The following is a 57,671-nucleotide window of genomic DNA, read 5'->3' as shown; positions in this document are numbered from 1 at the left end:
CCATGACCACCAAGCTGGCCGAGGTGGAGGCCGAGTACGCCAAGAACATCGGGGGCGGCGGCCCGGACAAGCTGGCGCGACACCGCAAGCGCGGCAAGCTGACCGCGCGCGAGCGCATCGAACTGCTCATCGACGAGGATTCGCCGTTCCTCGAGCTGGCGCCGCTGGCGGCCTGGGGCAGCGAGTTTCATGTCGGCGCCAGCGTGATCGCGGGGATCGGCATCGTCGAGGGTGTCGAGTGCATGATCGTGGCGCCGGATCCGACCGTGCGCGGTGGCACCTCGAATCCCTGGACGCTGCGCAAGAACCTGCGTATGAACGACATCGCGTTGGAGAACCGGCTGCCGGTGATCGGGCTGGTGGAGTCCGGCGGCGCGGATCTGCCTACGCAGAAGGAGGTCTTCGTCCCCGGCGGCCGCATGTTCCGGGACCTGACCCGGCTCTCGGCGGCCGGAATCCCCACCGTCGCACTGGTATTCGGTAACTCCACCGCAGGTGGCGCGTACGTCCCCGGCATGTCCGACTACACGGTCATGATCAAGGAGCGCTCCAAGGTCTTCCTGGGCGGTCCGCCGCTGGTGAAGATGGCCACCGGCGAGGAGTCCGACGACGAATCCCTCGGCGGCGCCGAAATGCATGCCCGCATCTCGGGTCTGGCCGACTATCTGGCCGTCGACGAGCCGGACGCGATTCGCCTGGGACGCTCGATCATCAAGCGCCTCAACTGGACCAAGCAGGGCCCGCCCGCCCTCGTACCCGGTTCCGAGGTGCTCGAGCCTCGGTACGACCAGGAGGATCTGCTCGGCATCGTGCCGACGGACCTCAAGATCCCGTTCGATCCGCGCGAGGTCATCGCCCGCGTGGTGGACGGATCCGATTTCGACGAATTCAAGCCGCTGTACGGCTCGAGCCTGGTCACGGGATGGGCGCAGCTGCATGGTTATCCGGTCGGCATCCTCGCCAACGCCCGCGGCGTGCTGTTCTCCGAAGAGGCACAGAAGGCCACACAGTTCATTCAGCTGGCCAACCAGTCGAACACGCCACTGCTGTTCCTGCACAACACCACCGGCTACATGGTCGGCAAGGAGTACGAGCAGAAGGGCATCATCAAGCACGGCGCGATGATGATCAATGCGGTCTCCAATTCGAAGGTTCCGCATATTTCGCTGCTCATGGGTGCGTCCTATGGCGCGGGCCACTACGGCATGTGCGGGCGGGCCTACGACCCGCGCTTCGTCTTCGCCTGGCCCAGTGCGAAATCCGCCGTCATGGGCGGGGCGCAGCTGGCGGGCGTCATTTCCATCGTCGGCCGGGCCGCGGCCGAATCCCGGGGGATGCCCTTCGACGAGGAGGCCGATGCGGGCATGCGCGCGATGATCGAGGCACAGATCGAGGCCGAATCGCTGCCGATGTTCATGTCGGGCCGCCTGTACGACGACGGAGTCATCGACCCCCGCGATACCCGCACGGTGCTGGGAATGGCGTTGTCCGCCATTCACAATGCCCCGATCAAGGGCGCCGAGGGCTTCGGCGTCTTCCGGATGTGAGGGGAGCAGCCATGGAAATCACGAACGTTCTGGTGGCCAACCGCGGCGAGATCGCGCGCCGCGTCTTCGCGACCTGCCGCCGCATGGGCATCGCGACGACCGCGGTGTACTCGGACGCCGACGCGAACGCCCCGCACGTGGCCGAGGCCGACGCGGCAATTCGCCTGCCCGGCAACACGCCCGGCGAGACCTACCTGCGTGCTGAGCTGATCGTCGAGGCCGCCCTCGCCGCGGGCGCCGATGCGATCCACCCCGGCTACGGATTCCTGTCCGAGAACGCCGAATTCGCCCGGGCCGTACAGGATGCCGGGCTGATCTGGATCGGCCCGCCCGTGGCCGCCATCGAGCAGATGGGCTCCAAGGTGGAGTCCAAGAAGATGATGGACGCCGCCGGTGTCCCGGTGCTGAAGCAGCTGGATCCCGCGGAGGTCACCGCGGACATGCTGCCGGTGCTGATCAAGGCGTCGGCCGGCGGCGGCGGCCGCGGCATGCGCGTGGTGCGCGAGCTGGCGGAGCTGAACGATCAGATCGCGGCCGCGCAGCGCGAGGCGGCCTCGGCGTTCGGCGATCCGACCGTCTTCTGCGAGCGCTACCTGGAGACCGGCCGTCATATCGAGGTGCAGGTCATGGCCGACACCCACGGCGCGGTGTGGGCAGTGGGCGAGCGCGAGTGCTCGATTCAGCGCCGCCACCAGAAGGTCGTGGAGGAAGCGCCCTCGCCGCTGGTCGAGAAGATCGACGCCCTGCGCGCCGCCGCGGGTGAGCCCGAGGGGCGGGGCATGCGGGCGCGGTTGTTCGAGGCCGCGCGGCTGGCCGCCGACGCAATCGGCTACGAGGGCGCGGGCACCGTCGAATTCCTGGCCGACGAAAAGGGTGAGTTCTTCTTCCTGGAGATGAATACCCGCCTGCAGGTGGAACATCCGGTCACCGAACAGGTCACCGGTCTGGACCTGGTGCGCCTGCAACTGCAGGTAGCCGCCGGCCGCCCGCTGCCCGCGCAACCGCCCGCGATGCGTGGCCACTCCATCGAGGTCCGCCTGTACGCCGAGGATCCGGCGCAGGACTGGCAGCCGCAGAGCGGGACGGTGCACCGGATCGATATTCCCGGTGTCACAGGCGAATTCACCGTGCTGTCCGAGCCGGGCGTGCGCCTGGACAGCGGTGTGGTGGACGGCTCGGTCGTCGGCGTGCACTACGACCCCATGCTCTCGAAGGTTATCTCCTACGCCGAGACCCGCGAGGAAGCGGCGCATCTGCTGGCATCCGCCCTGCGGCGGGCCAGGATTCACGGCCTGGTCACCAACCGCGATCTGCTGGTACGGGTTTTGCGGCACCCAGCATTCCTGGCCGGTGACACCGATACCGCGTTCTTCGCCACGCACGGGCTCGACACGCTTTCCGCGCCCCTGGTTTCCGAGAGGGACGAGCGCCTGTCGATCGTGGCAGCGGCGCTGTCCGATGCGGCCGCCAATCGCGCGAAGGCCCGCGTCGGTGCGGGTCTGCCCGGCGGCTGGCGCAATCTACCGTCGCAGCCGCAATCCAAGTCCTACGAGAGCCGCAACATCGGTGTCTGCGAGGTGCGCTACCGGATCGGTCGCGCCGGTCTCGCGATCGAGGGCTTCGATGGTCTCGAATTGGTCGAGGCCACACCGGATTCAGTGACCCTGCTGGTCCCGGTGGATGCCGATGCGGCCGTACGCACCGCATCGCCGGACGCGACGGCGCCGGAGCGCCGCAAAGTGCGCCGCCGCTTCACGGTGGCCCGTTACGGCGATCGGGTGGCGGTGGATTCCCCGCTCGGCCCGGTCTCGGTGAAACGCCTGCCGCGCTTCGAGGATCCGGCCGACCACGTCGCCGAGGGCTCGCTGCTGGCCCCGATGCCGGGCGCGGTGATCCGGCTCGGCGCGCGGGCGGGCGACCGGGTCGAGAAGGGGCAGCCGATCCTGTGGCTGGAGGCGATGAAGATGGAGCACACTATCGCCGCGCCCGCCGCCGGTCTGCTGGCCGAACTGAATGTGACCGCGGGACAACAGGTCGAGGTCGGCGCCGTGCTGGCCGTGGTGAGTACCGAAGACGAATCGAACGCCAGCGAGGTGGAAGCATGAGTTTCATCGAATCCGACGAACAGAAGCAGCTGCGTGCGGCGGTGGCGAAGCTCGCCGCCAAGTACGGTTTCCGCGACTACGCCGGCCCGAAATCCCGCCGCAACGAGCCGCTGGACGAATTATGGGGCGAGGCAGGAAAACTCGGCTTCCTGGGCGTGAACCTGCCTGAGGAGTACGGCGGTGGCGGCGCGGGCATCTACGAGCTGGCGCTGGTGCAGGAGGAGCTGTCCGCGCAGGGCTGCGGGCTGCTGCTGATGGTGGTCTCACCGGCCATCTGCGGCACCATCCTCACCAAGTACGGCACCGACGAGCAGAAGAACTACTGGCTCACCCGCCTGGCCGACGGCTCGTCGAAGATGGTGTTCGGCATCACCGAGCCCGACGCGGGCTCCAACTCGCACAAGATCACCACCACCGCCCGCCGCGACGGCGAGGACTGGATCCTCAACGGCCGCAAGATCTTCATCTCCGGAGTGGACCAGGCCGAGGCGGTGCTCATCGTGGCCCGCACCGAGAACGCCAAGACCGGCAACCTGCAGCCGGCGCTGTTCATCGTGCCCACCGACGCGCCCGGCTTCGTGAAGACGAAGCAGGAGATGGACATCATCGAGCCGGACAATCAGTTCACGCTGTTCCTGGACGATGTGCGCCTGCCCGCGACCGCGCTGGTGGGCCAGGAGGACGCGGCCATCGCGCAGCTGTTCGCGGGCCTGAATCCCGAGCGCATCATGGGCGCGGCCATGGCCGTGGGCATGGGCCGCTACGCCATCGACCGCGCGGTGGAGTACGCCAAGGAGCGCGCGGTGTGGAAGGGCGTGCCGATCGGTGCGCACCAGGGCATTTCGCATCCGCTCGCGCAGGTGAAGATCGAGGTCGAGCTGGCCAAGCTGATGATGCAGAAGGCGGCGGTGCTGTACGACTCCGGCGACGATTTCGGCGCCGCGGAGGCGGCGAACATGGCGAAATACGCTGCGGCCGAGGCCAGTATCAAGGCGCTGGATCAGGCCATTCAGACCCACGGCGGTTCCGGGCTGACCCGCGACGTCGGCCTGGCGGGCATGCTGGCCGCCGCGCGCATCGGCCGTGTCGCGCCCGTGAGCCGGGAGATGGTGCTGAACTTCGTCTCCCAGCATTCGCTGGGCCTGCCCAAGTCGTACTGATCGCCCCGAGGAGTCCCACATGACCGAGTCCGCGCAAGCGCCCTTCGTGCGCTACGAGGTCGGCGACGGATTCGCCGTGCTGACCCTGGATTCCCCGCACAACCGCAACGCGCTGTCCTCGCGGCTGGTGCGGGAACTGCTGGTGGGTCTGGAGCGCGCCGCCGCGGACGACACCGCCCGCGGGGTGATCCTGACCCACACCGGCAATACCTTCTGTGCCGGAGCGGATCTGAAGGAGGCCCTGGACGCCGATCCGGCCGCGGCGGCCGATCAGCGCACCCGCTGGATGATCGACGTGCTGCGCGACATCCTGACCCTGCCGAAACCCGTTGTGGCCCAGGTGAACGGGAATGTGCGTGCGGGCGGTATGGGAATCCTGGCCGCCTGCGATCTCGCGATCGCCGGGCCGGACAGCAGCTTCGCGCTCACCGAGGCGCGAATCGGCCTGGCGCCGTTCATGATCTCGCTGACGCTGCTGCCGCGCATGACCGCCCGCGCGGCCGCGCGTTACTACCAGACCGGCGAGACCTTCGACGCCGCCGAGGCCGAGCGGATCGGGCTGATCACGGTGGCGGCGCAGGACGCGGCCTCGGAGGTGTCGAGGCTGCGCGGCGAGCTGCGCAAGGGCTCGCCGCAGGGGCTGGCTGAGAGCAAGCGCCTGGTGAACGCGGCCCTGCTTGCCGAGTTCGATCGCTCGGCGGAGGAACTGGCGAAGCGCTCGGCCGGATTCTTCGGCACCCCCGAGGTGATCGAGGGCATGACGGCCTTCTTTCAGCGCCGGCCACCGAGCTGGGCAGAATAGCTGCCCATGGCTACCCCGCACGAACCCAAGCAGGACCGCAGCCGGGCAACCCGGCAGCGGTTGCTCGAGGCGACCATCGAGGCCCTGGCCGAGATGGGCTGGGCGGCGGCCACCGTCGCCGTGGTCGCCGAGCGGGCCGGGGTGTCGCGCGGTGCGGCCCAGCATCACTTTCCCACCCGGGAGGACCTGATCACCGCCGCGCTCGAGTACATGTTCGACACCCGCATGACGCAGGCGACGGCCGAGGCGACGACGTTGCGCGGGATCGCCGAGGGTGTCGCGCGCACCGAGGCGGTGGTGGCCGGGCTGGTCGAGTCGTACACGACCCCGCTGTTCAAGGCGGCTCTACAGGTGTGGACACACGCGGCCGCCGATCCCGCGCTGCGCGAGCGCATCGTCCCGCTGGAGGCGCATTTCGGCCGGGTCTCGCACCGCACGGCCGTTGCGGCCCTGGGGGTCGACGATTCCGATCCGGTCGCCCATCACCTGGTCCAGGCGACCCTCGACCTGGCCCGCGGCCTTGGACTGGCCGACGTGCTCACCGACGATTCGACGCGTCGCAAACAGATCGTGATGCAGTGGTCCGCCACCCTGCACTCCGCCCTCGAGGCCCGGCCGCGAGGTTGAGGGCGCCCTAGCGCAACGGCTGTGACCGGGGTAACCCGATTTGGTCCTAGGCCCGCGGGCGGCTACTCTGAACAACGCTTGTTCTGGTCCCGTCGTCTAGCGGCCTAGGACGCCGCCCTCTCAAGGCGGTAGCGCGGGTTCAAATCCCGTCGGGACTACAAAATGTGGCTCATGCTCGTACAGAGCATGAGCCACAGTTCTTTCACCAGCCGAAAGTCCCTGCCGGCCCGACGGATTCGTCGTCCCGTTCCAGATCTATTGCGGCCCAAGCGAGATCGGCACCGCGGCGTCAGATCGTCTCGACCACTCGCTGCCCACCGACCGCATTACGGAACACCCACCGCAGTCCCAGGAATCGGATCAGCGTCGCGATCAGGTTGGCGACCACCAGCACCAGCAGTTCCAGGTGCACCACCGCCTTCGGCGCCCAGTGATGCAGCGCGAACAGCGAACCACTGGTCAGGCCCCACGTGAAGGCGAAGATGAGCAGGCCCTGGACCTGATGCGAGAACGCCTTGGTCGAACCGCGCACCCCGAACGTGAACGCCCGGTTGGCCGCGGTGTTGCCGATCGCGGTGATCAGCAGCGCCAGGAAGTTCGCCACCTGGCCGCCGGTGAGCGGCTGCAGCAACAGGAACAGGACCATGTAGGTCAGCGTGGAGACCGCGCCGACGATGCCGAAGCGCACGGCCTGCCCGACCATACCGAGCGGCACCCCCTCCACGAGCGGTTCGCGGCCGATCGCCGCGCGCAGCTCGTTGATGGGCAGCGCGCCGGTGGCCAGCGCCCGGCCCAGCCGCCACACCCCCTGCAGGTCCTTGCGCGCGGTGTCGATGATGTCCACGCGGGAGTCCGGGTCGTCGATCCAGTCCACCGGCACCTCGTGGATGCGCAGTCCGGCGCGCTCGGCGATCACCAGCAGTTCGGTGTCGAAGAACCACTCGCCATCCTGCACCAGCGGCAGCACGAGCTGGCCGACGTCGGTGCGCATGGCCTTGAAGCCGCACTGGGCGTCGGAGAAGCGTGCCTGCAGGGAGGCCTTGAGGATCAGGTTGTAGCAGCGGGAGATGAATTCGCGCTTGGGTCCGCGCACGACCCGTGAGGACTTCGCCAGCCGGGTGCCGATCGCCAGGTCCGAGTGGCCGGACACCAGGGGGGCGACCAGCGGCAGCAGCGCATTGAGATCGGTGGACAGATCCACGTCCATGTACGCGACGACCTCGGCGTCCGAGGCCTCCCAGACCGCCCGCAGCGCGCGGCCGCGGCCCTTGCGGTCCAGGTGCACCACCCGCACGTTCTCGAACTCGTCCGCCAGATCCCGCGCGACGTCGAGGGTGGTGTCGGTCGAGGCGTTGTCGGCGATGGTGATGCGTGCGGTGAACGGGAAACCGTTCTCCAGGAATGCATGGAGCCGGCGCACACAGCCGTCGAGATCGCGCTCCTCGTTGTAGACCGGGATCACCACATCCAGCACCGGAGTCAGTACGGCATCGGCCGGTTCGCACTCGAAGGCGGCCGTAGCGGTGTCGGTCATGGTCACCACCCTTGAGTACCAGTCTTGGGCGAGGCTGCGGTCAAGCTGTGAGATATCTGTGAGGGACGCTCCTGAGCTTGCGAAATGCCGTTCCGCCGCGACAATCTGGCATGCTACTTCGTTTGATGTAAACGCCACAGCGGCGAGACCGGCCCGTGCCCCGCCCCGAGATCGTACGAGGCCTCCAGACAGCGCCGCGTCCACTCCTTCGCGAAGGCCACCGCCTCGGGGACCGGGTATCCGTGTGCGAGCGCGCAGGCGGTGGCCGCGGCCAGGGTGTCGCCGCCGCCGTGGTCGTTGCCGGTGGCGATGCGCGGGGCGGTCAGCTCGCGGAAGGTGTCGCCGTCGTACAGCAGGTCGGTGCTGAGTTCCGAGGAGCGCAGGTGCCCGCCCTTCACGATCGCCCACCGCGGGCCAAGGGCGAGCAGCGCCTCGGCGGCCTTGCGGGCGGTGCGATCGTCGACGACGTCGACGCCGGTGAGCAGGCGCACCTCGTCCAGATTCGGGGTGACGACGGTGGCGAGCGGAATCAGCGTGTGCCGCACCGCATCCAGGGCCTCCGCGTGCAGCAGCGGGTCGCCGTGCATGGAGGCCGCCACCGGATCGACCACCAGCGGGATCGTGCCGTCACGCCCGATGCCCACCTCCCGGCACACCTGCGCGACGGCCTCGATGATCGCGGTCGAGGCGAGCATGCCGGTCTTGGCGGCGCCGATACCGATATCGCTCACCACCACACGCACCTGATCCGCGACGACCTGCGGCGGAATCTCGTGAAATCCGCTGACCCCCACCGAGTTCTGCACCGTTACCGCCGCCACCGCGACGCAGGCGTGCACGCCCAGCATGGCCATGGTTCGGGTGTCGGCCTGGATGCCCGCGCCGCCGCCGGAATCGGTTCCGGCGATGGTCAGCGCGCGGACCGGGGTGCGGCCATCGGGTGTCAGAGGTAACAGTTCCACGAGCCAAACACTACGACGCGCCGATCCGAGACCCGCCGCGACCGAGCTTAATGAAAACGATTATCATTACTTTGTGACCGAATCGACCCAGGCCCCGCTGCCCGTCACCGTCCTGTCCGGATTCCTCGGCGCGGGCAAGACGACCCTGCTCAACCACATCCTCGCCAACCGCGACGGCCGCCGCGTGGCGGTGATCGTGAATGACATGAGCGAGGTGAACATCGACGCCGCGCTCGTCGCGGGCCAGGGCCACCTGGACCGCACCCAGGAGAAACTGGTCGAGCTGACCAACGGCTGCATCTGCTGCACGCTGCGTGAGGATCTGATCGAATCGGTCGGGAAGCTGGCGCGCGAGGGTCGATTCGATCAGCTGGTCATCGAATCGACCGGAATCTCCGAGCCGATGCCGGTCGCGGCCACCTTCGAATGGGAATTCGAGGATGGCTTCCGGCTCGGCGATCTCGCCCGGCTGGACACCATGGTGACCGTGGTCGACGCCTCCACCTTCCTCGCCGAGGTGGTGCAGGGACAGGCCCTGGCGGAGCGGAACATGCAGGCCGGAGAGGGGGACGAGCGCACCATCGCCGACCTGCTCGTCGATCAGGTCGAGTTCGCGAATGTGCTGATACTCAACAAGACCGACCTGGTGAGCGCGAATGCCGTTGGCACCGTGGAGGCCACGATCCGTCGCATGAACCCCGCGGCGCGCATCCTGCGATCCACCCACGGCGTGGTCGAACTGGACGAGGTGCTGGGCACCGGCCGCTACAGCCCCGAGACCGCGGCCCAATTCGACGGCTGGGAAGAGGAATTGTCGGGCGGGCACACCCCCGAGACCGAGGAGTACGGCATCAGCAGCCTGACCTTCACCGCCGACCGGCCCTTCCATCCGCAACGCCTGGAATCCGCTCTCGCCCAGCTGAATCGGCTGCTGCGCAGCAAGGGCTTCTGCTGGCTGGCCTCGCGCCCGGAGCTGGCCGCCATCTGGTCGCAGGCGGGGCCGAACCTGACGTTCGAGGCGGGCGGTTACTGGAGTTCGCTGGAGATGCCGCCGGGGCAGGAGATCGTCTTCATCGGCGTGCGCCTGGACCGCCCGCACGTGCGGGACCTGCTCACCTCGGCGCTGCTCACCGATGCCGAGCTCGCCGCCGGGCCGCGGGCCTGGGCGGCGTACCCGGACCCGTTCCCGTCCTGGGGCGTGCTGCACGAACACGCCTAGGGCCTGGAACGGGTGGTGGCGAGCTCGGAGCATCTGCTCGGGGCCGGGTGTCGCGGCGACGGCTGATGCCCCTGCTCGCGGCGATCACAGCCCGGCGAAGAACTGCCGGATATCGGCGAGCAGCACCTCGGGCGCCTCGTGCGCGGCGTAGTGCCCGGCGGCGTCGTTGGCGCTGGTGCTCCCCGAGCTGACGTCGTAACTGTTCCAACTGACGATCTTCTTGTGGTCGCGCTCGGCGAATCGCCGGATCGACTGGAAATCGCCCTTGAACATGGCCAGCGCGATGGGCACGGTGGTGGGCTCCGGGGCGGACCGGGGGGCGTGCGCGTCCTCGTAGTAGAAGCGGATCGCGGAGGCCGCGGTGCCGGTGAGCCAATAGATCGCCACGTTGCCGATCACGAAGTCCGCGTCCAGGGACTCGCCGAACAGCTGGGCGTTCCAGCCGAGCAGCCCCAGCGGGGAATCGGCGAGCGCATAGGCCAGGGTCTGCGGCTGCTGGCTGTGCAGGATGTTGAACGCCATCTTGTTGTCCATGAACCACTGCAGGTGCGCCAGCGCGGCCGCATCCTCCTGTGACAGCCCCTCCATCTCGGCGGGGTCGCCGGAGGGGAACGAAAACAGTTGTGTCACATGGACTCCGATCAGGCGGTCGGGCGCGATGCGGGCCATCTCGGGCGAGACCATCGAACCGCCGTCGTTGCCGATCGCGGCGAAGCGCGCGTAGCCCAGCCGGTCCATCAACTCCAGCCAGGCGCGCGCGGTGCGGTGACAACCCCATCCGGTGGTGTGGGTCGGTCCGGAGAATCCGTAGCCCGGCAGGGAGGGAATCACCACGTGGAAGGCGGGCGCGTCGGCCGATTCGGGCTCGGTCAGCGGTGCGATGAGGTCGAGGAATTCCAGGATCGAACCCGGCCAGCCGTGGGTGAGGATCACCGGGGTCGCGTCGTCGCGGGTCGAGCGGACGTACAGGAAATGAATGTCCTCGCCATCGATCTCGGTGACGAACTGCGGGTAGGTGTTCAGCCGGGTTTCCAATGCGCGCCAGTCGAATTCGTCGAGCCAGTACTGAGCCAGCGCGCGCACCCGATCGCCGGGTACGCCATAGGCGTCGCCGACGGCCGGCAGCTCGCTCGGCCACAGGGCCCGGCGCAGTCGGTCGGCCAGATCGTCCAGCTGGACCTGGGGGACGTCGATGCGGAAGGGGTGGATGGTGGCGGTCATGATGTCTCCCTTATTGGAACGGAATACTTTGTTCTGATTGAACTCTATCAGAACGGATCATTCCGTTTCAACTGTTAGTCTGAACCCATGCCGAATACCGCCGAAACCCCAGCTCTCAAGGGTCTGTCGGGCCGCAGGGCTCAGGCCGCCCGTAACGACGGAATCATCCTGGATGCCGCCCGCGAGGTGTTCCTCGCCGATGCGGGCGCCCCCATCGCCGCGGTGGCCGAGCGGGCCGGTGTCGGGATCAGTGCGCTGTATCGCCGCTACCCGTCCAAGGAGGCGCTGCTGCGCACCCTCTGCTACAACGGCCTGCGTCGCTTCAACGCCGAAGCTGAAGCAGCGCTACAGAATCCGGACGACTGGCAGGTGCTGGTGGAGTTCCTGCATCGAGTGGTCGACGCCGACGTCCATTCGCTGGCCGTGCGTCTCGCCGGCACCTTCACCCCCGACGACGAGATCGTGCCGGAGGTCGTCCGCTCGGGTGAGCTGAGCGAGGACATCCTCCGCCGGGCCGGCCGATCCGGTCGTCTGCGCGCCGGGATCGCCACCACCGACATCGGCCTGATCCTCGAATCCTGCTCCGCCATAACCCATCCCGACCCGGTTCGTGCCGCGCAGTTCCGCCGCCGCATGCTGTCCGTGATCATCGACGGCCTGACGGTCGACTCGGAGCTGCCCGGCCCGCCACCCGAGCCCGGCGAATTCGCCTACCGCTGGCAGCCGGCGGGATGAGCCCGGACCGCCCGGCAACTGTCTCGCCGGTGCACGAACACGCCTGAGCCTTACCCTGAGTGCCGGGCCGCCAGCGTGGCTCCGCCATCGATGACGACGAGCAGCCCGATGCCGATGAAGACCAGCGGCACCAGCCAGTGCGCGACGCGGCCCGCGGTGGCCGCGGCGGCACGGTTGGTGCCCAGCGCCGCTCCGATCGCGCACCAGAGTCCGATCAACGCCAGGAACAGGACCGCGGTCAGCACGGAACCGGAGATGCGGAGGCTGCGGAACAGGGGCGTGAAGATGGCGATATTGTCCGCGCCGTTGGCAAATGCGAGCGTGGCAATGCCGGACATACTGCACGCCAGCGGCTTTCGGTCGATCGCGGCGGTGCCGCGTAGCTGCCACAGGCTCCAGATACCGAAGGCGATCGGAACCAGCCCGAGCAGCCAGATCCAGCGGTTGGGCACGATACGCAGGCCCGACGCCGCCGCCAGCGCCAGGACCAGGATCGCGGCATATCCGACGTACTGACCACCGACGATCGCCCAGGCGCGGGGACGTCCGGATACGCTGCGCGTCAGGAAGAGTGCGGCCAGCACGACCAGGTCGTCGACGGCGGTGCCGACGAAGGCGACGACCGCCATCACCAATTGTTCGGCGGTCACCGCGACTGCTCCGGGATCGGCGACGGGGGATTCATTCGGCCGACGGTCGATGCTCGGGCGGTATGGCATCGGCCGGCGCCGCGGCCGTGCGGGGCGCCGGGGCGCCATCGGGGCTTGCTGGGCTCGCGGTTGTCTCGATGTCGGCGGCGGTACTGTGCTCGGTGGCGTCGTCGGGCTTCGTGGAAGTCCCTGGCTGCGTGGTGATCTCGGGCTGCGTGGTGATCTCGGGCTGCGTGGTGGTTCCGGCCTTCGATGCCCTACCGGGTTTCGGGGTGGAGGTCGACTGGGGGACGGTCAAGCCCGCCGCCTCGTACACCGCCGCAATCGCGGTGATCTCGTTGCCGAATCGGCGCTGCGCGCCGAGGCCGAAGAAGCCGCCCTCCAGGTTGGCATCGCCGACCTCCTCGGCGATCTCGCCCAGCAAAACCTGGAAGGGAAGCAGCTCGTCCGGGGCGACCCGGCCGACAATGCTTGCGGCGGAGGCGATCACGTCGATGGCTATCGGGGTGTATTCGGCATATGTACTGTCCGGCCGCAGCCCGGTGTCGTAGCTGGACGATCCGGCCAGCTCGCGGATGAATCGCCTCGGATGGGTGATGGCGACCTCGCGCAGCTTCTTGACCAGGGTGAACATCTCCTCGGCGTCGACGCTCCCCTCCGCGATGGCGACCAGCACACCGGCTGCCATCAGCGCCTGCTGCAGGACGGCCCACTCCTGCGGCGTGAAGTCGGCCTCGCCCGCTCCGCCGTCGGTCGTGCGCACGTCGCGCAACACCTGAAATCCCGCACGGGCCAGCGCCATCGGGACGCGTCGCGCGGCGGCGACGCCGATGGCCCGCGCCTGCTCGGGCAGGCTGTCCCAGGAGACCGGCTCCTTGCTCGTGTCGATGCCATACCCGGCCGGGGCGGCGACGGTCGCCCATCCGGCGGTCCAGCGCTCGTAGTCGAGCCGGGCCAGGGCCTGCACCTCCTCGTCGCTGAGCACGACGTTGAGCGCGGGATCGTAGGTGGGCACGATGAGGCAGCCGATCTCGGTCAGATCCTCGCCGAGGCGCCGCGCGCGCTCCCGATACGAGTGTTTGGAATCCTCGGCCAGATCTTCCCAATTCTGGTGCCGGGCAGGGTTGTTCGATCCCGCGCTGCCGCTGACGATGCGGGCGTGCGCCTCGTGCCGGCGCAGCGCGGGGTCGGCGTGGACGGCCTGGGCGAGCTGTTCGACGGCGTGTGTTGAGGTGTAGCCGGCGAGGCTGTCGATGATGCGGTCCTGGGCGGACAGGCGCGCCTTCATACGACGGCACTCGTAGAGGATGGCCTCCGCGTCCAGGTACGTCTGCTCGGATCGGCGATCGCCCGCGCGGCCGAGCACGTCCTGGCCGACCATGATGATGATCATGAACAGCAGCTGGGCCAGGGTGGATAGAAAGCTCATGAACGCGAACGGATATCGATCGAAGTGCTGCAGACCCAGCACGGCCGAGAGCACCCAGACCACCTGCGTGCCCGCGGCGAGATAGAAGGCCCAGACATTGCCCAGGCGTTTGGTCAGCCAGGCTGCGATGCGCTGATTGGTGTTGACCATCTCGTCGCGGGCCTGCGGCGGATTCTGCACCCGATGCCGCTCGATCCACGGATGCGGGCGCGATTCCAGCAGGCTCACCCCGCGGCTCAGCGCCTGGTCGTGCCTGTCCAAGTGCGCCTGCAGGTCCGCGACCTGCCGGAAGATCTCCTCCGCGTTCTCGTAGGTCTGCACCGCCCGCCGGTCGGCGGCCTTGCCGAGTACGCGCTGCCCGACCATGATCACCAGGCACAGCACGAGTTGCGCGACGTTGTCCAGGAACAGCAGGAACGGAAACGGGTAGGGGTCCAGCCGGTGCAGCGGCGCCCACCACGTCGCGGCGGTCATCCACGCCCCGAAGATGACCAGCACGACATACAGCGCGGGCATGGACCCGACCCACCGCGTCAGCGCCGCCGCGATGGCATCGTTCACGCCGATCCGCTCGTCGGCCAGCACAACCGGCTGCCGCGCCGCGTCACCGTCCGGGCCGGGGACGAGCGCCGCACCGTCGAGCGGCGACGTCGCGGTGCCCTCGGATATCAAAGCCGTCATCGTTGACATACAACCCCAGCCGAACGTCATCCGGTACTCGTCCTGCCGAGGGTACTGACCTGTGGCGGGCCCTGCAGAGAAGTTGCCCGGTCGCACAAGTACATCCGTGAAAGTGAGCGTGCCTGGCCACCATGGGAACCGCCGCCGCGGATCCGGTCACCCCCTTCCGCCCGCCTACACCGCTGGCGGCGGGGCCTCCGTCGCTATAACACCGAAGCCGCAGCGGCCCTGGAAGATTCGGACGACTGGGCGGTGCTGATCGGATTTCTGCAGCGAGTGGTGGACGCCGACGTGCACTCGCTGCCGGGCCCGCCACCGGGCCTGGACGAGTTCGCTTTTCGCTGGCAGCGCCGCGACTGAGGTTCGTTACAGACAAGGGCGGTCGCGGCTGCGGATGAGCTTGTCTGTTTTCCGCCAGCATAACGTCCGGTGCCGCTTGTACTTTCGATCCATGACTACCGATAACCGAGGCATCGTGCAGGCGGCATGGCGGGCGTTTGCCGGTCATGACGCCGAGCAGATCGAAGCGTTCTTCACCGAGGACGCGGAGTGGCTTGCTCCGGCGGGCAACGCCACCGCGGTCGCGCTCGACGCTCCCAGCCACATGATCGGCAGGCAGGCAATCACACACTTCCTCGCACACGAGTTCTCGCGGTTGTTCACCAGCGACGTCGCGGTGGACTTCCGCGGCTTCTACTCGGACGGAGACCGGGTGATCGTGGAGGAAACGATGAGCGCGACACTGGCGAACGGAAACACCTACCGCAACGACTACTGCTTCGTCTTCGAGCTGCAGGACGGCCGCATCCACCGCGTCCGCGAGTACATGGATACCGCGCGGGGGCACCGCGACGTCTTCGGCACTGCTGCCGTCGTAAGCACCCGCTGACGCGAACCCGGTTCCGTCGTCCCGGAGGAGGCCGGGGTCAGGCGGGACCCCGGCCTCCGCGGGGAGGCCGGAACCGGGATCGCCGTGCGGGAGCAGGGATTACGAGACGACGGGCAGGTACACCTTGCCGCCGGATTCGACGAATTCGGCCGACTTGGCGTCCATTCCGGCCTCGATCGCCTCGACATCGGTCAGGCCCTGTTTCTCCGCGTACTCCCGCACGTCGGCGGAGATGCGCATGGAGCAGAACTTCGGGCCGCACATCGAGCAGAAGTGCGCCGTCTTGGCAGGTTCGGCGGGCAGGGTCTCGTCGTGGAATTCGCGGGCGGTGTCCGGATCGAGCGACAGGGCGAACTGGTCGTGCCAGCGGAATTCGAAGCGCGCGGTGGACAGTGCGTCATCGCGCGCCTGGGCACCGGGGTGCCCCTTGGCCAGGTCGGCGGCGTGCGCGGCGATCTTGTAGGTGATGACGCCGGTCTTCACGTCGTCGCGGTTGGGCAGGCCCAGGTGCTCCTTGGGGGTGACGTAGCACAGCATGGCCGTGCCCGCCTGGGCGATGATCGCCGCGCCGATCGCGGAGGTGATGTGGTCGTAGGCCGGGGCGATATCGGTGGCCAGGGGGCCCAGGGTGTAGAAGGGCGCCTCCTCGCACAGCTCCTCCTCGAGCCGCACGTTCTCCACGATCTTGTGCATCGGCACGTGGCCGGGGCCCTCGATCATCACCTGCACGCCATGGGATTTCGCGATCTTGGTCAGCTCGCCGAGGGTGCGCAGCTCGGCGAACTGCGCCTCGTCGTTGGCGTCGGCGATCGAGCCGGGACGCAGGCCGTCGCCGAGGGAGAACGTGATGTCGTACTTCGCCAGGATCTCGCACAGCTCGGCAAAGTTGGTGTACAGGAACGATTCCTGATGATGCGCCAGGCACCACGCGGCCATGATCGACCCGCCGCGCGAGACGATGCCGGTGACGCGCTTGGCGGTCAGTGGCACGTAGCGCAGCAGCACGCCGGCGTGCACCGTCATGTAGTCCACGCCCTGCTCGGCCTGCTCGATCACGGTGTCGCGGTAGATCTCCCAGGTGAGCTGGGTGGGATCGCCGTTCACCTTCTCGAGGGCCTGGTAGATCGGCACGGTGCCGACCGGAACCGGGGAGTTGCGCAGGATCCACTCGCGGGTCTCGTGAATGTTCTTGCCGGTGGACAGGTCCATGATGGTGTCCGCGCCCCAGCGGGTGGCCCACACCATCTTCTCGACCTCCTCGGCGATGGAGGAGGTGACGGCCGAATTGCCGATGTTCGCATTGATTTTCACCGCGAACTTCTTGCCGATGATCATCGGCTCGGATTCGGGATGATTGTGGTTGGCCGGGATCACCGCGCGGCCCCCGGCCACCTCGTCGCGCACCAGCTCGGGCGAAACCCCTTCGCGCGCAGCGATATACCGCATCTCGCTGGTGATGATGCCCTGGCGGGCCCAGGCCAGCTGGGTGCGCGGGCCGTCGAGGTCGGGCTTGGCCCAGCCGTCGCGCAGCTTGGGCAGGCCGGCCTCCACGTCGATGGTGGCGCTGGAATCGGTGTACGGCCCCGAGGTGTCGTAGACGTCGAAGTGCTCACCATTGGTCAGGTTGATGCGCCGCACGGGAATGCGCAGGTCCTCGACCTGCTGGTAGTGCTTGACGCTGCCCTGAATGGGGCCGGTCGTCACGGTGTCGACCGTGGTCTGGACATGTTTCGATGACATGTGAATCCTCCCTACGCCGGCATTACCCGGTCAGGTTCGAACGGTCGACGGCCCTGATCCGCCCGAATGGGCTAGCCGTCCTCTCAGCCCGCTGGTGCGAGCCCCCGCATGTTCGGTTGTGGTACTTGGAGCGAGAGTACATGGCTTTCCGGGGCGCGCGTCACCCCACCGCCGAGTTGGCCGAAATCCGCCGCACTCACCAGCGGCTATAGGTTGACCTGGGTATTCGATAGCCTCGGTGCATCGGGCCGCGGCACCGGCAAACCCGATCAGGCGCTGCGAAGGGCGCGATACACCGCCGCGCCGACGAAGGCGCCGAGTTCGTGCGGAGTCCATTCCCCCTGTCCGGACAGCAGCGTCCGGACCGCGCCCTCACCCGCGGACACCCACAGCTCGACCAGGACGGGCAGCTTTCGCTCGGGCTCGTCGGTGCCCCAGGCGTGCAGGGTGGGCAGCAGGCGGCGCGTGCAGCGTTCCAGCGCCAGGCGACGGCCCCGGCCGAACGAGCCCGCGACGGCGGGATCCGGGTTGCCGGACAACAGTTTCCACGTATCGGGCCGCGCGGCGATCGTCTCCAGCAGCACCCGGAAGCCCCCGACGAAAACCTCCTCGTCGGCCTCGACGCGGCGGCGTGGCAGCACGTCGAGGATGCCCGCCATGAGGTACTCCTCCTCGCGCCGGATCAGCGCGTCGATGAGCTCGACCCGGTCGGCGTAGCAGGCGTAGACGACCGGGCGGGTGACGCTCATCCGCTCGGACACGGCGGCGATGGTGACCGCGGCGATACCGTGCTCGACCGCGATCCGCAGCGCGGTATCGAGTACCTGCGGGCGGCGGCGTTCGGGCCCCAGGTGCGCGGCGCGCCGGCGCGGCTGCACCGCCGGGGCCCGCGCCGGGCCTGGACTGAGTGGAGCGGAGGAGCGAAGCGGGGGAGCGGAGGGAGGGAAGGGCCGGTGCTCAGGGGGCCCCGGCTCGCCGGAGCGAAGCGGAGGCCGTATCTCCGGGTCCGGCGTCATGCGGACAAAGATATCAGCGGGTCGGGACGGTGTTCTCGGGCCGACATCGAGCGGACCGCAGACAATATTCAGCAAATACTGTGATGTGAATTTCGGTACACCGAGGAAGCTATGGCAATCGCCTGTTCGGTGGTGGGGCGGGTTAACGGGCGAAAACATTACGACCCTACGGTTGCGTAGCCTGATGGTCGTACGGCAACCTCCAGATACCACCGTCAACCAGCGTGCGAGGCGGGGTCGGCGATGCCGCTCGGGTCGTGCGCTGCAATCCAGCCGAGGAGGCCGGTCCGTGTCGCACTACAAGGCGAACCTGCGTGATATCGAGTTCAACTTGTTCGAGATGCTGGGAATCGGGGCGCTGCTGGACGGCGGCGCCTACGGCGATCTGGATAGCGAGACCGCGCGCGGGATGCTCACCGAGGTGCTGCGGCTGGCCGAAGGGCCGGTCGCGGATTCCTTCGTCGACGCCGACCGCAATCCGGTCACCTTCGACCCCGCCACCCACTCCATCACCGTCCCCGACTCGCTGCGCAAGACCGTGGCGGCGGTCAACGAGGCGGGCTGGTCCGGGCTGGGCATGCCCGAGGAGATGGGCGGCGTCTCCGCGCCCTCGGCGCTGATCTGGGCGACCCAGGAAATGCTTGTGGCCGCGCACAATTCGGCGAGCTTCTTCAATATGGGCCCGCTCATGCACGAGGTGCTGTTCCGCGAGGGCACCGAGGAACAGCAGCGCTGGGCCACGCACGCATGGGAAAGCCGCTGGGGCGGAACGATGGTGCTCACCGAGCCCGACGCGGGCTCGGATGTCGGCATGGGCCGCACCAAGGCGATCCAGCAGGCCGACGGCACCTGGCATATCGAGGGCGTCAAGCGGTTCATCTCCGGCGGCGAGGTGGGCGACACCGCCGACAACATCTTCCACCTCACCCTGGCCCGGCCCGAGGGCGCGGGGCCCGGCACCAAGGGACTGTCGCTGTTCATGGTGCCCAAGTTCCTGTTCGATTCGCAGACGATGACTCTGGGCGAGCGCAACGGCGTGTACGTCACCAACCTCGAGCACAAGATGGGCATCAAGTCCTCGCCCACCTGCGAATTGACCTTCGGCGCGGACCATCCGGCCGTCGGCTACCTGGTCGGCGACGTGCACAACGGCATCGCGCAGATGTTCAAGGTGATCGAGAACGCGCGCATGATGGTGGGCGTGCTGTCCGCGGGCACGCTCTCGACCGGTTATCTGAATGCCCTGGAGTACGCCAAGACTCGCGTGCAGGGCGCGGATCTGACGCAGAACAGCAACAAGGCGGCGCCGCGCGTCACCATCACCCATCACCCGGATATCCGCCGCAGCCTGGCGGTGCAGAAGGCGTATTCGGAGGGACTGCGCGCGCTGTACCTGTACTGCTCGGCCTACCAGAACGCCGACGTCGCCGCGGCCGCCTTCGGCGCGGACGCCGACGTCGCCGCGCGGGTGAACGATCTGCTGCTGCCGATCGTCAAGGGCGTCGGGTCGGAGCGGGCATACGAGACGCTCACCGAATCGCTGCAGACCTTCGGTGGTTCCGGATATCTGCAGGACTATCCGATCGAGCAGTACATCCGCGATGTGAAGATCGACTCGCTGTACGAGGGCACCACCGCGATTCAGGCGCAGGACTTCTTCTTCCGCAAGATCGTTCGCGACAAGGGGGTGGCGCTGGGGCATGTGGCCGGGCTCATCCAGAAGTTCGTCGATTCCGATGCCGCGGAACTGAAGTCCGAGCAGGCCCTGCTCGGCGCGGCGCTGGCGGACGTGCAGGCGATGGCCGCGACGCTGACCGGCTATCTGATGGCCTCGCAACAGGATCCGGACGAGATCTACAAGGTCGGCCTGGGTTCGGTGCGATTCCTGCATGCCACCGGTGATCTGGTCATCGCCTGGCGACTGCTGGAGGCGGCCAAGGTCGCCCAGGCCGCCCTGAGCGGTAGCCCCTCGGAGAAAGACCGCCTCTTCTACACCGGAAAGGTCGGCGTCGCTTCGTGGTTCGCGAAGAACAAGCTGCCGCTGCTGAGCGCGGTGCGCAGCGTGATCGAGAACCTCGACAACGACATCATGCACCTCGACGAGGCCGCGTTCTGAGCTGATCGCGTTCTGCCCGACGGCGTCCCGTTCCACGCGGGACGCCCTCGGGGCTGACGTACCCGAGTCCTCGGGGCGCCGGCCACTCCTGAAACGAAGCGTGCGATGTCCGCTCGGGACCACAGTCGGTAGGCGCTGGGGCGTCCGATTGTGGCCCTCGATGTGTGTCGTCCCTTGGCGCGCCGGAGAATCGGGACTTTCTTCGCATTCCGAGCGGTGCTCGCGCGGCGCAGCGGGTACAACTACCGCATGGTGTTCCCCGTGGCTTTCGGCTGGATCCAGGTATTGCTGGGCCTGCTGTTCGCGGTCGCGCTCGTGCTGGTTGTCACGGCGCTGTTCAAGGCACGCAAGGCGGGCTGGCGGGTACTCGCGGGACGCGGCGCGGGAGCGCTGGCGATTGCCCTTGTGGCGGTGGTGATCCTGTGGGTGACCACGCTGCTGCAGACCTACCTGGGCCTGACCGGCGAGGTGAAGGCCGCGCACATCGTCGCGAAATCCGTTGCCAACAGCCCTCATACGCTCGAGGTCGACCTGACCCTCTACGGCGACAAGGACCACGGCGACAAGCAGGCCACCTATCAGGTCGAGGGCGACATGTGGGCGCTGCAGGCGAACATCGTCGAGCTGGACCCCTGGGTGAACGCCCTGGGCTTCCACTCCGGATACAAGCTCACCCGCCTGTTCGGTGAACGCCTGGACGGCACCGCGGTGAAACAGAACCAGATCTTCCTCAACGGCAGCGACCAGGATTTCTTCCGCGACATGCAAACCCACCGCTGGTACACCAACCCCTTCGTCCGCTCCGCCTACGGCAACGCCGTCATCGCGATGCCGGGCAGCTACGACGTGTACATCTCGCAGGACGCGATCAAGACTCGACCTGCCTGAGGCGGCGTCCCGCTGGCCGAAGCTTCGACTTCGAGCCTGGCAGTGGCCACGGATTCGGATGGATTGATCTCGCGAGCTTGTATCATCGGCCGAGGTGCGATCGCCGAGGGCGGTCGCACCTGTCACTACTGCGATACGTCACGTCTGGTCGGTGGTCGGCAAGCAGGGGGCGATGGTGCGGCGGTTGCTGAAACGGTTCGGGCCCAAGGTCTCGGTGGGCGTCGGGGTGCTCGGGGCGGTAATTCCCCTTGCTGCGGGAAAAGTCGACTCGTTCGCGAAGGTGTTTCCCGGTCACAGTCAATCCCTGGTCTTCGTGTGCCTCGTGGCGGTGGGCGTCGGGTGGCAACTCTGGGTCGATCGGAGCGATCGGAACTCCGAGGATTCGACGAAACCGGATTGGTCCGTGGAGCATCGGGAGCGCGCTCGCGCGGCGCTGCTGGCCGGGGTGCGGCGGCAGTGGATCGACGGTGTGCTCGATCGGTCGTTGGAAAGCGTTGCGCGGCTGGAGTTGCAGCTGCGGCCGCGATCCGAGGCGGTGGATCATCCCTGGGGTACGTTGCGGGCCGCGGCGGACGATGCGCCCGTCCAGCTGTCGGAGGGCACCTCGCTTGTCGATGTCTTCGATCGCTACGAGGGACGTGTGCTGGTGCTGGGGCAGCCGGGCTCCGGGAAGACGACCACTCTGCTGGAGCTCACTCGCGACCTGCTCGAGCGCGCGGAATCCGATGCCGCGCAACCGATGCCGGTGGTGTTCCACCTGTCTTCGTGGTCCGGCGAGCAGCCCGCGTTGCGGTCGTGGCTGGTCGATGAACTTGTCATCCGCTACGGCGTCGCGAGGGCGCTGGCGCGGGAGTGGATCGCCGGAGATGTGGTGGCGCCCATGCTGGATGGGCTCGACGAGGTGGCTGAATCCAACCGGGCGGGATGTGTGAAGGCGATCAACGACTTTCGCGCTGCCGAGGGTTCGGGTCCCCTGGTCGTATGCAGCCGTAGCGGCGACTACGCCGGCCTCCCGGGCAAGCTGCTGCTCGATTGTGCGGTGGAGATCCAGCCGCTGGACCATGCGGATGTCGACCGATACCTGCGCCAGGCCGGGCGCAAGCTCGCGGGGGTCCGGGCGGTGCTGGACGACGACGAGCAATTGCGGGAGATGGTCACCAGTCCGTTGCTCCTGAGCGTGGTCATGCTGGCCTATCAAGGTGTTCCAGCGACTCGGATCCGCGCCTCCGGTACGACTGCGGATCGCCGGACGGCGTTGCTGGATGACTATGTGGCGGCGATGCTCGCCCGGCCGCGAGGGGCCCTGGATGCGAATCGACCGAAGTACACGCCCGAGGAGACTCGGCGTTGGCTCTCGCGGCTGGCGCAGCTGATGAACGGTGCCAGCCAGAGCCTCTTCTACCCGGATTGGCTGCAACCCGACTGGCTGGACGGCCGTGCCCTGCGTGTGCGGGCGATATCGGGTGTATTGGCGGTGGCGGGTGCAGTCGCGGCGGCAGGGGTCGTCGCGATCGATGTCGGTGTGCGGCTCGCCGGTCACCGGGATCCGGATACCGGGTGGTTCTACCCAGTCAGTGAGTTCGTCTGGGTGGTGGTCGGATTCGTCTCGATCGCTGTTCTCGGATTCGGGAGGCGGGTCACTCCGGCCACGCGATGGAGTGGGGATGCGATGCGTTCGGCCGTTGCTGGACTGCTCGCAGGGGCTATAGGGGGAAGTGTGGTTGGTTGGATGGTGCTCGGTCAGACACACAATTTCGGTGTCATCCCGCCTCGAAGCATCTATGAGTACGGACCGCACGGAGATGAGTTCGGCATCCCGGTTTGGTCGGCAGTGCCGTTGGACTTGACCATCGTCCTGGTCGCCGCAGCCGTCAGCATCGCAATCTATTCGGTGTGGGTACGTGCTCGCAGGCAATCTCATCCACATGTGAGCCTGCGATCAGCCGCTGCGGAACGGTTCTCGACCGTGGCGCTCTCCGGCGGCGCGGTCGCCAGCGCGTTGAGCGGTGGACCGCTGCTCGTGCTCTCCCCCGCGATCTACGGCGGCTGGTATTGGGGGGCGATCGGTTACGCCGTAATCCTTGGTGGACCGGTCATTTTGGCGTTCGCGGCAGCAACACAACTCCGGCCCGTACCGGAGGTGGCGCCGCAATCGCCGGGCGCCGCGATCCGGCGGACAGGTTCCCAGGCTGCGGCCACCGGGGTGGCGATCTTCGTCATCGCCTTCACTATTTACGCCGCAGTGCTCGTCTACCAGCACCGTGAACTCTCGATCGGAGACTTCAGCGCGAACGTCATCCAGATTATTTTCCTCGGCGCCCTGGCCGCATCCATGCGATTGGGCCTCGGCGACTATCTGCGGCATCGTGCCGTGGGCCGGTTGCTCTCGCGCCACGGCGCACTCCCGATGGACCTGACGACGTTTCTCGACCACGCCGACAGCCACATCCTGCTACGCCGCACCGGTGGGGGATACATTTTCGTCCATCGAATTGTCTTGGAGTACTTCGCTGCCCGACTAGAGGTGGGGGATCAATCAGCTGGGTAAGAGGTGGATTCGGTTGGGGCCGACCATTTTTCCTCGACCCGGGCGACGCGCCAGACAACCACCGACACCCCCCACGTCACAACGAACAACCCCACGATCCCGAACCCGAGGATATTGAGATTCAACCCGTTCAACCACCCCCAGAACCCACCGTTCCAATGCAATTGCTGGGCAAGCAGTCCGAGTAGTTCGACCGAACCGATGATCAGCGCCACGGCGACGGACAGGCCGGTGATGGTGAGGTTGTAGTAGACCTTGCGGGTGGGGTTGGCGAAGGCCCAGCCGTAGGCGAAGTTCATGAAGGAGCCGTCGACGGTGTCGAACAGGCACATGCCGGCGGCGAATAGGACCGGCAGGCAGAGGATCGCGTACCAGGGCAGGCCGGCGGCGGCGCTGGTGCCGGCCAGCACGAGCAGGGCGACCTCGGTGGCGGTGTCGAAACCGAGGCCGAAGAGCACCCCGACCGGGTACATCTGCCAGGGCTTGGTGATCGACCGCATCAGCCCGCCCAGCAGCCGGTTGAGCAAGCCGCGCTTGGCGAGCTGATCCTCGAGCTCCCGCTCGTCGTAGCGGCCGCCGCGCATGTCGCGGAACACGCGCAGGATGCCGGCCAGCGCAACGATGTTGAGGGCGGCGATCAGATAGAGGAAGGCGCCGGACACGCCCGCGCCGATGAGGCCGGTGTAGCGGTGCAGCGCCGACGAATCGTCCTGTACCGGTCCGGCGATCGACCGCACGCCCAGCGAGAGCAGCAGGGCCAGGCCGAACACGATCGTGGAGTGGCCGAGGGAGAAATAGAAGCCGACCGACAGCGGGCGCCGCCGGTCGTTCATCAGCTTGCGGGTGGTGTTGTCGATCGCCGAGATGTGGTCGGCGTCGAACGCGTGCCGCATCCCGAGCGTGTAGGCCGTCACGCCGACGCCGACCCCGAATGTCTTGGCGCCCAGCGTGAAATGCCGCGGGGCGACGAACGCGGTGAGAGTCAGCCAGCCGATCACGTGCAGGGCCAGGATCACCGCCGCCATCGCGCCGAGCGAGATCCACTCCCGCCGGTTCGGGGCCATCGTCGTCCTCGCCGACCCGGGCTGTGCGGTGCCGGCCGTCTCGAGCGTCAAGGCCAGCCTCCACCCGTAGCGGTCGCAAAATTCACGGTAGGCTCGAATCGTCCTTTTTGCAATTGTTTGGCAAGAAGGCATCCGTTGGCCTGCCGTGGCGCGCGAGCGGGTCGCGAAGGAGACTGGTGGCATGACAGGCGCGGGAAGGGCCGATCGGATCGACGGCGAGCACGACGACCCGCGCTCGCTGCTGCGAGGTCACGGTCTGCGCTGCACCGCGCCGCGCCTGGCCGTACTGGCCGTGCTGTTCCGCGAGCAGCCGCACGGGCACCGCAACGTCGCGGAGATCCACCGATCGCTGCTCGACAGCGACCGGGACGTCGACCTCACCACCGTCTACCGGACGGTCTCCACCCTCGCGGAGGCGGGCATCCTGCACACCCTGGCCCTCGACGACCGCGGCATCACCTACGGCATCGCCGAACGCCCGCACCACCACGCGGTCTGCACCCACTGCGGCGCCATGCGCGAAATCCCCGCCGACAACCTGGCCGAGGTCCTCACCGACGCCAGCCGCAGCAGCGCCTTCCGGCTCACCGACAGCGGCGGACTCACCCTGCGCGGCCTGTGCCCCGACTGTCAGTCGGAGATTTCGGCCACGACCGGTGCGTGATCGCTGGGCGCCTTGCCCTTGCGCTCCTCGCGGTCGACCCCGGCGTCGGTGACGGTCGCGGCCAGGGCGGGGGAGGCGAGGATGAAGTCGATGCGCATGCCCTCCTTGCGGGGGAAGCGCAGCTGTGTGTAGTCCCAGTAGGTGTAGACGCCGGGGCCGGGAGCGAAGGGGCGCATCACGTCGGTGAATCCGGCCGCGGTGATGGCGGTGAACGCATCGCGTTCGGGCTGGGAGACATGGGTTTTGCCGGTGAAGAAGTCCGGGGACCACACGTCGTGGTCGGTGGGCGCGATATTCCAGTCGCCGACCAGCGCGATCTTGGCATCGGGCCGCTCGGCCAGCCACCGCGCGCCCGAGTTCCGCAGGGCGGCAAGCCATTGCAGCTTGTATTCATAGTGCGGGTCGTCCAGGGCGCGGCCGTTGGGGACGTACAGGCTCCACACCCGCACGCCGCCGCAGGTAGCCCCGATCGCGCGGGCCTCGACCACCGGCGCGCTCAGCAGCGAATCCTGTGCGTCCTTGTCGAATCCGGGCTGGCCGGGAAACGCGATCTCGACCTCGTCCAGGCCGATCCGCGAGGCGATCGCCACGCCGTTCCACTGGTTGAACCCGACGTGCGCGACCTCGTAGCCGGCCTCCTCGAAACGCTCCGACGGGAATTGGTCGTCGCGGCACTTGGTCTCCTGGATGGCGAGCACATCGATGTCCGCCCGATCCAGCCACGCGATCACCCGATCCACCCGGGACCGAATCGAATTCACGTTCCATGTCGCCAAACGCACTGCCAGCTCGCCTCTTTCGGAATTGGAATTCAGCGGTCAGGCCGCGGCGGCGTACCTGTACCGGTGGTGCTCGAGGAAACCCATCGCACGGTACAGCGCCAGCGCGCCGGTGTTCTCCGCTTCGACCTGAAGATAGGCGTGGGTGGCCCCGCGCTTGGTGCCCCAGCGGATCAGCTCGGCGCAGACCAGCGTGCCCAGGCCGCGCCGGCGATGCGGCTCCGCGACGGCGATGCTCGTCAGTCCGATCCAGCGGCGGCCGTCCGGTGCGGTGGTGACCGCGCCGCGCCCGATCGCGAGGGGATTGGGCAGACCCAGTGTGCCGAAACCCAATTCGCCCTGGTGGACCGCCGTCAAGACGTCCATGTCCGGAATATCCGGCGGCACCGGCACGGTGTCCTCACCCTTGAACCGGTGCAGCTCCAGCCAGGCGTCCGAGGGCTCCGGCTCGATGCGCACCATCGAAGGTCCCTGGGGGAGTGGGAAACTGCTGATATCGATGCCCAGCACGACAACTTCGCACCAGGTCCGCCAGCCGGGTGGCGCGACGGCGAGCCGATCCGGGACGGCCAGCAGTGCCGGCATGCGGCGCTCGGCGTACCACTGCTCGATCCGCTCGATCGTGTGCGGGGTCAGCTGGGCCGGACCGCCGCCCGTGCCCAGCGGCACGGCCGAATTGGCCCGCCGCGTATAGCCGTTGCCCGCGCGCAGCAGCCAGCCATCGATCCAGGCGTGCTCGATGCCGGGCCAGGCGTCGGCCGCCGCGGACTCCAGCGCCCGGATCTCGCGGGTACGAATGGGCCTGGGCCCTACCGCCTTCACGGCCACGATCGCATCCGCGGGGATCGTCACCGGCCCGGCGGGCCCGGCATGCACGGTCAGCGGATCGAGCGCGACGAGCTCGCCGATCACATCGGTGAAGGGCTCGGGATCGGCGTACGGGAGGCGATACCGCACCACCACCCGCTGTCCCGGCAGGAGTTCGGAGGGGTCAGTCGTCATGGCCGAACGGATCCGGCACGGTGCCCGGAACCCAGCTCAAACCCGGTGTGCCCCAGCCATTTCGCTTGATGGCCTTCTTCGCCGCGCGGGCATTGCGCCCGATCAGCACGTCGACGTAGAGGAAACCGTCCAGGTGGCCGACCTCGTGCTGCAGCATGCGGGCGAAGAAGCCCTTGCCCTCGATCTCGACCGGATTGCCGTGCTCGTCGGTGCCGGTGACACGGGCCCAGTCGGCGCGGCCGGTGGGGAACTGCTCACCCGGGACGGACAGGCAGCCCTCCTCGTCGTCATCGGGATCCGGCATCGTCTCGGGGATCTCCGAGGTCTGCAGCACCGGGTTGATCACCGCGCCGCGGCGGCGGTTCACCGAGCCGTCGGCCTCGACGTCGGGGCAGTCGTAAACGAACAGCCGCAGCGGCACGCCGACCTGATTGGCGGCCAGGCCCACGCCGTTGGCGACGTCGAGGGTCTCGTACATGTCCGCGATCAGTTCGGCCAGCTCGTCCGGTGTCTGGGTGACCTGCTCGGTCGGTGCGTGCAGAACCGGATCGCCGACGATGCGAATGGGAAGAATCGCCATGGTCGCACACTTTACGCGGCGCCCCGGAGGGGGCCGACACGCCGTGTGACACATCTAGTAACTCGGGCATCCGTGGTTGAATGAGCGCCGACGTATCGTCTGGTGGTCACTCGGCGAGGGAGCAATATGGACAGCGCAGCGGCCCGGAATCTTTCCGCAAGCGAGGACAGCTCTTCCGCGGGCGGCAATTCCCCGGTCCCCGCCTCCGACGGGCTCATCGATGGGCTCACGCGGCGCGAGCTCGAGATCCTCGACTTCGAACGCAAGTGGTGGAAGTACGCGGGCGCCAAGGAGGACGCCATCCGCGAGCTGTTCGGCATGTCCGCCACCCGCTACTACCAGGTTCTCAACGCCGTCGTCGACAAGCCCGAGGCGATGTCCGCCGACCCGATGCTGGTCAAGCGTCTGCGCAGGCTGCGGGCGAGCCGTCAGAAGGCCAGGGCGGCACGGCGACTGGGCTTCCAGGTGTGATGCGCGCGTCTCGACGGGTGGACGGTTAGGGTGAGCTTGTGAGGGAGCTTGCGACCGAACCAGTGATACAGCGTGCCTTGCGCACCGCGGAGCCGAGCGCCAGCGAGGTGCAGCGGTGAGCAACCCGAATCCGCCCTCCGGCGGACCGCCGCTGCGTGCGCTCGCGATGGTGTTGATCGCCGTGGCCATTGTCTTCGCGGGCCTCGGTGCCATGTCGCTGTCGTCGAGTTCCGATTCCGACACCTCGGCCGGTCCGGGCTCGTCCAGCTCGACCACCCCGGCGCCGGCCACCCCGGCGCGGCCGGCCGCGACCAGCAGCACGGCCGCGCTCACCACCACGACGACCGCCGCCACGGCCACCACGGCTGCGAACGGGGTCGACAAGTCGATTCCGGTACGGGTGCTCAACAACAGCACCATCGCCGGATTGGCCGCCAAGACGGGTAGCCGGCTGACAGCGAGCGGCTGGAACGTCACCGAGACGGGCAACTACTCCAGCAGTGTGCTGTCGAAAACGACCGTCTTCTACGAGAATTCGCGTGAGCAGGCCACCGCGCAGGCGATCGCCGATCAACTCGGCGGCCGGATCGAACCCCGGAGCGCGGGGCTGGGCGGCTCCGCGCCCGGCATCATCGTCATCGTCGCGAACGACTGAAGATCACGGGCGCCGAGCCCCACGCCCGGACCGCATAACGGCTCTGGCATCATCTTGTCCGGTAACGAATCTGTCCACGCAGCTTTACTCGTAAACTCGGTACTCGTAAAGGAGTTCCCCGATGGCCCCGTTCACGACACGTCGCCCGTCCTGGCGGATTGTGACCCCGGTGCTGGCGGTCGCGGCCTTCGGCCTCGCAGCCTGTAGCAACGGTCAGCAATCGAGCGATGTCAAGGGAACCACGCCGCCGGTGTGGACGGGGACGGGTGCGGCCGGTCCGTCCGGGGCCAACGGTCCCGGCGCGGCCTCGACTCCCGACAATTCGGTGTCGGTGCAGCTGAAGGACCCCTCCGGCGCCGATATCGGCACCGCGACCATCGCCAAGTCCGGGAGCCACCTGCAGCTCACCGTCGACGCGCACGGCCTCAAGCCCGGCTTCCACGGGCTGCATATCCACCAGGTCGGCAAGTGCGAGGCGAATTCCGTCGCCCCCGCCGGCGGCGCGCCGGGCAACTTCCTGTCCGCGGGCGGGCACCTGCAGGTCGGGGACGCCCACGCCATGCCGGCCAGCGGCGATCTGACCTCCCTCGAGGCGGGCCAGGACGGCACCGCCCACCTGGTGACCACCACCGACGCGGTCACCCTCGACGACATCAAGGACAAGGCCCTGATCATCCACGTGGGCCCGGACAACTTCGGCAACATTCCGAGTCGATACACCCAGGCCGCGGGCGGCGCCACCGGTCCGGACGCCGAAACGCAGGCGACCGGCGACGCGGGTGCCCGAGTTGCCTGCGGTGTCATCGGGTAAGCAGGTAGGCCATGGGCGGGGCAGGCATTCGTAGGGTTCCCTGGAATGGCTCGCCCCGGCCCACGCTCGGCGTCGAGTGGGAGATCGCGCTGGTCGACAAGCAGACCCGCAATCTGTCCAATACGGCCGCGGCCGTCTTCGACGCCGTCGGTGATCTGCGCGCCCACGACGGCACGCCGCAGGTCACCAAGGAGTTGCTGCGCAATACGGTCGAGATCGTCAGCGGGGTCCACGACACCGTCGGCGAGGTCGTCGACGATCTGCACGCCACCATGGACACGGTGCGCCGCGCCGCCGATCCGCTGGGCGTGGATCTGTTCTGCGCCGGCACCCACCCGTTCGCGCAGTGGTCGGCCCAATTGCTCACGCGCACGGTGCATTACGACGAACTGATCGATCGCACCCAGTGGTGGGGGCGGCAGATGCTGATCTGGGGAGTGCACGTGCACGTGGGAGTGTCCCACCCGGAGAAGGTCTTTCCGATCCTGAACACCCTGCTGCTGTCGTATCCGCATCTGCTGGCGCTGTCGGCCTCCTCGCCGATGTGGGCGGGAGTGGACACCGGCTATGCCAGCAACCGCGCCATGATGTTCCAGCAGCTGCCCACCGCCGGGTTGCCCTTCCAGTTCGAAAACTGGTCCCAGTTCGAGGCTTTCGTGCGGGACGAGACCAAAACCGGTGTCTTCGAACAGCTCGGCGGCATGCACTGGGACATTCGCCCCGCCCCCAAGTGGGGCACCATCGAGGTCCGGGTGTGTGATGGAATCCCCAGTCGCACAGAGCTCTCCGCGCTGGTGGCGCTGATCCACTGCCTGATCGTGGATCTCGACCGCCGGGTCGAGGCGGGTGAGACGCTGCCCACACTGCCGCCCTGGCACGTGCAGGAGAACAAGTGGCGCGCCGCACGTTACGGGCTCGACGCGATCATCATCACCGATGCCGACAGCAACGAGCGGCTGATGACCGACGACCTGAGCGACCTGCTGGATCGTCTCGAGCCGGTCGCCAAACAGCTCGGCTGCGAGAACGAGCTGTCCATGGCCGCGGACATTCCCCAGCGGGGCGCCTCCTATCAGCGCCAGCGCCGCGCCGCGGCCGCCGCCCAGGGCGACCTCATCGCGGTCGTCGACGCCCTGGTGAAGGAACTCGACAAATAGGTCCCGGCGAGCGGATTTCGTAGCCGTTTGGTTGCGGTGGGTTCAGCCACTCAGGGGGGTGGCGTTCATCACGTGTTTACTATGGTGGGCGTGCTTCTCGACAATCCGCGTTCCGGCTTCGATGGCGGCGCCCGCCGCGGCCGGTTCGGGCGGCCGTCGAGGCGGGTACTGGTCGTCGCCGCGGTCGCGGCCGTACCGGTGCTGCTCATCGCGTTGCAGATCGTGGCCTCGTGCAACGGTTTCGAGGGTCCGCTGCAGAGCGTCTGGCACGACTACTTCGGCACCCCGAAATCGATGTCGATGCCGTGGGCAGGGCTGGGGCTGGCCCTGATCGGCCTCTCGTGGCGACGGCGGTTCGTCGCCGTGAGCATCGCGGTGGCGCTCGACGCGGCGATCGCCGGGCTGCGGGTGGCGCTGGGCGGGCCGCTGACCTTCGGCAACGGCGCGGTGATCACCCTGACCGGCCTGGCGCTGCTCGCCTGGCTCGGCTGGGAGGGCCGGGACAAGCGCAATGCGCTGCATGCGGCCGCGCTCGGCGCGCTGCTGATCCTCGCCACCAAGGTGGGCGACGTCTGGCTGCACGTCACCGTGATGGCCGGGCCGAATGTGCTGGATCGGTATATGGCGCTGGCGGATCGCGCCTTCGGCGAGCCGTCCTGGCTGGTCGCCCGGGGGCTGGGCGCGCTCGGACCGGTGGTGCCCGCGGTGCTGCACTGGGTCTACATCGAACTGCCGGTGGCGGCGATGGCGATCGCGGTGTGGCAGCTGCGAAATGTGGTGCGGACCGGGATGTGGCCGGGCCACTACCTGGTGCGGACGTTCCTGGTGCTCGGGCTCGTCGGGCCGGTGTTCTACATCCTGTTCCCGGTGGTGGGTCCGATGTTCGCTTTCGCGGCCGACGGCCACGGCCTGCAGATCGGCAACTTCTGGCCGCGGCACCTGCCCCCGATGGAGCACGCGCCCGCCCGCATCCGGTTCGACGCCTTCACCCCGCGCAACTGCATGCCCTCCATGCACGCCGCCTGGTCCACCTCGATATTCCTGCACTCGCGCCGCGACACCGACGGCTCGCCCGCCCCGCGCTGGCTGCGCTGGGGCGGCGCGTTCTGGGTGCTGGCCACCCTCGTGGCCACCCTCGGCTTCGGCTACCACTACGGCGCGGACCTGATCGCGGGCGTGGTGCTGTGCCTGACCGTGGAGTCCGCGCTGCGGGCTCCCGAACGCGGCTGGACCGGTGCGCGCATCCAGCTCGTCGCCGCCGGCTTCATCGTGTTCTTCGCCCTGCTGCTGTCCTACCGCTACCTGGCCCTGTGGATGGCCGAGCACACCCTCCCCGCGGGCATCATCGTGGTGGCCCTGGTCGCCGCCTACTGCCGCGCGTTCTACGTCACCTGGTTCGCACAGCCGGTGCCCGCCCACCCGGCCGAGATCGCTGAGGTACCGGCGCGATAGCCGGCGGCCGCCGCACCGAAACCGCTTGCTGGTAGGCGCCGAAACGGCCCGGCACAATGGCACATGTGCCCGAACTGTCCCTTACTGCCCGCCTGAATCGCTCGGCCGCGGATGCCCGGCGCGGGGTGGTGCGGTTGCATCCGGAGGCGCTGGCGGCGCTGGGGCTGCGGGAGTGGGACGGGATCGCGCTGGTCGGGTCGCGGCGGACGGCGGCGGTGGCGGGGGTGGCTCCCGCGGGGACGCCCGCGGGTGCTGTGCTGCTGGACGATGTGACGCTGTCCAATGCCGGGGTGCGGGAGGACGCGACCGTGGTGGTGTCGCCCGCGACGGTCTTCGGGGCGCGGCGGATCTCGGTGATCGGCTCGGCGCAGGCCATGCGCAGCATCGCCGAGACGACGCTGCGGCAGGCGCTGCTGGGCAAGGTCGTCACGGTCGGTGACGCGGTCTCGCTGCTGCCGCGCGATCTGGGCCCGGGCACCAGCACCGTGGCCGCGTCGCAGGCGCTGTCGCGCACCTTCGGCATCGCGTGGACCTCCGAGCTGCTCACCGTCACCGCGGCCGATCCCATGCGCGGCGCGGTGAGTATTCAGCCCAACAGCGCGGTGGTGTGGGGTGCGGGCGCGGCGCTCGCCGAGGCATCGCACGATCCGGACGGCGCGGGCGCGCCTCAGCCCGGTACCCGGATGACGGTGCGGGAGCGGCCATCCGCGGTGCCGGTGGCCGAATTGGCCGGTGCGCGGGCCCAGGCGGCGAAGCTGACCGAATGGCTCAGCCTCGCGCTGGACGAGCCCGAACTGCTCAAAACCCTCGGCGCGCCACCGCATCTCGGTGTGCTCGTGACCGGACCGGCCGGGGCCGGTAAGGCGACGCTGGCCCGCGCGGTCGCCGCACCGCGCCGCATGGTGGAGCTCGACGGGCCCACCGTCGGCGCTACCGAGAGCGGCACCCGGCTGCGCGAGGTGGGCCTGGCGGTCTCGGAAATCTGTTCCGGCGTCGGTGGAGTGCTGCTGATCACCGACATCGACGCGCTGTTGCCGGCGGAGCGGGAACCGGTCGCCACCCTCATCCTCGATCAGCTGCGCGGCGCGGTGGCGACGCCGGGAGTTGCCTTCCTGGCCACCACCTCTCACCCCGCCGCGATCGATACTCGCCTGCGCGGACAGGATCTGTGCGACCGCGAGGTGGCGCTGACACTTCCGACCGCGGCCGTGCGCAAGGACCTGCTCGAACAGCTGCTGCGCAAGGTCCCCACCGACGGCCTCGAGCTCGACGAGATCGCCGCCCGGACACCGGGTTTCGTGGTCTCCGACCTGGCCGCGCTGTGCCGGGAGGCGGCGCTGCGGGCGGCCTCGCGGGCCAGCCGCGAGCACTCCGATCCGATGCTGACCCACCCCGATCTGCTCGGCGCCCTGCAGGTGATTCGCCCGCTGTCGCGGTCGGGCGCCGAGGAATTGGCGATCGGCAGCCTGAGCCTGGACGACGTCGGCGATATGGCCGAGACCAAACAGGCGCTCACCGAATCGGTGCTGTGGCCGCTGCGGCATCCGGATTCCTTTGCCCGCCTGGGCATCGACCCGCCGCGCGGGGTACTGCTCTACGGCCCGCCCGGCTGCGGCAAGACCTTCCTGGTGCGGGCCCTGGCCGGGAGCGGCCAGCTCAGCGTGCACGCGGTCAAGGGCGCCGAGCTGATGGACAAGTGGGTCGGATCCTCCGAGCGCGCGGTGCGCGAATTGTTCCAGCGCGCCCGCGATTCCGCGCCGTCACTGATCTTCCTGGACGAGGTGGACGCCCTGGCCCCGCGGCGCGGCCAGAGCGGTGATTCGGGCGTGGGCGACCGGGTGGTCGCGGCGCTGCTGACCGAACTGGACGGGGTGGAGCCGCTGCGCGAGGTCGTCGTGGTGGGCGCGACGAATCGGCCGGAGCTCATCGACCCGGCGCTGACGCGGCCGGGCCGGCTCGAGCGCCTGATCTTCGTCCCGCCGCCCGACGCCGGCGCGCGCGCCGACATCCTGCGCACCGCGAGCCGTTCCGTGCCGCTGGCCGCCGGCGTGGACCTGGCCGCGCTGGCCGCCGACCTGGACGGCTATTCGGCCGCGGACTGCTCGGCCCTGCTGCGCGAGGCGGCGCTGGCCGCGATGCGCCGCGACGTCGACGCCGCCGATGTCACCGCCGACGACGTCGCCATCGCCCGCTCGGCGGTGCGGGCCTCGCTCGATGCGGATCAGGTGGAGTCGTTGCGGGCCTACGCCGATCGGCGCGTGGCGGGCACCTGAGCGTGCTGGGCACACGACCAGCACATCTTTCGGAGGAGACGTAGCACACGTAAACGGCACGCCTGCCTTTCGTGTGCCCCCGATCACAGGTAGTTTTGCCTGGTGCGCACCAGTCATGCTGTTGTGGAGATGGTCACGGCCTTCGTGTGCACGCTGGTTGCCGGAATGTCGCTACTGCTGCCGATCGACTTCGCGTGGTCGACGGAGTCGAGTGCGCTACAGCTGGATATGCTCGCCTTCAGCGTGCCGCGCGCCATCGCGGTCGGCGCCGTGGTCGCGCTGCTGGTCGCGGTGTTCGCGACCACCATGAATCACGCCATGGCCGCGTGGGGGTCGGCTCTGTTCGGCATCGTGATCATGTTCATCAACCATCTCGCCGGACACAACGCCAGTCCGATCGCGCCGCTGTCCACCCTGAACTTCGTGGATTCGATCGCCGGCGGAATTCTGCTGGGCGGCATCGCGGCCGCGGTGCTGCGCGGCCGCCTGCAGGTCTTCGGGTGGACGCTCGGCGCGCTGGCCAGCGTCGTGATCGCCGCAGCGATGCCGGTGTCGTACACCCAGGGCCGTCTCGACCTGACCTCGCACTGGCCGGCGGTCGACTCCCCGCCGCTGTGGCTCATCGAGATCACGCTGGTCCTGGTGGCTTTCGGCACCATTTCCAACCGGCGCCGCACCGAGATCGAGCGGCGTGCGATCGAGCTGCCGATGGCCCCGATCCTGGCGGGCCTGCTGTACATCGCCGTCACGTTGTTCGGCTCGGAGTGGCTGGCCCGACATGCCGCCGATGTCGTCGACATCACGGTGGCGGTGGCGGCCACGGTGATCGCCGCGGTGATCGCGGCGATGCTGCTGCCCCGCCGCGACGGCACCCTGGTGCTGCTCGCGGTCGCGTTGTCGTCGGTGGGCAGCGCGGTGATTCCCGCGCAGGTGGCGGACTGGGCGGCGCCATTGCTGGTCGTGGCGGTGGCGGTCGGAATCGTGGTGGGATTCCGGCGGGCCGCACCGATGGTGGCGCTGGCAATGCTGGCCGGGCTGGCGTTGTTCGGCGCGCTGACCGGCAACGACGGCCGGCTGCATGCCGCCGTCCTCGCCGTGGTGCTCGCGGTGGCGGCCGGGTACTGCTTCGGTTGCGCCGCACCGCGGTACAACCCGACGCGGGTGCTAGGGGTCGCGATCGTGCTGGGCGCCTCGGGGGTGCTGGCCGTGCGCGACCACCTCAGTCACGGGGCCTTCAGCACCGCGACCCTGCAGGGCGGGCAGTGGAGCATCGTCCCGGTGCCCATGGTGCATGCGGCCATCTCGTACTGGATGGCGCTGGCGATCACGATCGGCTGCGCGGCGGGGCTGCTGTTGCTGCGGCGCTGGCGGGCGCCGACGGTGGTGCGGGCACCCCAGCCGATGACCGATTTGCCCGAAACATCCGAAGATAGCTGATTTTCCCCGTATGGTACGACCGTCCGCATCGCCCGGGACCGGAGAACACGTCGGCAAGTATCATCGAGGCCGCTCCACCCCGCTGCCGACCGACGGAGTGATGTTTGCTCGCCATCCTGTTCGCACATGCCGTCGCCGCTCTCATCGCGCCGCCGTGCGTCCGGATGTTGGGCAGGCGCGGCTTCTACGTGCTGGCGCTGGCGCCGCTGGGCAGCCTCGGCTGGGTGGTCACGCACTGGAACGACGACCGGACCCTCGAAATCCCCTGGGCGCCCAGCATCCACCTGAACGTGGACCTGCGCTTCGACTCGCTCTCCAGCATCATGGCCGCGCTGGTGCTGGGCATCGGCGCGCTGATCCTGGCCTACTGCGCGGGCTACTTCGACGATGACGACCGCCAGCGGCTGGGCATCTTCGCCGGCTACATGGTGGCGTTCTCCGGGGCCATGTTCGGGCTGGTCACCAGCGACAACATGATCCTGATGTTCACCTTCTGGGAAGCCACGACGGTGCTGTCGTTCCTGCTGGTGGGCCATCACGCGGATCAGATCGCCGGCCGCCGCGCGGCACTGCAGGCGCTGCTGGTCACCGGTGCGGGCGGGCTGACGATGCTGGTCGGCATCATCATGGTGGGCCACGAGTGCGGTACCTACCGGCTCTCGGAGGTCGTGCACCGGGCCGATCCGCACTCCTGGTTCACGGGCGTGGCGGTGGTGCTGATCCTGATCGGTGCGCTGAGCAAGTCGGCGATCGTGCCCCTGCACTTCTGGCTGCCCGGCGCGATGGCCGCGCCCACGCCGGTCAGCGCCTATCTGCACGCCGCGGCGATGGTCAAGGCCGGTGTGTACCTGGTCGCGCGCCTCGCGCCGGTGTTCGCGGTCAGCGCGCCGTGGCATCCGATCCTGCTCACGCTGGGCCTGTTGTCGATGGTGCTGGCCGGGCTGCGCTCGCTGCAGGTCTACGACCTGAAGCTGGTGCTGGCCTTCGGCACGGTCAGCCAGCTCGGGTTCATGATGACGCTGCTGGCGATCGGCACCCCGGACGCGGCACTGGCCGGGGTGACGATGATCGTGGCGCACGCGCTGTTCAAGGCCTGCCTGTTCATGGTCGTCGGCGTCATCGACCACGGCGCCGGGACCCGGGACATGCGGCGGCTGTCCGGTCTGGGGCGGCGCGCGCCGGTGTTGTGCGGGACCGCGACCCTGGCCGCGCTGAGCATGGCCGGCATCCCGCCCATGCTGGGTTTCGTGGGCAAGGAGAGCGCGCTGGGCGCAATTCTGGACGCGGACAACCTGCCCGGGCCCGCGCGGGCCGCCGTGGTCGTGGGAGTCGTGGTCGGCTCCATGTTCACAGTCGGCTACAGCGTCCGATTCCTCTGGGGCGCATTCGGTTCCAAGACATCGGATAATTACGGGTCCACGGATGTGCCCGAGCCGCACCGCGAATGGCATCGTCCCGGTGCGCTGTTCGTCGCGCCGCCCGCGGTGCTGGCGCTGGCGAGTGTCGCCGCCGGGGTGGGTGCGTCCCGCCTGGACCGGCTGCTGCGGCCCTATGCGCAAACCCTTCCCGGACACGGGCTTTCCCATCTGGCGCTGTGGCACGGCTGGGGGACGCCGCTGACCCTGTCGATGGTGGCGATCGCCTGCGGTCTGCTGCTGTTCGAAATCCGGGACCGCATCGGTGAATCCGCCAATCCGCGCCTGGGCAACGCCGACCGCGTCTACGACGCGGTGCTGCGCGGAATGGATCAGCTGTCCCTGCGCATGACCGGTGCGACACAACGCGGTTCGCTCCCGCTGAACCAGGCGCTGATCCTGATCACCCTGATCGCGCTGCCGACCGCGATGCTGCTGGTCGAGGCACGCTCGAAAGTATCTCTGCGCCTGTGGGATTCGCCCCTTCAGCCGGTGATCGGGCTGATCATGATCATGATGGCGGTGGGCGCCACGGTCATGCGCAACCGCCTGGCCGCGGTGCTGCTGGTCGGCGTCACCGGCTACGGCTGCGGGTGCATCTTCGCGCTGCACGGCGCGCCCGACCTGGCCCTGACCCAATTCCTGGTGGAGACGCTGACGCTGGTCATCTTCGTGCTGGTGCTGCGCAAATTCCCCGCCGAGGTGGAGTCCGACCGCACCACCGCGTTCAAGGTGCGCCGCGCGGTGCTCGCGGCGCTGGTCGGTGCGACGGTCTCGGTGCTGGCCGCGTTCGCGATCGCCGCGCGCAGCACCGAACCGATCTGGCACCGGATCCCCGACTACGCCTACGAATTCGGCGGCGGCAAGAACGCGGTGAACGTGCTGCTGGTCGACGTCCGGGCGTGGGACACCCTCGGGGAGATCTCGGTGCTGGTGGTCGCCGCGACGGGCGTCGCCTCGCTGATGTTCCGCAGCCGCCGCTTCGGCACGCTGCCGCGGGTGGCCGACGCGCCCGGCTACGACCCGAACCGCACCTACTGGTTGCCCGCGGCCAGCCTGGTCGCCCGCCGGCACCGATCGATGGTGCTGGCGATGACGACCCGGCTGCTGTTCCCGACGATCATGATGCTCTCGGCGTACTTCTTCTTCTCCGGCCACAACGCCCCCGGCGGCGGTTTCGCGGGCGGCCTGACCGCCGGATTGGCGCTGGTGCTGCGGTATCTCGCGGGCGGGCGCTACGAGCTGGCCGAGGCGCTGCCGGTCGACGCGGGACACCTGCTCGGCGCGGGACTGGCCCTGGCCGCGGGCACCGCGACCGGGTCGCTGGTGCTGGGAGCGCCGCCGTTGTCCTCCGCGATCATCCAGGTGACCCTGCCGATGTTCGGGCACGTCAAGCTGGTCACCGCGATGCTGTTCGATCTGGGCGTATACCTGATCGTGGTCGGACTGGTGCTGGATGTGCTGCGCAGCCTCGGCGCCCGCCTGGACACCGAGGACCCGATGCACACCACGGGCACCCTGCCCCGGATCGAGACAACGGGGCCGGTCAGCCGACCGAGCTTGCGGAGTCGGCGGGATGGGGAAAACATCGGGGAGCGCCGATGACCGCGAACCTGACCCTGCTGATCCTGATCGGCATCCTGACCGCATGCGCGGTGTACATGGTGCTCGAGCGCGCGGTGTCGAAGATGCTGCTGGGGATGATCCTTTTCGGCAACGCGGTGAATCTGCTCATTCTTACTGTCGGAGGGGTGGACGGACGCCCGCCGATCCTGGGGGAAACCGATCGGGTGCACCACGATACGGCCGATCCGCTGGCGCAGGCGATGGTGCTGACCTCCATCGTGATCACCATGGGACTGGCCGCGTTCGTGCTGGCGCTGGCCTACCGCTCCTACGCCCTGCGCGCCACCGAGCAGGTGGAGAACGACCCCGAGGACGTGAAGGTGGCCTCGCGGCGCGAGGGGGAGGATCCCGAGCAGTGAGTTTGCCCCATGACCTGATTTTTCGGCTGGCCCCGCTGCCGGTGCTGATCCCGCTCCTGACCGCGGCGCTCACGCTCGTCGCCGGGCGCAAACCCAGGCTGCAGCAGATCATTTCGGTGATCGCGCTGTCCGCCGTCGTGGCGGTCGCGGCGCTGCTGCTGTACCTCGCCGATCGCGACGGCATGGCCGCGCTGCAGGTCGGGGGCTGGCACGCGCCGATCGGGATCACGCTGGTGGTGGACCGGTTGTCCGCGGCGATGCTGCTGGTGTCCTCGATCGTGCTGCTGGCGGTCATGGTGTACGCCGTCGGGCAGGGTATCAGCGACGGCACCGAACGCCAGCCGACCTCGATCTTCCAGCCGACGTATCTCATTCTGACCGCGGGGGTTTCGATCGCCTTCCTGGCCGGGGACCTGTTCAACCTGTTCGTGGGGTTCGAGGTGCTGCTGGCCGCGTCGTTCGTGCTGCTGACCCTCGGCGCCAGCGCCGACCGGGTGCGCGCGGGGGTGGTGTACGTGATGGTGTCGATGGTGTCGTCGCTGATCTTCCTGATCGGCATCGCGCTGGCCTATGCGGCGACCGGCACCCTGAATCTGGCGCAGATGGCCGAGCGGATGGCCGCGGTGCCCGGCGGGGTGCGCGGCGCGATCTACGCGGTGCTGCTGGTGGCGTTCGGGATCAAGGCCGCGGTGTTCCCGCTGTCGAACTGGCTGCCCGATTCCTATCCCACCGCGCCGGCGCCGGTCACCGCGGTTTTCGCGGGTTTGCTGACGAAGGTCGGTGTGTACGCGATCATCCGGCTGCACACGCTGCTGTTCCCGGCCGCGCATTTCGACCGGGTGCTGCTGATCTGCGGCCTGTTCACCATGCTGCTCGGCATTCTCGGCGCGATCGCTCAGAGCGATATCAAGCGGCTGCTGTCGTTTACCCTGGTCAGCCACATCGGCTATCTGATGTTCGGCATCGGGCTCAATACCGCCGCGGGCCTGGCGGGCACGGTTTTCTATGTGGCACACCACATTCTGGTGCAGACCACGCTGTTCCTGGTGGTCGGGCTGATCGAGCGGCAGGCGGGTTCTGCGTCGCTCGAGCGCCTGGGTGGACTGCTCGCGGCCAGCCCCGCGCTGGCGGTGCTGTTCGGCATCCCGGCGCTGAATCTGGGTGGCATTCCGCCCTTTTCGGGATTCCTGGGCAAGGTGACGCTGCTGCAGGCCGGTGTCGCCGACGGCAGCGTGCTGGCCTGGGTGCTGGTCGCCGGATCGGTGCTGACCAGCCTGCTGACGCTGTATGCGATGGCGCGGGTGTGGAGCAAGGCGTTCTGGCGGGCGCGCGCCCAGGCGCCCGAGGGCGAGCTGGGCGATGCGGCGCCCTCGGCGCTGATCGACGAATCGGTCGACATGCTGTTCCACGAGCGCCCCGATCCGGGCCGGATGCCGCGGATGATGCTGGCCCCGACGGTCGCGCTGATCGGGGTGGGGCTGGCCCTGACGGTCTTCGCCGGGCCGATCCTCAATATCGCCGCGCGCACCGCGGGCGATCTGACGGATCGGGGCACCTACCTGAAAACCGTCCTGGGGCATTCGGATACGGCGCAGGCGGGAGGACACGATGAACCGCCACGGTGAGCGTGCGCAGGGCGGGGGTGCAGGATGCGCATGAGTCGGGAAACTCTCGTCTGGATCGGTTCGCTCGCGTGGCTGGCCATCGTCTACACGGCCCTGTGGGGGGAGTTCACCATCGGCAATGTCGTTGCGGGACTGGTGATCGGCGCGATCATCATGCTCGCGCTGCCGCTGCCGCGGGTACCGATCTCCGGGCGCCTGCATCCGCTGTCGTTGTTCGAATTGATCGCTCTCAGTGCGTATTACGCGCTGGAGTCGAGCCTGCAGATCGCCTGGTTCGCGATCCGACCGGCCGGGGCCCCGGTATCCGGCGTGCTGCGGGTGCGCCTGGCGATCCGCTCGCCCCTGGTGATGGTGCTGTGCGCCGACCTGCTCAACCTGATCCCGGGCACCATGGTGCTCGAACTCGACCGCGAGACGCACACCGTCTGGGTGCACGTGCTGGACGTCGGCAGCGACGCGGCCGTCGAACGGTTCTACTTCACCACCCGGCGGCTCGAGCAGTTGCTGATCCGCTCCTTCGAGCGCCCGTCCGAATGGCGCGAGACGATGAAGCCTGTCCCACCTCCCCCCGAGGAGCGATGACCCATGCATGACACGAGTACGGCGATGCAGGTCGTCGCGACCATTGCGGCGGTCCTGCTGGTGAGCGCGGCCGCCCTCACCGCCTACCGCGTCCTGGCCGGGCCCAGCACCCTGGACCGGGTCGTCGGCATCGATTCCCTGGTGGCGATCACCGCCTCCGGACTGGCGGTGTGGGCGGCGTTCAGCGACGACACCACGGTGCTGCCCGGGATCGTGGCGCTGGCCCTGGTCGGATTCCTCGGCTCGGCCGCGGTCTCCCGATTCCGCGTGCGGGACGACCGATGAATTGGTTCGAGACCACCCTGCGCTGGCTGTCGTACGTGCTGATCCTGCTCGGCGCGGCCTTCGCGCTGACCGCGGCCCTGGGCATCGTCCGATTCCCCGACACCCTGTCCCGGATGCACGCCGCGACGAAACCTCAGGTCGTCGGCCTGATCCTGATTCTGCTCGGCGCGGCGATCCAGCTGCGCGGCCACGGTAACGTCTGGATGCTCGTCCTGGTGGGACTGTTTACGCTGCTCACCGCCCCCGCCGTCGCCCACCTCATCGGCCGCACCGCATACCGTGAGCAGCGCGGGCGCGACGGGTTGCTGCTCATCAACGAACTCGGGGACGACGACCAGGAATGAGTGAAAGCTCCTGCATCGCAGTCGGACTGCGCGCGTCTTGCCGACCGGCGCGAGGCTCAGCCGTGCAGGCCGGTACCCGGGAAGTTCCGCCCGCCCGGACGACGTAGCCGCAACCGCGCGTTGGAGACCCGCAACACCGGCCGCCGGGTGGCCCGCCGCTGTGCGCGGCGTTCGGCCGGCTTGTGATGCCAGGTCTCCGGACGGGCCGCGACCCAGCGCGCCGAGCGCCAGGCGAACGGAATGTGCGCCAGATACAGCGCCACCAGCACCATCAGCAGGATCAGCGGATAGGTGACCAGCGCCGCGGCGACCAGCGCGACCAGCACCAGCAGCAGCGCCGCGGCTTGCGGCGCTACCGAGACCGATTTCATCGCCAGCGTCGGGATCGTGCTGACGGCCAGTAGCGCGGCGAACACCGTCCACGCCGCGACCACCGGCACCGAATTCCACCAGCCGCTGCCGAACTGCTCGTACACCGCGACGGGCAGCAGCGCGGTGAGCGCGGCCGCCGGGGCGGGCACGCCGGTGAAGTATTCGCGCTGCCAGTCGGGCCGGGTGTCGTCGTCCAGCAGGGTGTTGAACCGGGCCAGCCGCAGCACCAGGCTCACCGTGTAGATCAGCGCGATGATCCAGCCCACGCTGTACTTGTGCAGGAACGCCACATACAGCACCAGCGCCGGGGCCACGCCGAAGGAGATGGCGTCGGAGAGCGAATCGAGCTCGGCGCCGATCTTGCTGGTCGCGGCGAGCAGGCGGGCCAGCCGTCCGTCCAGGGTGTCGAGCACCGCGGCCGCGCCGACCATGGCCAGCGAGACCTGCAGCGACCCGTCGAGGGCGAACTTCACCGCCGACAGTCCGGCGCATAGGGCCAGGATCGTGACGATGCTCGGCAGCAATCGCACGGTCCGGCGCCGTCCGGTGTCTACCCACCCCGCCGGCTTCGCCGCCATGCCACCCCCATGGGCGATCGCGGATTTATCGATCATGACAGCAGTTCTGCCAGCACCGTCTCCCCGCCGGTCGTGCGCTGCCCGGGTTCGACGAGCGGCCGGGTGCCGGCGGGGAAGTAGGTGTCCACCCGGGAGCCGAAGCGGATCAGCCCGTAGGTGTCGCCGATGGTGAGCGCGTCGCCGGTCTTGGCCTCGCACACGATCCGGCGCGCCAGCAGGCCCGCGATCTGCACGACCGTGATCAGCTGACCCGAGGCGGTCTCGAGGATCATGCTGTTGCGCTCGTTCACCGCGCTGGCCTCGGGCAGGTCGGCCGAGCGGAATTGGCCGCGGCGATAGGCGATCTCGCGCACGGTGCCCGACACCGGCGTGCGCTGCACGTGCACGTCGAGCACCGACAGGAAGATGCTCACCCGGGGCACCGCGACGTCACCGAGATTCAGCTCGGCGGGCGGCACGGCGGTGTCGACCAGCGCGACCTGTCCGTCGGCCGGGGCCACCACGACGCCGGGTCGATTCGGCGGCACCCGGTGGGGATGCCGGAAGAAGGCCGCGCAGGCCGCCGCGGCCGTCAGCGCCGCCCGCCGCACCCAGGTGCGCCGCCGCCCTAGCACCGCCACCGCCAGCGGCGCCGCCACGAACGGGAGACCGGCGGGATGCAGCGGCGGTACCGCGTCGCGGACCAGATCGGCGAGATGGCCGACTCCGGTTCGGTCGGGCGTGCCGGGCGGGGTGGGGCGGCGGGCCACAGGCTCCTCTTTCGTGCATGGACTTGGTGCGGTGTGATACGCGCTCACACCTTACGGGAATCGGGCGGCCCAGACAGGTCTCCGAACGCGAGCAATCGGCCCGCGAACGGGACATAGTGGAACTGATTGCGACTTTACCCAACTAGCGGCTACAGTTCGGGATAATATGAGGGGGCCTCATGTCTTCGGTTAACACAACCGGTCGCAGAGGACCCGATGATGGAAGGCGCGGGTGGGGTCGTCACGCCGGGATCGCAGGTCCCGGGGGACCGCCTGCCGGTACATAGGAGAAGCACGATGGCTGCACGACTCGCCCGGATCACCGGGGCAGAGCACACAGCGATGCTCGGGCTCGGCGTGTACCGCCCCGCCCGGGTCGTCACCAACGACGAGGTTGCCGGACCGATCAACTCGAGCGACGAGTGGATCCGCACCCGCTCGGGCATCCGGAACCGGCGGTTCGCGTCCGATGCCGAGACCATCGTCGGCATGAGCGCCGCCGCGGGCCGTGCTGCGCTCGCCGCCGCGGGGGTCGGCCCCGAGGAGGTCGACTGCGTCATCGTGGCCACCTCCACCTGGCTGCTGCTCACCCCGGCCGCGGCCCCGCAGGTCGCCACCGAACTCGGCATGGGAAATCCGGCCGCCTTCGACATCTCCGCCGGCTGCTCCGGGTTCTGCCACGCCATCGCTGTGGCCTCGGACCTGGTCAAGGGCGGTACCGCGCGCCGTGCACTGGTGATCGGCGTGGAGCGGCTGACCGACACGATCAATCCGGCCGACCGCGGCACCGCGTTCCTGTTCGCCGACGGCGCGGGCGCGGTCGTGATCGGCCCGTCCGACGAGCCCGGCATCGGCCCGACGGTCTGGGGTTCGGACGGCACTCAGCATCGCGCGATCCGTCAGGACAAGGACTGGATGGAGTTCTTCAACGAGATCGACGCGAAGGGTACCGACGCCGTGCGGCCCTATCTCGCCATGGAGGGCACGGCGGTATTCCGTTGGGCCGCACACTCGTTGAAGAAGGTCTGCCTGGACGCCATCGCCGTGGCCGGGCTCACCCCCGCCGATATCGACGCGATGGTTCCGCATCAGGCCAACGGCCGCATCATCGAGATCATGGCCAGGGAGCTGAAGCTGCCCGAAAGCACCGCGCTGGCCAACGATATCGAGGAGACCGGAAACACCTCGGCCGCCTCGATCCCGCTGGCCATGGAGGCGTTGCTGCGCTCGGGGAAGAGCAAGCCCGGCGCCGACGCGCTGCTGGTCGCCTTCGGCGCCGGACTGTCCTGGGCCGCGCAGGTCGTCAAACTGCCCAACTGGCAGTAACTCGGGGATGGTGAGCCGGCGGAGCTTGCGGAGCCGGCGGGGTGGGTTGAGCGCTGTCAATCCAGTTCCCACTTGACGGTGACCGTGAACGTCACCGTCTGGGTGCCGGGCTCGAGCGGAATGTCCGGCGCCGCAAACTGACTGCGCGCGCCCGGCGGCGGCGGGTTTGCGCCGCTGCTGGTTTCGTTGATGGTCTTCACCGACCCCAGTTTCAGCCCGGACAGCACCGCGTACTGCTCGGCCTGGGCCTTGGCATCGGCGAAGGCCCGGGCACGGGCGTCGGCGAGCAGCTTGGAGTTGTCGTCCAGGGCGAAGGACACCGAATCGATCCGTGTGGCATTGCCGCCGGCCTGCGTGGCGGCGCCCAGGATCGCCGAGGCCTTGGTCAGCTCGCGCACCACCACGTGCACGGTGTTGCTCGCGCGGTAACCGGTCACGGTGCGGTCGTTGCTGTACTCCGGTTGCACCGAGACGTCGGTGGTGCGGATGTCCTCGCGCCGCGCGCCCGCGGTCACCATGGCGTCGATGAGCGCCTTGCCCTGGGTGCTCGCCGACGAGATCGCGGTCGAGACGTCCGGCGCGGTCACCTCGACGCCGAGATCGGAGTTCAGCGTGTCCGGCGCGCCCTGTACCTGCCCGGACCCGATCACGGTGACATCGCGGTGCGGGCCGCCGGAGTCCGGGGAACTTCCGCATCCGGTGAGCAGGGCGGCCGTACCGGCCAGGGCGGCAACCGATCCATAGAAACGTCGCATCACCGAGACATTAGGCCAGTGAACGCTGCCGGCCGCCTACTTCTCCGCGGCGGCCTTGATCTTCTCGAGGGTGGCGTGCATGCCGTCGGTCAGATTCGTCTCGAATTGCTGCTCGCCGCCGAGGAACGCGTCGATCATCATGCGCACGGGCTTGCGCACGCCGTGGGGAATGTCGCGCCGCTCGACCAGCTTGGTCCCGGACTCGGTGGGCTCGAGCGTGAAGCTCCAGACGGTGCCGTTCTCGTTCATCCGGAATGCGAAGGCCCGGTTGGGCTCGAAGCGCGTGATCCGGGAGGTCGTGGGGTAGTAGTAGCCGTCGTGGTTGAGGTTGACCGTCCAGGTGCCCGCGCGCGGGGTGCCGAGCGGAATCATCCGCACGGTGTTGGGGCTGAACTCCGGCATCCGCTTCAGATCCGAGAGCACCGCCCAGACCCGTTCCGGCGGCGCGGCGATCTCGATGGTGGCAGTCAATGGGTTCGGCAACGCGCCCTCCGGGATCCGGGATATGTGCTACCGCGGATCCTACTGTGCACCGCCCGTGACCGGTGGTATGTGACTGAGGTCACTTCTGATCGAAAATCGACTGGATCACATTCTGATGTGAGGGGTGCCCGAATCCGTAATGCTGGCCGCAGAATGACAGATAGAGATTACGGCGTTCGACGAAGCAACCGACTGGGCATGTTTCCGTCTCATGTGAGGTGATCGGCCGTGAATTTTCGCTCTCTACTCAACCGCCGGCACGTGGTTCCACTGCCGCTACTTCCGGATTTCGATACCGAACGGACGTTCGGGCCGTTGCGAAAACGTGGTGATACCGACCGCGAGGAACGACTCGAGCGCCTACTCACTCCCACCGAGCTCGACATCGTCGAGCACCGGCAGCCGGGCTGATGATGCCCGGTCTGCCGGGCATCCGGGTGCAGCCCACAGCGAAACGTCTGCCCGCGACTTGCGCATACCGCCCATACTCATGAGGTGACTTCACCAGCTGCCGCCAAACCGGCGATTCTCAGTGTCGACGACGATCCGGGTGTCTCCCGCGCCGTCGTCCGGGACCTGCGGCGCCGATACGGTGCGGACTACCGCATCCTGCGCGCGGAATCGGGGGCCTCGGCCCTGGACGCGCTTCGTGAGATGAAACTGCGTGGTCAGCCCGTCGCCGTGCTGATCGCGGACTATCGGATGCCGGGAATGGACGGCATCGAATTCCTGGAGCAGGCGATGGACCTGCATCCGTATGCGCGCCGGGTGCTGCTGACCGCGTACGCCGACACCAATGCCGCCATCGAGGCGATCAACGTCGTCGATCTGGACCACTATCTGCTCAAGCCTTGGGATCCGCCGGAGGAGAAGCTGTATCCGGTGATCGACGCGCTGCTCGAGGCGTGGCGGGGCGACGATCACCGCCCCGTGCACGAGACCAAGGTGATCGGGCACCGCTGGTCGGCCCGCTGCTCGGAACTGCGGGAGTTCCTGGCGCGCAACCAGTTGCCCTATCGCTTCTACCTGGCCGACGAGCCGGAGGGCGCCCGGCTGCTGGCCGCGGCCGGGGCGGACCCGGACAGCTGCCCGGTGGTGATCGATCCGACCGGCCGGGCACTGCTGGCGCCCTCGGACAGCGAGGTGGCCACGAGCGTCGGCCTCAACACCGATCCGACCGGCGAGTTCTACGACCTGATCGTGGTCGGCGGCGGTCCGGCGGGGCTGGGCGCGGCGGTGTACGGCGCGTCGGAGGGGCTGCGCACGGTGCTGGTCGAGCGCACCGCGACCGGTGGTCAGGCGGGGCAGAGCTCGCGCATCGAGAACTACCTGGGCTTCCCGGACGGTCTGTCCGGTGCGCAGCTGGCCGATCGGGCCCGCCGGCAGGCGGTCAAATTCGGCGCCGAGCTGATCACCGCCCGCGAGGTGGTGGGCCTGGACGTCTGCGGTTCGGCGCGAGTGGTGAATTTCGACGATGGCAGCTCGATCGCGGCACATTCGGTCCTGATCGCCACGGGCGTGAACTACCGCCACCACCCGGCCCCCGGGGTGGACGAATTCACCGGGCGCGGAGTGTATTACGGCTCGGCGATGACCGAGGCCGCGGACTGCATCGATCGCGACGTGTACATCGTCGGCGGCGCGAATTCGGCGGGCCAGGCGGCGGTGTTCCTGTCCCGCAACGCCTGCAAGGTGCACATCCTGATCCGCGGCGACTCGCTGGAGAAATCCATGTCGCACTATCTGATTCAGCAGATCGAGCAGATCGGCAACATCGTCGTGCACCCCTGCACCGAGGTCGTCTCGGTCGACGGCCACGATCACATGGAGCGAATCATCCTGCGCAACAACGCGACCGGTGCCGAGGAGAAGGTCGATGCCGAGCGGTTGTTCCTGTTCATCGGGGCCGCGCCGGAAACCGACTGGCTGGACGACATCGTCGCCCGCGATCCGGCCGGATACGTGGTGGCCGGGCCCGATCTGATGGTCGACGGCAACCGCCCGCCGGGCTGGGAGCTGCCGCGCCCGCCGCATCACCTCGAGACAAGCGTCCCGGGCGTTTTCGTGGCCGGGGACGTGCGCTCGGATTCCGCCAAGCGGGTCGCCTCCGCCGTCGGCGAGGGCGCGATGGCGGTCATGCTCGTGCACCGGTACCTGGCCAAGCAGTAGGAGAGTGTTGTGACTGATACTCAGAAGGCCCTGTCCGACTCGGGGAACGCGACCAGCACCCGGACGCTGTGCGACCCCGACGAACTGCGCACCCTGTTCCTGTTCGAGAAGCTCGACGACGACCAGCTGGACTGGCTGTGCCGCGGCGGGCACGTCGAAACCTTCGAGCCGGGACTGGTTTTCCGCGAGGGCGACCCGGCGACGTGCTTCTACGTACTGATGGACGGCGAGGTCGTGCTGACCAAGCAGTCCGGTGGCGAGGAGATCGAGCTCGTCCGCACCCGGCATCGCGGAGCGTATTCCGGCGCCTGGATGGCCTATATGGGCGACAAGGTGGAGCAGAACTACAACGGATCGTTCTACGTCACCCAGCCCTCGAAGTTCTTCGTGCTCGATTCCGCGACCTTCGCGCAGATGATGCGCGAATGGTTCCCGATGGCCCTGCATCTGCTGGAGGGCGTGTTCTTCGGCAACCGCAACAGCAACGAGATCATCGGCCAGCGCGAGCGACTGCTCGCACTGGGCCAGCTCTCGGCCGGGCTCACCCACGAACTGAACAACCCGGCGTCCGCGGCGGTGCGCGCCACCTCGGCGCTGCGGGACCGGGTCGCGGGCATGCGGCACAAGCTCAAGATGATGGCGCACGGCAAGTTCACCCCGGCCGCGTTCGAGGCGCTGGTGCAGCTGCAGGAGGAGGCGGCCACCCAGGTTGCCAAGGCCCCGACGCTGACCCCGCTCGAGACCGCGGACCGCGAGGACGAGCTCGGCGACTGGCTCGACGGGCACGGCATCGCCAACGGCTGGGACATCGCCCCGACCTTCGTGCAGGCCGGATTCGACGTCGACTGGCTCGAACGGATCTCCGGGGCGCTGGAGGGCTGCGACGGCGGTGTGTTCGAGGGCGCGATCCGCTGGCTGAACTACACGGTCGAGACCGAGCTGCTGATGAACGAGATCACTGACTCGACCACCCGGATGTCCTCGCTGGTCAATGCGGCCAAGCAGTACTCGCAGATGGACCGCGCGCCGTTCCAGGTGGTCGACATCCACGAGCTGCTCAAGAGCACGCTGGTGATGCTGGCCCGCAAGATCGGCGACGACATCACCGTGGTCAAGGACTTCGACCGCACGCTGCCGCAGGTGCCGTGTTACGCAGCGGAATTGAATCAGGTGTGGACCAATCTGATCGACAACGCGGTCGCCGCGATGGACGGGCACGGCACCCTGACCGTGCGCACCTACCGCGAGAACGAGTGCGCCGTCGTCGAGATCGGCGATACCGGTCCCGGCGTGCCCGCCGAGCTGCGGCATCGGATCTTCGAGCCGTTCTTCACCACCAAGCCGGTGGGCGAGGGAACCGGTCTGGGGCTGGATATTTCGTTCCGTATCGTGGCCAAGAAGCACGGCGGCGATATCAGGGTCGAGTCGGTTCCCGGCGATACGAGGTTCATCGTGCGGCTGCCGCTGAATCCGGCCCGGCCCGTCGAGGAGCAGGGCGCAGACACGAATCCCGGAGGTGAAGGATGACAAGAGAATCCGACAATGCCGCGATCGAGGGCATCGATCCGGCGGTGCCGCCGAGCGGCCCGGGGTGTGCGGAATGCGAAGCGGCGCAGGGCTGGTGGGTACATCTGCGGCGGTGTGCGCAGTGCGGTCACGTGGGCTGTTGCGACACCTCGCCGGAGCAGCACGCCTCGAAGCACTTCGCGGCCACCGGACATCCCTTCATCCAGAGCTTCGAGCCGGGCGAGGAATGGTACTTCGACTTCCGCTCCGAGGAGATGTTCGGCGAGGGGCCCAGGCTCGCGCCGCCGGAGCACCACCCGCGCGGTCAGACGGTGCCCGGCCCGCGCGAGCGGGTGCCACGGGACTGGCAGAACCACATCCACTGATCGCCGGTCGGGTGGCCGGGCCGAACCCGGTGCACGCGCGCGCTCGCGGCCCGGTACGCTGCGAGCGCGCTGGGTAGCCCGGCGTCCACCGACCACCCGGGAATATGCACAGATGAAACAACTTTCGGTGACCGTCGCTCGTGGCGCGATGATCGTTGCGCTCGGCGCCATGGCAACCGGTCTGGCCGCGTGCGGCGGCGGCAAGGACAACGCCGCGAACACCGCCAGCGGGTCCAGCACGACCAGCGCGACCGCCTCTGCCGCTGCCACCGCCGCCGCGTCCGGCAGCGCGACGGCGAGCGCCGCGACGACCGCCCCGACGACAACGACCAAGTCGACACTGGGCCCGGCCTCGCAGACGCTGTGCAGCACCTTCCGGAACATGGACATCGACACCGAGAAGTCGGTGGTGGAAAAGGCTCTCGCGGAAAACCCCGGCTCCAAGTTTCAAGGTAGCCCGGATGTAGCTCTGGGCACCGCGAAGCTGGTATGTCTGGCGCACAGCGTGCAGAACGAGCCACTGGCCGTCGCGATCGGAATCGCCCAGAAGTAGCCCGCCGCCGGGATTTCCGCGAGTGGCGTCACCTCAGCCGAAGTAGCCGCCGAACAGGATCTTCGCGACCTGGCTGTCGGTGTCCCTGCCGGTCTGGTCGCCGTTCGCGACCGTCTGGGTGTTGCAGGTGATGGCCACGGTGTAGCGCTCGTCCGGGCCGACGAAGCCGACGGAGTTGTCGTTCCAGGAACCGTCGGCGTTGTCGGGAGACCAGCCGTCCTTGTTGCCCGGCCGGGCCGCGGGGCCCGCACCCCACACGCCCCACTGCTGCACGCCGCCGACCCCACGCATCTCGTTGATCAGGTAGGTGCGGTCGGCGGGGTTCAGTTGGGCCAGCGCGGAATTGATCAGCCGGTCGAGGTCGGCGGCCGTGGTCTTCATCCAGCCCCAATACGGCTGCGCGTCCCGGAATGTCGACGACGTCATGCCGAATCGGCCCAGGTCCCGGGCGAAACTCGCGCCGCCGTAACGCTTCCACAGCGCATCGGCGGCATCGTCGTCGCTGACGTTCAGCATCCGGTGCATCAGGTCGCGGTCCGACGCGGACAGCGAGATCGCTCCGGATTCGTTGCGCAGCAGCAGGCTCGCGACCATCTCCAGTTTCTCGGTGGACTCGGCCCACACCTGGTTGTTCGCATTGCCGTTCTGCCACATGGCGCCGGTCTTGCGGTCGAACACGACGATGCCGGTGATGCCGGGGCGGGTCTTGGCATAGCCGTCGGCCGCGGCGGCGCGGGTGACCAGCGCCGGATCCAGGGCCTGGGACTGGGCCGAGGCCGCGGGCAGGTGCACGGTGAGGGTTGCGGCCAGGGCCGCGGCGACTGCGATTGTCTGTCTGATTACGGACATATCCACCTATCAGGGCCGGTTGGGGGCGTACCTCGCCCCTGCAGGGTATTGGACTCCGCGAGCGGGTTCTGCAGGAGTGCGCGTGTCGGCCGACTCACAATAGCCGTCAACCAATCGTTGACTTTGATCTCAAAGTCAACCTAGAGTTGACGCATGACAGCAAATATTCGCCTCGACGATCTGATCGAGGGCATCAAACGGGCACGTCCCGACGACCCCCTGGAACAACTCGCCGACGCGGTGGTGACCGCGGGGCACCTCAGTGAGGTGGCCGATCATCTGATCGGGCACTTCGTCGATCAGGCCCGCCGCTCGGGCGCCTCGTGGACCGATATCGGCCGCAGCATGGGCGTTACCAAGCAGGCCGCCCAGAAGCGGTTCGTGCCCAAGGGCGGCGACTCGGCCATGGATCCCAATGCCGGATTCGCTCGGTTCACCGACCGGGCGCGCAAGGTCGTGGTGGCGGCGCAGGGGGAGGCGCGGCGGGCAGGCAATCCGGAGATTCAGGTCGAACATCTGGTGCTCGGATTGCTCAGTCAGCCGGAAGGACTCGCGGCGCAGGTGATCATCGCCAAGGGGATCAGCCTGGATGCGGTACGCCGGGTCGCCGAGGCGGCGCTGCCGCCGACCGCCGACGAACTGCCCGCGCTCATTCCGTTCGACGGCCAGGCACGCAAGGTCCTCGAACTCACCTACCGGCAGGCACTGCGCCTGGGCACCAACTACATCGGCACCGAGCACGAGCTTCTCGCGCTGCTGGAGCAGGAGGACGGCTCCGGGATCCTGTCCGGTCTCGGCCTCGACCACGCCGACATGGAGAAGACGATCATCGCCCAGCTGGGGCAGTTGTTGCAGCAGCCGGTGCGGCCCGGGCAGGCGCCCCCGCCGCCGCAGGCGCCCGGTTCCGTGCCGCCGCCCGTCGCTCCGCCGCCGCCGGGGCAGGTGCCCGCTCCGCCGCATGCGCCCGGGCATCCGCCGCCACACTTTGCGCCCGAGCATCCACGTGGCCCGCAGCCCCCGATGTCCCCGCCGCCGCCCGTACCGCCGCAGCCGTGAGCCGGTAATCGGCGTCCAGCGAAACCCTTGTGTGCCACGGGCGGTGCACATAACGGGTGCGGGCGAATACGTCAGGGCCGCGCCGGGTGAGTCTGCCGGCGCGGCCCTTCGGTGCGATGTCAGTGCGGCGTGCGCGCCACGGCGAATACCCGGCGGAACGGCAGCCACGTCGTCCCGTCGGCCTGGCGCGGATACGCCTCGCGCAGCATCGAACCCAGCTCGGCGGTGAATCGATCCCAGGCGGCGTCGTCGAGGGCGTCGCGCACCGGCCGCAGCGCGGTGCCCTTGACCCAGGTGAGCACCGGATCGTCTCCGGTGAGGCGCTGCAGATACGTGGTCTCCCAGGCGTCCACTGCGCATCCGGCGGCGGCCAGCACGGCGGCGTAGCCGGCGGGATCGAGAACGTTGCGCGGCTGCAGAATTCCGGCCGGTTCGAGGCGCTCGCTCCACTCGTCCCGGGCGGCGAGCTCGCGAATGCTGCGGTGCGAGGGCGCATCGAAGTTGCCGGGCACCTGGATCGCGAGCCAGGCGGCGGGCGGTAGCTTGCGCGCCCATTCGTCCAGCAGCGTCGGATGGCCGGGGACCCACTGCAGCACCGCATTCGACACGACTACATCGGTGTCGGGTTCGGGCGCCCAGTCCCGCACGTCCAGCAGCGTCGCGTGCACCCCACGGGCACGGGCCGCGGCCACCATGTCGGGCGAGGAGTCCGAGGCCTCGACGACCGCCTCGGGCCAGCGCTGCGACAGCGCGGCGGTCAGATGGCCGGGGCCGCACCCGAGATCGGCGACACGCCGAGGGCGCTCGGCGCCGATGCGCGAGAGCAATTCGAAAAATGGGCGGGAGCGGTGGTCGTCGAAGGCCAGATACTGCTGCGGATCCCACATGGGAAGCTCCTGACGTTGCTTACCAAACCGTACGTACGTACTTTAAAAGGCGAAATACGGTTGCGCAAGAGTTGTCCGGATAGGATGTGGCTATGGCGGATGACACCGATTCCGACATGATCGCAGGGGAACTCCGAACTGACCTGCTGCGAGCGCTGACCTATGTCGAGACCGAGTCCGGTCCCGACGGCAGCTACATCGTCAACGGGGATCTTCCGCCCGAGGTCGCGCCGCCGTTCATCCGCGCCATCATGCGCATCGAGGCCGAGTTGCTGCTGCACGACGCACTGCAGGTGACCGTCGACCGCGGCGAGCCGCGCACGCCCGAGGAGCGCCGCGCCGATGCCTTCCTCGCACTCGCATTGCGGGTCACCGATACCTGACTTCGTCGAGGTAACCCCCGCCGGAGCGTTCTGCTCAACCTTGCACTCGGTACTGGCGAGTGCTAAAAATGGTTCTGGCACTCCAAACCTGTGAGTGCCAGGTCGGGATGGTGAGACCGGGAGCCATGACACCCTCGGTCGTCCGTCGCGGGCACCGAACCTGGCCAGATCGTGTCAATCCCCTGATCTGGAGGATCTCAACGCAATGGCCAAGACAATTGCGTACGACGAAGAGGCCCGTCGGGGCCTCGAGCGGGGTCTGAACAGCCTCGCCGACGCTGTCAAGGTGACGCTGGGCCCCAAGGGCCGCAACGTCGTGCTGGAGAAGAAGTGGGGCGCCCCCACGATCACCAACGATGGTGTGTCCATCGCCAAGGAGATCGAGCTCGAGGACCCGTACGAGAAGATCGGCGCCGAGCTCGTCAAGGAAGTCGCCAAGAAGACCGACGATGTCGCGGGCGACGGCACCACCACCGCCACCGTGCTCGCCCAGGCGCTGGTGCGCGAGGGTCTGCGCAATGTCGCGGCCGGTGCTAACCCGCTGGGTCTCAAGCGCGGCATCGAGAAGGCCGTCGAGGCCGTCACCGCCAAGCTGCTCGACACCGCCAAGGAGGTCGAGACCAAGGAGCAGATCGCTGCTACCGCCGCCATCTCCGCCGGCGACGCGTCCATCGGTGAGCTGATCGCCGAGGCCATGGACAAGGTCGGCAAGGAAGGCGTCATCACCGTCGAGGAGAGCAACACCTTCGGCCTCCAGCTGGAGCTGACCGAGGGTATGCGCTTCGACAAGGGCTACATCTCGGGTTACTTCGTCACCGACCCGGAGCGTCAGGAAGCGGTCCTCGAGGACCCGTACATCCTGCTGGTCGGCTCGAAGATCTCGACCGTCAAGGACCTGCTGCCGCTGCTGGAGAAGGTCATCCAGGCCGGCAAGCCGCTGCTGATCATCGCCGAGGACGTCGAGGGCGAGGCCCTGTCGACCCTGGTCGTGAACAAGATCCGCGGCACCTTCAAGTCCGTCGCCGTCAAGGCCCCGGGCTTCGGCGACCGCCGCAAGGCGCAGCTGGCCGACATCGCCATCCTGACCGGCGGCGAGGTCATCAGCGAAGAGGTCGGCCTCTCGCTCGAGACCGCCACCGTCGACCTGCTGGGCACCGCCCGCAAGGTCGTCATCACCAAGGACGAGACCACGATCGTGGACGGCGCCGGCGATGCCGAGGCCATCCAGGGCCGGGTCGCGCAGATCCGCACCGAGATCGAGAACTCGGACTCGGATTACGACCGCGAGAAGCTGCAGGAGCGCCTGGCCAAGCTGGCCGGCGGTGTTGCGGTGATCAAGGCCGGCGCCGCCACCGAGGTGGAGCTCAAGGAGCGCAAGCACCGCATCGAGGATGCCGTGCGCAACGCCAAGGCCGCCGTCGAGGAGGGCATCGTCCCCGGTGGTGGTGTGGCCCTGCTGCAGTCCGCTCCGGCTCTGGACGACCTGAAGCTCGAGGGTGACGAGGCCACCGGCGCGAACATCGTTCGTGTCGCGCTGGCCGCGCCGCTGAAGCAGATCGCGTTCAACGCGGGCCTCGAGCCCGGCGTGGTGGCCGAGAAGGTCTCCAACCTGCCCACCGGCCAGGGCCTCAACGCCGACACCGGCGTGTACGAGGACCTGCTGGCGGCCGGTGTGGCCGACCCGGTCAAGGTGACCCGTTCGGCGCTGCAGAACGCGGCCTCGATCGCGGCCCTGTTCCTCACCACCGAGGCCGTCGTGGCCGACAAGCCGGAGAAGGCCGCCGCTCCCGCGGGCGACCCGACCGGCGGCATGGGCGGCATGGACTTCTGAGTCCCGCCGTTCGGCAACCTGTTTCGATCCGGAGGCCGGTTCATCTCACGAGGTGGGCCGGCCTCCGGCGTTCGTTCAGGCGAGGAACTCGGCAATGTGGGTGGGCCAGTCGGTCAGGTCTTGCGGGGTGGTCGCGATATGGAGGCGACTGTTCGGGAGCAGGCCGTGCAGCTGCTCGGCGGTTGCGGTCGGATGCACCGGATCCTCGCTCCAGGTCAGCAGAAGGGCTGGGTGCTGCAGCCGGGCGAGGGCGTCGGTATCGGGGAGATCGGAGCTGCCGATCCCGCGCATCACCGACGGCAGCAGCGCCTCGGTGACATCGGGCAGCAGCGGCCAGCCGGGGCAATCGGCCAGAGCCGGTGGGGCCGGGATGTTGCGCATGGCGGCGACCAGGGCGTCCTTGCCCGCCTGTGCGACCACGTCAGCCTGCGCCGAGTAGGCCGACGCCTGAGCGCGGCGGGCCGCCCAGGCCGTCGGCGGAATGATGAGGATCAGTCGTTCGAAGCGGTCCGGATTCCGCACGACCGCATGCAGCAGGGTGGCCGCGCCCATCGACGCCCCGGCCGCGCGGATCGGTGCGTGCGGCTGCACATGGTCGGCCATGGCGAGTAGGTCGTCGGCCAGATGGGCGAAGGAATAGTCCAGCGCCACCGGGCGTCCGGTCGAGCGGCCGTGCCCGCGCGCGTCGTAGCGCACCAGCCGGTTGCCCCGCGCTATGACCGGCGACCAATCCATGACCCCGAGTCGTTCGTCCTCCGCCCGGCTCATGAAAACGCCGTGTGCGTAGAGGAGCACCGGTCCCCGACCGGTGTCGTCGTAGGTGAGGTCTGCATCGGGACGGGAGAGAGTGGCCTCGGAGCGGACGATTGCGTCGCTCATGGATGACTCCTTCGGGAATTGGTTCGTACTCACCGCAACATTAGGAAGATCCGGGTGGCGGGGAATCTGTCGTGCTTAGGTATCGGTGACCATTTGGCCGCGTGACCAGGCGATTTGACATTGAAACCGCCTGCCGCGTAACTTATTCCAGGTCAGAGCGACACGGACACCGACCCGGAGCCGAAAGGCCTGGGAAACGAGGTTGGACGAGGAGCGCCTGGCACTCACACTAGCTCGACTTCAGAACCCGATTTGGTTCGGGATTGAAGGTTGCGCTAAGCTTGAAAAGTTGCCTCACTGATCAACCGAGATAAAATCTCGCGAGATGGTGTGTGCGTGTGTTCTTTGAGAACTCAATAGTGTGTCGATGAATGTCAGTGCCAAATATTTATTTTGGTTCCGGCGCTTACACCCCCGTGTGGGTGTCGGACATTTTTGTCAGCTATTTTCCGGCTGGCG

Annotated in this window: 51 protein-coding genes, 1 tRNA gene, 1 pseudogene and 1 riboswitch (1 of these 54 running past the window's edge); of the genes and pseudogenes, 35 read left to right on the top strand and 18 right to left on the bottom strand. The window is 68.3% G+C overall.

The window, feature by feature from the left end:
* From KO481_RS31685 to KO481_RS31660, 6 genes are all read left to right on the top strand, one after another.
* Positions 1–1,547: the 3' portion of an acyl-CoA carboxylase subunit beta gene (locus KO481_RS31685; protein WP_215922155.1), read on the top strand. It extends 61 nt beyond the left edge of the window; the window shows 1,547 of its 1,608 coding nt (coding positions 62–1,608); the start codon falls outside the window, past its left edge; the stop codon is at positions 1,545–1,547.
* An 11-nt stretch (positions 1,548–1,558) separates the two neighbouring features.
* Positions 1,559–3,652 carry an acetyl/propionyl/methylcrotonyl-CoA carboxylase subunit alpha gene (locus tag KO481_RS31680; protein ID WP_215922154.1) on the top strand — a complete coding sequence of 698 codons (2,094 nt, stop codon included), beginning with the start codon at positions 1,559–1,561 and terminating at the stop codon, positions 3,650–3,652.
* Positions 3,649–4,812, top strand: a complete 1,164-nt coding sequence (locus tag KO481_RS31675; RefSeq protein WP_215922153.1) for an acyl-CoA dehydrogenase family protein — start codon at positions 3,649–3,651, stop codon at positions 4,810–4,812. The genes KO481_RS31680 and KO481_RS31675 overlap by 4 nt, the downstream gene beginning before the upstream one ends.
* 19 nt (positions 4,813–4,831) lie before the next feature.
* On the top strand, positions 4,832–5,614 hold the full coding sequence (locus tag KO481_RS31670; RefSeq protein WP_215922152.1) for an enoyl-CoA hydratase family protein: 783 nt from the start codon (positions 4,832–4,834) through the stop codon (positions 5,612–5,614).
* Positions 5,615–5,620: 6 nt separating this feature from the next.
* Positions 5,621–6,241 carry a TetR/AcrR family transcriptional regulator gene (locus KO481_RS31665; protein WP_215922151.1) on the top strand — a complete coding sequence of 207 codons (621 nt, stop codon included), beginning with the start codon at positions 5,621–5,623 and terminating at the stop codon, positions 6,239–6,241.
* An 85-nt stretch (positions 6,242–6,326) separates the two neighbouring features.
* A tRNA-Glu gene (locus tag KO481_RS31660) sits at positions 6,327–6,399 on the top strand.
* A gap of 131 nt (positions 6,400–6,530) precedes the next feature.
* On the opposite strand, the gene KO481_RS31655 is transcribed toward KO481_RS31660, so the two are convergent.
* Both KO481_RS31655 and thiD read right to left on the bottom strand, forming a co-directional pair.
* Complete coding sequence (locus KO481_RS31655) at positions 6,531–7,775, bottom strand: bifunctional glycosyltransferase family 2/GtrA family protein (protein ID WP_215922150.1); 1,245 nt, start codon at positions 7,773–7,775, stop codon at positions 6,531–6,533.
* Positions 7,776–7,888: 113 nt separating this feature from the next.
* The gene (gene thiD, locus KO481_RS31650) at positions 7,889–8,737 is read right to left on the bottom strand and encodes a bifunctional hydroxymethylpyrimidine kinase/phosphomethylpyrimidine kinase (RefSeq protein ID WP_215922149.1); all 849 of its coding nucleotides are present in this window, start codon (positions 8,735–8,737) and stop codon (positions 7,889–7,891) included.
* A 73-nt stretch (positions 8,738–8,810) separates the two neighbouring features.
* Here thiD and KO481_RS31645 point away from each other — a divergent pair, with 73 nt between their 5' ends.
* A complete protein-coding gene (locus KO481_RS31645) occupies positions 8,811–9,956 on the top strand; it encodes a GTP-binding protein (RefSeq protein WP_308166842.1) in 1,146 nt (381 codons plus the stop codon).
* Positions 9,957–10,040: 84 nt separating this feature from the next.
* Here the strand turns inward: KO481_RS31645 and KO481_RS31640 are convergent, their stop codons facing one another.
* Positions 10,041–11,177: an epoxide hydrolase family protein gene (locus KO481_RS31640; RefSeq protein WP_215922147.1), complete on the bottom strand. Its 1,137-nt coding sequence runs from the start codon at positions 11,175–11,177 to the stop codon at positions 10,041–10,043.
* An 87-nt stretch (positions 11,178–11,264) separates the two neighbouring features.
* On the opposite strand from KO481_RS31640, the gene KO481_RS31635 reads away from it, so the two are divergent.
* Positions 11,265–11,912: a TetR/AcrR family transcriptional regulator gene (locus tag KO481_RS31635; protein WP_215922146.1), complete on the top strand. Its 648-nt coding sequence runs from the start codon at positions 11,265–11,267 to the stop codon at positions 11,910–11,912.
* A 50-nt stretch (positions 11,913–11,962) separates the two neighbouring features.
* On the opposite strand, the gene KO481_RS31630 is transcribed toward KO481_RS31635, so the two are convergent.
* Positions 11,963–12,562, bottom strand: coding sequence for a cadmium resistance transporter (locus KO481_RS31630; protein WP_215922145.1), 600 nt, complete (start codon positions 12,560–12,562; stop codon positions 11,963–11,965).
* A 31-nt stretch (positions 12,563–12,593) separates the two neighbouring features.
* Complete coding sequence (locus KO481_RS31625) at positions 12,594–14,672, bottom strand: DUF1003 domain-containing protein (RefSeq protein WP_215922144.1); 2,079 nt, start codon at positions 14,670–14,672, stop codon at positions 12,594–12,596.
* Between the two features lie 451 nt (positions 14,673–15,123).
* Here KO481_RS31625 and KO481_RS31615 point away from each other — a divergent pair, with 451 nt between their 5' ends.
* Positions 15,124–15,561, top strand: a complete 438-nt coding sequence (locus KO481_RS31615; RefSeq protein ID WP_215922143.1) for a nuclear transport factor 2 family protein — start codon at positions 15,124–15,126, stop codon at positions 15,559–15,561.
* 99 nt (positions 15,562–15,660) lie between these two features.
* Here KO481_RS31615 and thiC read toward each other — a convergent pair whose 3' ends face one another.
* Together thiC and KO481_RS31605 are read right to left on the bottom strand one after the other, a co-directional pair.
* Positions 15,661–17,301 (bottom strand): phosphomethylpyrimidine synthase ThiC, encoded by a 1,641-nt coding sequence (gene thiC, locus KO481_RS31610; RefSeq protein WP_215922142.1) that lies wholly within the window; start codon positions 17,299–17,301, stop codon positions 15,661–15,663.
* Positions 17,293–17,419: riboswitch (TPP riboswitch) on the bottom strand. It overlaps the preceding gene by 9 nt.
* 151 nt (positions 17,420–17,570) lie before the next feature.
* On the bottom strand, positions 17,571–18,179 hold the full coding sequence (locus KO481_RS31605; protein ID WP_308166841.1) for a TetR/AcrR family transcriptional regulator: 609 nt from the start codon (positions 18,177–18,179) through the stop codon (positions 17,571–17,573).
* 427 nt (positions 18,180–18,606) lie between these two features.
* Between KO481_RS31605 and KO481_RS31600 the strand changes: the two genes are divergently transcribed.
* From KO481_RS31600 to KO481_RS31590, 3 genes are all read left to right on the top strand, one after another.
* A complete protein-coding gene (locus KO481_RS31600) occupies positions 18,607–20,433 on the top strand; it encodes an acyl-CoA dehydrogenase (protein ID WP_215922140.1) in 1,827 nt (608 codons plus the stop codon).
* A 249-nt stretch (positions 20,434–20,682) separates the two neighbouring features.
* Positions 20,683–21,321: a hypothetical protein gene (locus tag KO481_RS31595; protein WP_215922139.1), complete on the top strand. Its 639-nt coding sequence runs from the start codon at positions 20,683–20,685 to the stop codon at positions 21,319–21,321.
* Positions 21,322–21,415: 94 nt separating this feature from the next.
* On the top strand, positions 21,416–23,869 hold the full coding sequence (locus tag KO481_RS31590; protein WP_215922138.1) for an NACHT domain-containing protein: 2,454 nt from the start codon (positions 21,416–21,418) through the stop codon (positions 23,867–23,869).
* Here KO481_RS31590 and nicT read toward each other — a convergent pair.
* Entirely contained in the window at positions 23,854–24,933 is a 1,080-nt protein-coding gene (gene nicT / locus KO481_RS31585) for a Nickel transporter NicT (RefSeq protein ID WP_215922329.1), read from the bottom strand. The two genes, KO481_RS31590 and nicT, sit on opposite strands and share 16 nt — an antisense overlap.
* A gap of 181 nt (positions 24,934–25,114) precedes the next feature.
* Between nicT and KO481_RS31580 the strand changes: the two genes are divergently transcribed.
* Complete coding sequence (locus KO481_RS31580; RefSeq protein WP_215922137.1) at positions 25,115–25,597, top strand: Fur family transcriptional regulator; 483 nt, start codon at positions 25,115–25,117, stop codon at positions 25,595–25,597.
* On the opposite strand, the gene KO481_RS31575 is transcribed toward KO481_RS31580, so the two are convergent.
* The 3 genes from KO481_RS31575 to KO481_RS31565 are packed head-to-tail and all read right to left on the bottom strand — an operon-like array spanning position 25,564 to position 27,958.
* Positions 25,564–26,379 (bottom strand): exodeoxyribonuclease III, encoded by an 816-nt coding sequence (locus KO481_RS31575; RefSeq protein ID WP_215922136.1) that lies wholly within the window; start codon positions 26,377–26,379, stop codon positions 25,564–25,566. The two genes, KO481_RS31580 and KO481_RS31575, sit on opposite strands and share 34 nt — an antisense overlap.
* Positions 26,380–26,415: 36 nt before the next feature.
* Positions 26,416–27,378: an N-acetylglutamate synthase, CG3035 family gene (locus KO481_RS31570; RefSeq protein ID WP_215922135.1), complete on the bottom strand. Its 963-nt coding sequence runs from the start codon at positions 27,376–27,378 to the stop codon at positions 26,416–26,418.
* Positions 27,368–27,958, bottom strand: a complete 591-nt coding sequence (locus KO481_RS31565) for a peptide deformylase (RefSeq protein WP_215922134.1) — start codon at positions 27,956–27,958, stop codon at positions 27,368–27,370. The genes KO481_RS31570 and KO481_RS31565 overlap by 11 nt, the downstream gene beginning before the upstream one ends.
* A gap of 126 nt (positions 27,959–28,084) precedes the next feature.
* On the opposite strand from KO481_RS31565, the gene napA reads away from it, so the two are divergent.
* From napA to mnhG, 13 genes are all read left to right on the top strand, one after another.
* Positions 28,085–28,429, top strand: coding sequence for a nucleoid-associated protein NapA (gene napA, locus KO481_RS31560; protein ID WP_215922133.1), 345 nt, complete (start codon positions 28,085–28,087; stop codon positions 28,427–28,429).
* Positions 28,430–28,544: 115 nt separating this feature from the next.
* Positions 28,545–29,084 (top strand): LytR C-terminal domain-containing protein, encoded by a 540-nt coding sequence (locus tag KO481_RS31555; RefSeq protein ID WP_215922132.1) that lies wholly within the window; start codon positions 28,545–28,547, stop codon positions 29,082–29,084.
* Positions 29,085–29,205: 121 nt separating this feature from the next.
* A complete protein-coding gene (gene sodC, locus KO481_RS31550) occupies positions 29,206–29,895 on the top strand; it encodes a superoxide dismutase[Cu-Zn] (RefSeq protein ID WP_215922131.1) in 690 nt (229 codons plus the stop codon).
* Between the two features lie 11 nt (positions 29,896–29,906).
* Positions 29,907–31,052, top strand: a complete 1,146-nt coding sequence (locus tag KO481_RS31545) for a glutamate--cysteine ligase (RefSeq protein ID WP_215922130.1) — start codon at positions 29,907–29,909, stop codon at positions 31,050–31,052.
* An 81-nt stretch (positions 31,053–31,133) separates the two neighbouring features.
* Positions 31,134–32,504, top strand: a complete 1,371-nt coding sequence (locus KO481_RS31540) for a phosphatase PAP2 family protein (protein ID WP_215922129.1) — start codon at positions 31,134–31,136, stop codon at positions 32,502–32,504.
* A gap of 65 nt (positions 32,505–32,569) precedes the next feature.
* Positions 32,570–34,777, top strand: coding sequence for an AAA family ATPase (locus tag KO481_RS31535; RefSeq protein WP_308166840.1), 2,208 nt, complete (start codon positions 32,570–32,572; stop codon positions 34,775–34,777).
* A gap of 102 nt (positions 34,778–34,879) precedes the next feature.
* Positions 34,880–36,214, top strand: a complete 1,335-nt coding sequence (locus KO481_RS44135) for a hypothetical protein (protein WP_215922127.1) — start codon at positions 34,880–34,882, stop codon at positions 36,212–36,214.
* Between the two features lie 104 nt (positions 36,215–36,318).
* Positions 36,319–39,234, top strand: a complete 2,916-nt coding sequence (locus KO481_RS31525) for a Na+/H+ antiporter subunit A (protein ID WP_215922126.1) — start codon at positions 36,319–36,321, stop codon at positions 39,232–39,234.
* The gene (locus KO481_RS31520; protein WP_215922125.1) at positions 39,231–39,614 is read left to right on the top strand and encodes a Na(+)/H(+) antiporter subunit C; all 384 of its coding nucleotides are present in this window, start codon (positions 39,231–39,233) and stop codon (positions 39,612–39,614) included. Before KO481_RS31525 ends, KO481_RS31520 begins: the two co-directional genes overlap by 4 nt.
* On the top strand, positions 39,611–41,239 hold the full coding sequence (locus KO481_RS31515) for a Na+/H+ antiporter subunit D (protein ID WP_215922124.1): 1,629 nt from the start codon (positions 39,611–39,613) through the stop codon (positions 41,237–41,239). Before KO481_RS31520 ends, KO481_RS31515 begins: the two co-directional genes overlap by 4 nt.
* A gap of 30 nt (positions 41,240–41,269) precedes the next feature.
* Positions 41,270–41,821: a Na+/H+ antiporter subunit E gene (locus tag KO481_RS31510; RefSeq protein WP_215922123.1), complete on the top strand. Its 552-nt coding sequence runs from the start codon at positions 41,270–41,272 to the stop codon at positions 41,819–41,821.
* Between the two features lie 24 nt (positions 41,822–41,845).
* The gene (locus KO481_RS31505; RefSeq protein WP_215922328.1) at positions 41,846–42,106 is read left to right on the top strand and encodes a monovalent cation/H+ antiporter complex subunit F; all 261 of its coding nucleotides are present in this window, start codon (positions 41,846–41,848) and stop codon (positions 42,104–42,106) included.
* Positions 42,103–42,450, top strand: coding sequence for a monovalent cation/H(+) antiporter subunit G (gene mnhG, locus KO481_RS31500; protein ID WP_215922122.1), 348 nt, complete (start codon positions 42,103–42,105; stop codon positions 42,448–42,450). The genes KO481_RS31505 and mnhG overlap by 4 nt, the downstream gene beginning before the upstream one ends.
* A gap of 56 nt (positions 42,451–42,506) precedes the next feature.
* Here the strand turns inward: mnhG and KO481_RS31495 are convergent, their stop codons facing one another.
* Together KO481_RS31495 and KO481_RS31490 are read right to left on the bottom strand one after the other, a co-directional pair.
* The gene (locus tag KO481_RS31495; RefSeq protein ID WP_215922327.1) at positions 42,507–43,400 is read right to left on the bottom strand and encodes a CDP-alcohol phosphatidyltransferase family protein; all 894 of its coding nucleotides are present in this window, start codon (positions 43,398–43,400) and stop codon (positions 42,507–42,509) included.
* A gap of 32 nt (positions 43,401–43,432) precedes the next feature.
* Positions 43,433–44,149 (bottom strand): phosphatidylserine decarboxylase, encoded by a 717-nt coding sequence (locus KO481_RS31490; RefSeq protein WP_215922121.1) that lies wholly within the window; start codon positions 44,147–44,149, stop codon positions 43,433–43,435.
* 297 nt (positions 44,150–44,446) lie between these two features.
* Here KO481_RS31490 and KO481_RS31485 point away from each other — a divergent pair, with 297 nt between their 5' ends.
* Complete coding sequence (locus tag KO481_RS31485) at positions 44,447–45,475, top strand: beta-ketoacyl-ACP synthase III (protein ID WP_215922120.1); 1,029 nt, start codon at positions 44,447–44,449, stop codon at positions 45,473–45,475.
* A 56-nt stretch (positions 45,476–45,531) separates the two neighbouring features.
* Here KO481_RS31485 and KO481_RS31480 read toward each other — a convergent pair whose 3' ends face one another.
* Both KO481_RS31480 and KO481_RS31475 read right to left on the bottom strand, forming a co-directional pair.
* Positions 45,532–46,230, bottom strand: a complete 699-nt coding sequence (locus tag KO481_RS31480) for an SIMPL domain-containing protein (protein WP_215922119.1) — start codon at positions 46,228–46,230, stop codon at positions 45,532–45,534.
* Positions 46,231–46,266: 36 nt separating this feature from the next.
* Positions 46,267–46,713, bottom strand: coding sequence for an SRPBCC family protein (locus KO481_RS31475; RefSeq protein ID WP_215922118.1), 447 nt, complete (start codon positions 46,711–46,713; stop codon positions 46,267–46,269).
* A gap of 228 nt (positions 46,714–46,941) precedes the next feature.
* Between KO481_RS31475 and KO481_RS31470 the strand changes: the two genes are divergently transcribed.
* The 5 genes from KO481_RS31470 to KO481_RS31450 all read left to right on the top strand — a co-directional run bounded on the left by KO481_RS31470 (position 46,942) and on the right by KO481_RS31450 (position 51,327).
* Positions 46,942–47,124, top strand: coding sequence for a hypothetical protein (locus tag KO481_RS31470; RefSeq protein WP_215922117.1), 183 nt, complete (start codon positions 46,942–46,944; stop codon positions 47,122–47,124).
* 84 nt (positions 47,125–47,208) lie between these two features.
* Entirely contained in the window at positions 47,209–48,882 is a 1,674-nt protein-coding gene (locus tag KO481_RS31465; protein ID WP_215922116.1) for an NAD(P)/FAD-dependent oxidoreductase, read from the top strand.
* A 9-nt stretch (positions 48,883–48,891) separates the two neighbouring features.
* Entirely contained in the window at positions 48,892–50,409 is a 1,518-nt protein-coding gene (locus KO481_RS31460; protein ID WP_308166839.1) for an ATP-binding protein, read from the top strand.
* A complete protein-coding gene (locus KO481_RS31455) occupies positions 50,406–50,774 on the top strand; it encodes a UBP-type zinc finger domain-containing protein (RefSeq protein WP_215922115.1) in 369 nt (122 codons plus the stop codon). Before KO481_RS31460 ends, KO481_RS31455 begins: the two co-directional genes overlap by 4 nt.
* 112 nt (positions 50,775–50,886) lie before the next feature.
* Entirely contained in the window at positions 50,887–51,327 is a 441-nt protein-coding gene (locus tag KO481_RS31450; RefSeq protein WP_215922114.1) for a hypothetical protein, read from the top strand.
* A gap of 33 nt (positions 51,328–51,360) precedes the next feature.
* Here KO481_RS31450 and KO481_RS31445 read toward each other — a convergent pair whose 3' ends face one another.
* A complete protein-coding gene (locus KO481_RS31445) occupies positions 51,361–52,176 on the bottom strand; it encodes a serine hydrolase (protein ID WP_215922113.1) in 816 nt (271 codons plus the stop codon).
* Between the two features lie 153 nt (positions 52,177–52,329).
* Between KO481_RS31445 and KO481_RS31440 the strand changes: the two are divergent.
* Positions 52,330–53,055, top strand: a pseudogene (locus tag KO481_RS31440) (Clp protease N-terminal domain-containing protein); the annotation flags it as partial.
* Positions 53,056–53,351: 296 nt separating this feature from the next.
* Here the strand turns inward: KO481_RS31440 and KO481_RS31435 are convergent.
* Positions 53,352–54,119 (bottom strand): trans-aconitate 2-methyltransferase, encoded by a 768-nt coding sequence (locus tag KO481_RS31435; protein WP_215922111.1) that lies wholly within the window; start codon positions 54,117–54,119, stop codon positions 53,352–53,354.
* Positions 54,120–54,211: 92 nt separating this feature from the next.
* Here KO481_RS31435 and KO481_RS31430 point away from each other — a divergent pair, with 92 nt between their 5' ends.
* Together KO481_RS31430 and groL are read left to right on the top strand one after the other, a co-directional pair.
* Positions 54,212–54,502, top strand: coding sequence for a DUF222 domain-containing protein (locus tag KO481_RS31430; RefSeq protein WP_215922110.1), 291 nt, complete (start codon positions 54,212–54,214; stop codon positions 54,500–54,502).
* 205 nt (positions 54,503–54,707) lie between these two features.
* On the top strand, positions 54,708–56,333 hold the full coding sequence (groL, locus tag KO481_RS31425) for a chaperonin GroEL (RefSeq protein ID WP_215922109.1): 1,626 nt from the start codon (positions 54,708–54,710) through the stop codon (positions 56,331–56,333).
* Between the two features lie 75 nt (positions 56,334–56,408).
* Here groL and KO481_RS31420 read toward each other — a convergent pair whose 3' ends face one another.
* The gene (locus KO481_RS31420; protein ID WP_215922108.1) at positions 56,409–57,212 is read right to left on the bottom strand and encodes an alpha/beta fold hydrolase; all 804 of its coding nucleotides are present in this window, start codon (positions 57,210–57,212) and stop codon (positions 56,409–56,411) included.
* Positions 57,213–57,671: the final 459 nt, after the last annotated feature.

Origin of the sequence: Nocardia albiluteola (assembly GCF_018860155.1) — a bacterium.
GTDB lineage: Bacteria > Actinomycetota > Actinomycetes > Mycobacteriales > Mycobacteriaceae > Nocardia > Nocardia albiluteola.
The sequence above is the reverse complement of the archived record's forward strand: the minus strand, read 5'-3'. Positions and strand labels throughout refer to the sequence as shown.

Excerpts from the sequence above, each read along its gene's own strand:
- KO481_RS31680 (WP_215922154.1), top strand. The coding sequence starts at position 1,559 with ATGGAAATCACGAACGTTCTGGTGGCCAACCGCGGCGAGATCGCGCGC.
- KO481_RS31675 (WP_215922153.1), top strand. The coding sequence starts at position 3,649 with ATGAGTTTCATCGAATCCGACGAACAGAAGCAGCTGCGTGCGGCGGTG.
- KO481_RS31670 (WP_215922152.1), top strand. The coding sequence starts at position 4,832 with ATGACCGAGTCCGCGCAAGCGCCCTTCGTGCGCTACGAGGTCGGCGAC.
- KO481_RS31665 (WP_215922151.1), top strand. The coding sequence starts at position 5,621 with ATGGCTACCCCGCACGAACCCAAGCAGGACCGCAGCCGGGCAACCCGG.
- KO481_RS31655 (WP_215922150.1), bottom strand. The coding sequence starts at position 7,775 with ATGACCGACACCGCTACGGCCGCCTTCGAGTGCGAACCGGCCGATGCC.
- KO481_RS31640 (WP_215922147.1), bottom strand. The coding sequence starts at position 11,177 with ATGACCGCCACCATCCACCCCTTCCGCATCGACGTCCCCCAGGTCCAG.
- KO481_RS31635 (WP_215922146.1), top strand. The coding sequence starts at position 11,265 with ATGCCGAATACCGCCGAAACCCCAGCTCTCAAGGGTCTGTCGGGCCGC.
- KO481_RS31625 (WP_215922144.1), bottom strand. The coding sequence starts at position 14,672 with ATGACGGCTTTGATATCCGAGGGCACCGCGACGTCGCCGCTCGACGGT.
- KO481_RS31615 (WP_215922143.1), top strand. The coding sequence starts at position 15,124 with ATGACTACCGATAACCGAGGCATCGTGCAGGCGGCATGGCGGGCGTTT.
- thiC (WP_215922142.1), bottom strand. The coding sequence starts at position 17,301 with ATGTCATCGAAACATGTCCAGACCACGGTCGACACCGTGACGACCGGC.
- KO481_RS31595 (WP_215922139.1), top strand. The coding sequence starts at position 20,683 with ATGGTGTTCCCCGTGGCTTTCGGCTGGATCCAGGTATTGCTGGGCCTG.
- nicT (WP_215922329.1), bottom strand. The coding sequence starts at position 24,933 with ATGGCCCCGAACCGGCGGGAGTGGATCTCGCTCGGCGCGATGGCGGCG.
- KO481_RS31580 (WP_215922137.1), top strand. The coding sequence starts at position 25,115 with ATGACAGGCGCGGGAAGGGCCGATCGGATCGACGGCGAGCACGACGAC.
- KO481_RS31570 (WP_215922135.1), bottom strand. The coding sequence starts at position 27,378 with ATGACGACTGACCCCTCCGAACTCCTGCCGGGACAGCGGGTGGTGGTG.
- KO481_RS31565 (WP_215922134.1), bottom strand. The coding sequence starts at position 27,958 with ATGGCGATTCTTCCCATTCGCATCGTCGGCGATCCGGTTCTGCACGCA.
- napA (WP_215922133.1), top strand. The coding sequence starts at position 28,085 with ATGGACAGCGCAGCGGCCCGGAATCTTTCCGCAAGCGAGGACAGCTCT.
- sodC (WP_215922131.1), top strand. The coding sequence starts at position 29,206 with ATGGCCCCGTTCACGACACGTCGCCCGTCCTGGCGGATTGTGACCCCG.
- KO481_RS31545 (WP_215922130.1), top strand. The coding sequence starts at position 29,907 with ATGGGCGGGGCAGGCATTCGTAGGGTTCCCTGGAATGGCTCGCCCCGG.
- KO481_RS31540 (WP_215922129.1), top strand. The coding sequence starts at position 31,134 with ATGGTGGGCGTGCTTCTCGACAATCCGCGTTCCGGCTTCGATGGCGGC.
- KO481_RS31520 (WP_215922125.1), top strand. The coding sequence starts at position 39,231 with ATGACCGCGAACCTGACCCTGCTGATCCTGATCGGCATCCTGACCGCA.
- KO481_RS31510 (WP_215922123.1), top strand. The coding sequence starts at position 41,270 with ATGAGTCGGGAAACTCTCGTCTGGATCGGTTCGCTCGCGTGGCTGGCC.
- KO481_RS31505 (WP_215922328.1), top strand. The coding sequence starts at position 41,846 with ATGCAGGTCGTCGCGACCATTGCGGCGGTCCTGCTGGTGAGCGCGGCC.
- mnhG (WP_215922122.1), top strand. The coding sequence starts at position 42,103 with ATGAATTGGTTCGAGACCACCCTGCGCTGGCTGTCGTACGTGCTGATC.
- KO481_RS31495 (WP_215922327.1), bottom strand. The coding sequence starts at position 43,400 with ATGGCGGCGAAGCCGGCGGGGTGGGTAGACACCGGACGGCGCCGGACC.
- KO481_RS31485 (WP_215922120.1), top strand. The coding sequence starts at position 44,447 with ATGGCTGCACGACTCGCCCGGATCACCGGGGCAGAGCACACAGCGATG.
- KO481_RS31480 (WP_215922119.1), bottom strand. The coding sequence starts at position 46,230 with ATGCGACGTTTCTATGGATCGGTTGCCGCCCTGGCCGGTACGGCCGCC.
- KO481_RS31455 (WP_215922115.1), top strand. The coding sequence starts at position 50,406 with ATGACAAGAGAATCCGACAATGCCGCGATCGAGGGCATCGATCCGGCG.
- KO481_RS31450 (WP_215922114.1), top strand. The coding sequence starts at position 50,887 with ATGAAACAACTTTCGGTGACCGTCGCTCGTGGCGCGATGATCGTTGCG.
- KO481_RS31445 (WP_215922113.1), bottom strand. The coding sequence starts at position 52,176 with ATGTCCGTAATCAGACAGACAATCGCAGTCGCCGCGGCCCTGGCCGCA.
- KO481_RS31435 (WP_215922111.1), bottom strand. The coding sequence starts at position 54,119 with ATGTGGGATCCGCAGCAGTATCTGGCCTTCGACGACCACCGCTCCCGC.
- KO481_RS31430 (WP_215922110.1), top strand. The coding sequence starts at position 54,212 with ATGGCGGATGACACCGATTCCGACATGATCGCAGGGGAACTCCGAACT.
- groL (WP_215922109.1), top strand. The coding sequence starts at position 54,708 with ATGGCCAAGACAATTGCGTACGACGAAGAGGCCCGTCGGGGCCTCGAG.
- KO481_RS31420 (WP_215922108.1), bottom strand. The coding sequence starts at position 57,212 with ATGAGCGACGCAATCGTCCGCTCCGAGGCCACTCTCTCCCGTCCCGAT.